Below are 57,671 nucleotides of genomic sequence, written 5' to 3' on the forward strand. Positions count from 1 at the left end.
TCATTCAAATTAAAGAAGAATCGTCGTTTACTAAATAAGGTTCGATTGGCTATTGTCCAAAAACCTACGATAGCACTGTTCGGGGCTAGTCAGGCCGGAAAATCATATCTAGTAAAAAATATACTTTCAGATAAAAATAATCAATTATTTATTGCTGATCCTCGTTCTGAAGAAAATACTATAAACTTTATTAAAGAAGCTAACCCAGAAGGAGGTGGAAGTGAGGCAACGAGTTTAGTAACTCGATTTACTTTTAACGAGCATTCAGGCAAAAGCTTACCTCCTGTCAAAATAAGGCTTCTCCAAGCTAGAGACATCATTACAATAATTTTAGATAGCTATTTTTCTGATTTCAAAAAACGTAAAAATACTCCTGACATCAATAAAATACAAATTGAATTGTTTTTAAGTAATTTGTCAGAATTGTACGATGTACATATACAACATTATCTTACTGAAGATGATGTATATGATATAGAAGATTATATAACAAACGCTTTTGGCTCCGCGTATAAAAATAAGCTTGCTTCTTTAAAAGATGCTGACTATTGGCGAATCATAGGTGAAAATATACATAAGATTTCTCCTAACAATTGGACTAAATTATTCTCAATCATTTGGGGGCAAACAAAGGAATTAGATCGACTTTTTAATTTACTGATTGGCGAATTACAAAAGCTAAAATTTTCAACAGAATTATACGCAGAGTTTGATTCTGTTCTTCGAGATAAAGGAGCAATTTTAAATGTAGTTAGATTACAGCAATTATTTTGGGGTTCTGGACAATCCCTAAGGCTTGTTGATGAGTCTGGGAATAATTTTAGTGCCGATGCCAGTGTATTATGTGCTTTGGGAGCAGAGGTCATTTTCAATATTTCTGAAAATTCTATTGAAAAAAATCCATTTATCAAAAATGTTGATATTTTAGACTTTCCTGGTGCTCGGTCCAGGTTAGAACAAGATGAAAATGATCCGCTTACAGAAGATCACCTTACAAACATGTTGTTACGAGGTAAAGTAGCTTATTTGTTTAACTCTTACTCATTACGATATGAATTGAACAATCTGTTCATCTGCACAAATAACCGACAGTCTAATGTGAATGGGCTTTCTGAGCTGATTGACAGTTGGATTAATTATAATGTTGGTAATACTCCACAGGAAAGAACACAAACATTAAAAAATGTCAAGACTCCTCCATTATTTATTGTTTTCACATTCTGGAATACACAATTAGAGTATGATCAAGATAATGATGAAAAGGATTTGGAGCATAAGTGGGAGCTAAGATTTAATAAACTTTTTCGAGGTGAAATTAAAGGAACGTTTAATTGGCCAACCGAATGGACACAGAATGGACCTTTCAATAATTACTTTTTACTGCGTGACCTTAAATATTCAAAAGATCTTTATTCAGGTTTCGAGGCTTTAGGATACGAGAAAGAATTGCATTCCTTTAGAAAAGGCCATTACGATAATTTGAAAACTTCATTTGAACGATCAATCCTGGTACGTGAGTTTTTTCCTAAGCCAGAAACAGTTTGGGAACAAACCTCTACATTGAATAACGATGGGAGTAAGTATATTATACAACATATCGATGATATTGCAAATAACCAAATACGTACAAATCGGTTCATCCAATTAATTGAAGGCTCTCAAGCAGAAATCAGAAGCTTACTTAGTGAACGGTATCATGATGAAGCTGCTGATAATAAAATTGTAGAGGCTGCTGCCAAGGCATCAGAGATTCACGCTGTTATGAACAGCATATTTGGTGAAGATGCATATCGTTTTGGACAGTTCATTGAGAAATTCACCGTTCAGGAAAAGGAAATCTTTGAACTCTATCATGAAGAGTTACGCAAACTTGCTATTATAAAAGCTCCCGATCTAAAACGGTATCAATTTTACCGAGAATCTAGCCCTCGCTTAAATAGCAATAAGACTTACGAAGAGAACTTAGTTATTCTAATGCAAGATTATTTTCGGTCTTCGCCAGAGGCAACAGAGACATACTTCACAGAGGAACTCAAGATAGATCTTAAAGAGCTTTTTTATGGGAATTTGTTCAATATAAAAAATAAGTCAGAGGTGCTGGCTGAACAGGCACGTCAGTACTGGATTGAAAAGCGGTTGAACGTTGAGCATTTCGGCGATATTATTCAGCAGGGACTTAACAAAACATTGTTAGAGCGGCTTTTGGAAAATATGAAAGTATCTTTCGACAAATGCGGCATTACTTTACTGATTGCGAAAGAGATACGTATGTTTGTCGATACTGTGAATCGTGTCGACACTGCGGAAGACATGATTGCTGACGCTACAGTTGCTATTATCAATGAATTTGTAACCAGCTTCGGTTGGACTTTCTATTCTCCTCAGGAAAAACAGAAAATTAAGGAGGCTAATGATATCGCTAAACTTAATCTCTCACTACCTTCTGATGAAGAACTGTTTCTATCATTAGATAGATTAGATGAAGAAATCGAAGGGCGTATGTCTCTAGAACGCTTGCTAGAATATATGGTGCATCTGAACGAACATCTGAATAAAGTTCCCTTAGATATGGAGGTGGTAAAAACCGTTCCAATGATTAAGAACTATCGATTATGGCGGGAGAAAATGAAAGCCTGTTTCATTGCTAATTGCGATATTCCTACTTATAATATTGAAGAGAACAGACAATTAGGCATTTTACTTGACCGAATTAAGCTATTTAATTTTTCTCTGTCCTGACTACAGCGATAGATCGTATGTCCACACCTTACACGTATGTTATTGATGCAAGAAAGCTTAAGCCAGTTATCTGGCTAAGTTCTCCCGTATACCGTAGCTACGATAAGCTAAAAAGCCATTTACGTCTACAGTTAGGTGATGAATCCGCTCTACTTTTTGCCAAACCGTTTATTCAAGAAAAATCCACAGGTGAGTTAGAGAGAACCAATTGGTATTGTGAAGGCTTTTCACACAGCCCAACTCCTCTGAATCTACTTCCACAAGGACTTCAGGAAACATACAAGAATTTACTTCAACAAAAACTCACGGTCTTACTGGAATATTCGCAGCGAATGCTGGAGTCGGACGACGCAGAATCAGTACGCTGGGGTCAGCTCATTAATAAGTCACTTGATATTCCTGGGGAGGACCAGATTTTATGTGGTGATGGTAATGTTGTGTTAGTTGCATGGGGATTTACGGCTAATACAGACAACACGATTACCTACAGCTTACGTAAAAATTTTCAACCTATTTTCCCTGCTCCCTCAATAAGTACTGATTTATTAGTAAAACCAACTTCTCAAATTAAGTATGAAGAACAGAATACTGAAACACCTTTAGGAACTATTCAGGAAAACCCTTCAAGTGCCCAGTTGTCCAATAGGGATAGCGATCTTACTTCTACAAATCCGGTCTCTACGGCCAATGCCAATAAGCCAACAAGAGATGCTGATATAGCTAATTCGGTTGATAAAGAGACGCTAGGCCATTACCAAGTTATTGCAGGTTCGTCTGGTTTAGAGTCTTCCTCAAAAAAGGCCTCAACAAACGATCCCCATAAACCGTCGTTCTGGGCGAAATGGAAGCGCTTATGGTGGGCATTACCTCTGTTACTAATTCTAATATTTCTGGCAGCGCGCCAATGCGGACCTATTTCATATTTACCGAAACAACCAGGGGTAATAATACCAATTGATACAACTAAAATCGTACTTGATCCTGCTAAAGTACGATATATCGTTACTGACCGACTTAATATTGTTTTAACGGGTTCTAATAAAGATGTAGAAGCGTTTGCTAAGGCTTTTAAGAATGCTTACCCTAACGACGATTATAGAGTCATTTATTATGATCCAAAGACTTATCGCCTACAACTCGAAATACCGCCAACAGACCGGGAGCAGGTTAAGAAAAACTTATCCTCACAACTATCCGGTTTTAAAATGTGGATTTTTTATGAAGGAGTTATTCGAGGTCAGCAAATAGCCAATGACCCAGGTTTTACTAATCAACTCCGCAGTTGGTATCATACAGCTGTACAGGTTCCGGCCGCCTGGCAATATACCCAAGGCGATAACCGACTTGTTGTGGCAGTGGTTGATCAGGGCTTTGATTTGACTCATCCCGAAATTTCAAACCATATCGTACATCCGTATAATGTTCTTAATCATTCGCCTAATCTATCTCGCAGTCCCATGCTGGGTATGCACGGAACACACGTTGCGGGGATTGCTATAGGCACAGTAAACAACGGTATAGGCTTAGCTGGTATTGCCCCGAACTGCCGATTGATGCCGGTTCAAGTAGGCGATCCGATCGGGCAGATGGGAACAACATCGGTGATCGATGGCTTTCTCTATGCCATCGATAATGGGGCTAGCGTTGTTAATATGTCGCTAGGGATGCGGGCGGCTGCTGGCATTAAACTATTCTCCCCCGAAGAACAGCAGGAATTAGCTAATATTTTATTTAAAGATGAAGAGCTGTTCTGGAATAGCTTATTTGACCGTGCTGAGGAGAAGAATGTTTCAGTGGTTTTAGCTGCTGGCAATGATGATGTCATTATCGGACTTGACCCCATGCAGCGTTCAGAAAAGACATTTATTATATCAGCGACTGATCAAGCAAATAATAAAGCAGATTTCAGTAACTACGGGAATGGCTCTACACTAAGTGCACCCGGAGTAAGGATTTTCAGTAGTGTACCCGACAGACGCTTTGCCTTTTTCGATGGTACAAGTATGGCAGCTCCGATTGTAGCAGGCGGAGTTGCTCTACTGAAAAGTGTAAACCCTACGCTGACTTTTCGCCAACTGAAATCAATTCTACAGCAAACAGGGCTACCCATTTATTCGTTGGGTGCCTATGTAGGCAACCTTATTCAATTAGGGAAAGCCCTGGAAATAGCTGCTCGTGGTCATCAGAGTGGCGGAGTGGCTAACTGCTCCGATGTTCAGCGACAGATTGACAGTTTGCTGTTAATGGTTGAGCAACTCAAACAATCATGTGATGAAAATAACGCAGGCGACACTTTAAAACTTCCGCCCATTAACACAGGGTTAGATTTTGCAGTTGGACGATGGAAAAGTACGTCAGATATTGTGAATAATAAGGGAGAATTTGTCGAACTTTACTTTGATTTTCAGAAGACTGGCACCGGGACAATTACCCTGCGTGAAGCAAACGGTACCCAATGCTCTGCACCTTTAGCGTTCGGCCTAACAACCAACGAGTTCCATATAACTCAACGTTCGGCGGCAATTTGCTCGCCCCCTCCACAACAGTATGCTTCCTATAGCTTCGGATGCCAATCCGATGCAAATGGTCATGCTTTGTGCACTGGACAGAATCAGCAAAATGTTGGCAATAATCTACGATTCAACCTTGTAAAAATTCAATAACCAGACCATAACTATGCCAAATCTTCTACCTTCAGAGTCTATACTGGGTAATATCTTGCATGGAGTAGGGCTCATATTCTGTCTTCTCCTTCTCCTTTTTGGCCTACTTTACACCTTTAACGGTGAGATAATTATTAGCGCTTTTCTAACCATTCTGGCTGGTGCCATTCTAATAGCAATCACTCGAGTGCTTGTACGCTTAAAAAGCCGAAAAGATGCATATAAGCCGTTAGCACCTGAATATGCCCTAATGGGAATATACTTACTGGTTTTCCTAATATTATTTCCATTGTCCTACCACGTATTAGCTATAGACCTGATTCGCAAGACCGAAATCAAAAAGGTTTGTCTAGATAAATTAAAGTTGCTCGATGTTCTTAAAGACGAGTATAGCAAACAAATTACTGACAAGCAGAATTCGCTCGGTACCAACGCACATATATTATTCAATAAATATAAACAGTCTGGAGGCAAGGATACTAAATCGATGATAGAGTTGAATAATCTGCTGGGAAGTACGCCAGGGAGCGAGCCGTTCGATGTGAAAACGGGAGATGGATTAGATAAGGCTATTGAAGTAGCTCAGGATGGAATTAAACAGAAATATAATCTAAAAGAAAAAGGGGGGAAGGATCCTGAAAAGGATTTAAATGACTTTAAAGCCAAAGCCCAGGATGTATTTACAGATTGGCAAATTCGGGAAGTTGGCTACTATTATCAGAATATTGACAGAGTATTTGAGAACTACAAGACAGCCGCCCAAGCACCAGCGAAAATGCCAGACTTTGTTCCGACAATTGCCCCTACCAACGAAATAGACCTACAGAATTCTACGAAAATGTTAAGAAATGGTTCAGAAACATCCTGGGTATTTTCTCTGCTGGGTCTATTATTGATTCATTGGTGTATCCTGGCTCCTTACTTTCTGACAACTCGACCAGACATGACACTTAAACGCAGTGATTCAGCAGATAATAGTATTTATATGTAAATAATGAGACTCCTAACTTCAACCTTAACTAAATAATACTATTTATTATGGCCATACCAAGCTTTTACCGTCCGGAACATTTTGACAAGATGTCAAAAGAAGACATAAAGGAAGCCGCCCGAAGGAATAGCTTCACTCTTGAAGATTTGCTCGTGGAGAGATATATTGATATGCAACGATATCAAGAGCTAAATCAGATATCCGAGGATGAGCATTATTATAATATGGCCAATAGGTCTTCACGGCCAGAGCTTGCAGATAAATATACAACACAGTACATTAAGGAATTGCTGAAAGGCGGGCAGATTAGCGAGCAGGGGTTACGTAACCACAGCATTTTTTCAGAGCTTGAACTGGCTGAACTTACTGACGATCATTACTATCTCATTCGTGCTGCCAATAGTAACGAGCGTCCAGAGTTGAAAAGGCGATACACTGATGAATTCATTAGACAATTGATTAATACCAACCAGATCAGTGAGGTGTTATTAAGGGATCGCAGCATATTTCCTCAAGTAAGGCTCGACGAAATTATGTTGAGACCCGTCAAGCCATTAGAATATTGGCTTGCAGATGCTCCAGCTCTTCTGGAAAATCGGGTGGACGTTTTTATTCTTGGGGTTGCAGGTTCAGGTAAATCAAGCTTTTTGGCAGGAGTACTCAAAGCGGCTCGCGACAGAGGTATTCTTGATATTCAGGTTATACAAGACGAATCAGGCAATGTTGTTACTAAACATGGCTATGGATACGGTAACCTTCTGATAAACTCTCTGGAACGAAATCTTCCTATTGCAGCAACTTCGTACGATTTCCTGACTTATGTACCCGTTAATTTTCAGGACGAAAAAGGTGAAGACCGGCCGCTTTCATTCATGGAAATGAGTGGAGAGTTGTTTCAGGAGTGCTATATGAAGGATAAGAACCAACTCAGTCCTAAACTACAAGACTATTTATTCGGCGAAAACCAAAAAATGATAACGTGCGTCATCGATTATAGTGTACATAATTCCCAACGAATTCTGGATACACAACAATGGCAGCATTTCGACTGGTTCCTAAAGCTTCTGGAAATAAACAAAACCCTTTCAAGGTGCGTCTCTATCTCAATTCTCATCACAAAATGGGATTTTGCAGGAAATCTTACTGATAGTGAGTCTATAGATGCAGCTCAAAAGTTTGTGGAGAAAGAATACCTAAATCTTTATAAAATTTGTGAGCGATTAAAACAGAAATACAACCTTCGATTTAAAGTAATAACGTTCAGTCTAGGCACGTTTGACGGTCGTAACGCCGTCACCTATAAACCAAAAGATTCCGAGAAAATCCTTGATTGGTTTATCGCCAATTCCCCTCGTATTGTACAGAGAAAGCGCTGGTATAAATTCTGAAACGAACTTGATATATGAGCGGAGTTAAAATAGGATTAGTTATTTGGGGAACAAAGGGGGGGTTGCAGCGTTTTCTTACGACTGTTCCTGACTCTCTCAGTAAGGTGAAAGAAGAACCTTACCGGGATGCGCGGAGCATTTTTCAGGGGCTTCCTCATTTTTCAGAGGGCAGTCAGCCTCCAATACTTGTGACAAGATTACCGAATTTCGGTAATGTATGCATAAGTTGTTACTGGCAAGCAACAGATGATTTAGGTCGTCTTGGATTTCTAGCTATATCTCTTTTGATTCCTGATAACTTTACACTAAATGGTGAGGTAGTTCTCAATTTGTTAAAACAACTAACCAAGATCTATTGGCAAAACTATGTAACTGGCGGCTCATCAATAAAAAGCTATATCACTGAGGATATTAATCTTTTTCTACCTGTTATCAATAAAGTTGAACTTGAGTCCATTCGCTATCCTAAATCGCCTGATAGTCCTTCAGAAAAGGCAACAATGGTTTATGAAAGCGCCGATAAACTGTCGTCGGCATTAACAAATCTGTTCGAAGACGAATTCGCCAGCTATCAGCAGTTATATCTACTTCCTAAAGGTGGTACTGTATCGCTTCTTTCAAATGTAGTAGCACCCGTACAGAGTATTCCAGAGGTAAGAAAACGGCAAAATATACAGCTTGAAATTGTTGATGAGCGAAGCGGAAGTTCGCTAAACGGGGCAAAAATATCCGTCGAAATAAACGATAGAACACCAGATTATGATCGGTACAAAGCGAATGACCGAGTTATAAAACGCATTAAGGACACGGATCGAATCAGTCTGAAAATTGATCAGGATGGCTACGTTTCAAAAACAATTGAACCTGGTGATTTTCGAAAAGGATTAACTGGTGATTTATTTATAGCTAGGCTTACTCCAGAAAAGATATACACCGTTATTTTTATATTTCGTGAGAACTCAGATTGGAAACCTGTTCAGGGAGTGCAATGTGTAATTAATAATAATGGGGCAAGTCAGGACATAAAAGTTACTGACAATAGCACCAATCTAAGTGGGGTTAAGAAAAATGATATAATAACTATCAATTCCTGGAATACTGACTACGTACAGGTTCGTCATCCTTATACAGTTCCTCATGATTATTTTGAGGACGCTGACCGTCGTGGCACTGATATAGTATCGGTCGAGATAGAATTGGCGAGACGGTCTCCTTCGCCGGTTGTTTTTACAGGCCAGCCCCAAGAAGGAACAGGCACATTCCAGCCAGAGAATGTTAATGCTGGACAGCAAGATAATCCGACTGGATCGAAGTCTACAGTCTTAATTGGTGACCCTAACGACGCGAAGGAAGCAGGAAGGGAAGGCGATAAGACTTCTTCAGGCAATAACAACAAAGATGGAAAAGGAGGTTGGCAGGTACGTGTTTCCAAAGACACTATTATGGCAATTTTCTTGGGGCTAGTAGGCATCTTTGTAATTAGTGTAATCTCTTATATTGCCTATAATGAGTACACTAAATCTAAGCGTAGCTATATATCAGGCAGTGGCTCTACAAGAACAACTACCAGTCAAGACAATCAGGATACCCAGCGCAATCTAGCAATCAAAAAGCTTGATTCTTGTTATACGAAATTTTATGCTGCTTATTCTAAAATAACCCAAGAGGGGATAATTGCACAAATTCGATGTTATCAATTCTCTGATTCATTGATACGATACTCTACCGAAATCTCATTAGACAATAAATATGTGGCTAACAAGGATACTATGCATAATAGGCTTGTATCAGCTTTTCGGAAAGTATTAAATAACGCTAAAATAGGTAAAAGGACTAGTAAATACGGAATACAGGCAGGTGGTAAGTTTTCAACACTTTCTTGGTATTCAAGTCACGCCAACTTTGATGAGAAGCTCAAAGGAGAATTTAAAGCTGATTCCGAAGCATTAGCATCAGCAACTCCTATGATACCTAAAAAAACAGAACCTAGAAAAAATACTCTTGTAAAGGGGGAGAATAAAAAAGGTAATCAGCCCAAGACTGAAGAAGGAGCTACGGTAGTAACTGAGGTAACTGACGATAAATCGAATAGTAATTCAAATACTTTAGATGATATTGTAAATACTGAAGTTTCCTTGGAAAATGCAAGCAAACAAATTGGTATTGCTCAGAAAGCTCTACCCAAAACATTAGATAAAACTAACAATAAAAAGTTGCAAGAGTATATTACTTATTGTGCTTTGACGATGAAGATTTATAATCAGAAAACTAGAGTCGAGCAAAAGACATACAGCGAATGGAAAAATCAAATCGACGAATTGAAGTTAGTTTCAGAACCTTTTAGAGTAAACTTAAAAAGGAAGCTAGGAGAAATACAACAAAAATCGAATTGAAATTATGAAACACTTTTTATATAAAAATCATTCCAAATTTTATAAAATGCGTGAGTATATATTTGGTATTATGTTAGGGTTGATTTTTTTTAATCAACAGACATTGGGCAAATTTAAACAAGATCCGGTATATGACAAGATAAGAAATAGTATCAATATTTATCGCAAAGCTTCTACTTGGAACGAACAGAACTATAATCTGATTCGTGTACAAATTAACACTGCTACTACCAATCAACAACTTAATGCTACCCAGCAAAAAGAGTTACTGGCTTTAGCTCAACAGGAGTATGTTCTTTCGCTTTCCAGTACGGCGTCCAGTTTTTTACGCACTGCCGGGTCGGACGCATTACCTCGATTGGCTGCTTTCGAAAATGCCATTAGCCGTATAAGTGCTAGTAGCAGTAGCGCGGCATCGGCTTTGAAGGGGGTTAGTGCAGGCATAGGTGACTTCCGCCAAATGGTCAGCTTACGTAATGCTGTATTAGGTTATACTCATAATGCAAAATACAACCCTGCTCAAACTAACAATCTCAGATCACAAATGAACCAATTGCTATCAGGCAATCTGCTCACCGGCAATACTTTTCTGACTAAGTTGAGGAGTGAATATAGCAATGAGTTAAATACACATATAGAAAAGCATCGTTATTTTTACGAGGTTGTAAAGCCCGATGCCGATAAAGGTGTAGCCTCCAACTGTGAGGTATTTAGTCAATATAAATTTTACTACAAGAGCTGCCATGAAGGACAGCCCAAACCTGCGGTAAGTCCTGTAATGGCTAAAGACAGTGCAACGACTAAGGACACGACTATCATCAAAAAATAGAGCCTCCAACCAGCCCACTGATTATTGTCGATGAAGAATCTATATTGTTTTCTGATTTGCTTTTTAGTTACATTAACTGGATCATTTGGCCAGAAGCCCTCCCCAATATCAAAGTCTGGACAAACCCAAGCTCCAATTGACACTACAAAAGATAAAACAATTAATAAAGGTCCTATCCTCGAAAAGCAAGTAACCTCATTACGAGACTCGCTTAGAGTATTAAAGGCAACTATAAGTCAAAAAGAGGCTGAGAACAAGCGGCTTTCAATAGCAAATGATAATGCGAATCAACTATTAGAATCTGAAAGAAAAGCAAAAGAAATTACGAATATTCAAAATAATTCATTAAAACAAAAAGCAGACCGGCATGCCAGAGATTCTGTGGAGATTGCAAAGTTAACCAAAGAAAAAGAAAAGCTAGAATCGGCCTTGTTAAGCAAAAGTAAGGATGATGTTGAACAGGCCAATTTAATGAATAAGCAGAGTGAATTACTAAAGAACAGAACAGAACAACATATTCGAGACTCTATACAAATTTCGGACTTAAAGAGTTATAAAGAAAAACAGGAAACTGATTTAAATAGCTACAAACAGTCGAAAGTTGAGCAGACTAATTTGATAAATCGTCAAAATGAACTATTAAAGGTTAAGGCAGACCAACGTAGTAAAGATTCTATTCAAATTGCAATGCTAACCAATGAAAAACAGCAGATTCAGAATGATCTAAAAATCAAAGAAGATACTTTTCAAAAAGAACGTACAGCCTTACAAATAGAACGAGATAAGCAACGAGTTGATATTACAAATTTAATTAAGAAAGGCAACGAATTAAATACGAAACTACTTGGTCGTTTAGAAGCCGGTATCTTTAAAGCTATCAACAGTATTGAACTTAGTCAGCCAGAAGATTATAAGCTAAATCTGGACAAATTTCGAGATTTACAACAAGAATGTAAATCCTTAAGCGATCAAATACCAAAAGACGGACAACTTGCCCGTCAATGTGTACAGGTTGACAAGTATATATCTCTTTTAGAAACACTTGACAAAGCTCGATTAGCGTTAGATAAAGCTTACAATGAAAAGCAAGTAAGTACGATCATTGCTGATCTAAATAGTCGAAAAGGAAACGATTGGAATAGTGAGCTTAAAACCAAAACGAATGACTATATAAACTTCCTAAATTCCTATAATCAGCTAACTAAAGATATTGCTTGTCACATCCGTGCTGCCACAGTGGCTTTCGATGTTGACAAGAAAAAAGCATCAGACAAATTACAATTAGCTCTTGATATTGTTGGCAAGTCGAGTTATACATATTTAGAGAGAGAGGTAATAAACAGGCAAAAAGGTAACAAAAAACCGGATGAATTAATACCATATGAACTCATAAAAAAAGATTGTAAATGAGTACTATCCACTTGATAAGTAAACATTAGATACCTACTCACTCATTTCTCAGAAGTACATGGTATGTTAATATTACTATAGGCCATCTTGGGGAGGAATTAAACAATTGATTATTTTCTATGAAAAACTTATGCTTTTTCTGGATTTACTTTGCTGTTTTTATAACAACTTCGTTAGGCCAGAAACTTCCCCAGAAAATAGGTTCATTTCAAACTCAAGTTGATACCACCAATAAGATATACTACTTTAAGGTAGATAGTGCATACTCTACCCTTGAAAAACAGATTTCCTCATTACGAGATTCGATCAAATTTATTAAATTTAATTTACAGCAAAGTGAACAAAGGCGACAAATTCTTGAAAAAGAGCATGTGACCCTCATATCAACTCTTAAAAATACAAATCAAATAATAGCAAATGATAAATATGAATTAAATCACCAATATGATTTATTGAAGAAGCAACTAGAACAGAAAAATCGTGATTCTATTCAAATAACGACACTAATATCGGACAAGGCTAAGCTATTACATGAATTGAAAAGCTATAGAGATAGTCTCTATTTTATTAATCAGTATAATAGTAAATTAGTTAAAGAGCAATTAAACACCTCTGACTATCAGAAGAGTTTAGCCGTTGAAGTGGCATCATTACAAAAACAAAATGAAAATTTAAAGCATACTATAGAAGTTTTACAGAGTGAAAAAAATGATCAAAATAGCCAACAAACACAGTTAGCCACTAATAATCATAACTTGAATCAAACTCCTTCTGAACGATTAGAAGTAAATATTCAAAACGTTATTCGAAGGTTGTCCCTTGAGCATCCAGCAGATTACAATCAGAACTTAAATAAATTCAAGCAATTACAGCAGGAGTGTAAAGTCCTATTAAGTAAAACGTCTAATGAAGAACAGGTAACAAAGCTATGTACTGAAGTAGATCAATATTCTTCAGTCCTTGAAAAGCTTGACAGGGCTCGACGGTCCTTGGATATACTTTATGATAGTCAGCAAGTAAATAATAGTATTTATGAGCTTAACGAATGTAAAAAAAGTAAGTCGAGCCCTAATATTAAAGTAAAAATTGTCGATTACATAGACTTCCTAACAAACTATTGTCAACTAACTAAAGATATTGCTGGCTTTATACACGATGCAACGGTGGCTTTTAGTGCCAATGACAAGGATAAAGCAACAGCTAGACTACAAACAGCATTTAATATCGTCCATAAATCGTGCTTTACCCATCTGGAGAGAGAAGTAATAAGCAGGCAAGTAGCCTTAATGCGCAATCAAAAACCTGTAGAGCTACTGAGAGGAAACTGTAATTAAAACCCACTGCCATGTTCCGAATCACTGAGTCCTCAAATAGCAGCGTTACATTTCTGCTCTCCCCGCGGAATTATACGCAGATCTACAACCGGCTAAAGACGTTACTTTCGGCAGAACAACTTGCATTGTTTGCTCGTCCTGAGAAGTTAGGGGACACGATGCAGTGGAGTTCGGAATTACCCGGCAATTCGACAGATATAATTGCTTTATCAGCTTTGAGCGAGGCAGATAAAGATCAGGTTGCAGACATGTTAGAGGAGCAAAAGGCGGCTATTAGTGGAATCTTGTCAGCTAATTCGGAGTTTGAGTCAATCCTAAATCAACTTTTTTCAGTCCCTGAAACCTCAGCAATTAAAGTACTCAGAACGGACCAAGCACTCGTACCCATACTAACCCAGTGGGGATGTCGATTAAATGAATCTGACACGCAAACAGATCCCGTAACAACACTCATAAATAAACCCAGAATCAATTCAGCGCCGGTTGTCGTATCGTTCTTTTATACAGATGGAAGCCCGGCAACGGCAAAAGAATTTTACATTGAGTACCTGAACCGGGAAAGTAAAGAACGGACCAGCAAGGAGGGCCAATATAACCGGGGGCGGTGTAAACTCAATAGCCAATTTACAATATATGATCTGGTCGATGGGCAACAGGCCTATAAGCATGAGTTCACAGTATCGCCTGATGGAACTTACGTCGTTCGTTTTCCTTATTTAACCTCGGCAACTATACAGGTCGTCGATCAGAAAAATCGTCCGCTTGCCGATGTAGCAGTCGATATCACTGTAGATGGCCAGTCGTCCACCCATGCAAGTGATAAAGTTGGCCTGATTCAGCTAGCTAAAGTAGAAGCAGGTAAGCCAATCTCCATTACTGAACAAGCCAATCCTAATAATAATCAGCAACATCAACTCGCTCGTGAGCAGAATCGGTATACCCTTCAGGTATATCGGCCTATCTGGGCCAATGCCTCGCTAAAAGTAGTTGATCAGAATGGGATTCCTCAAGTAGACTATTCGGTTGTTTATACTGATGGGAATGAATCCAGAGAGGGGATTACAGGAAGTGACGGGGCCCTGCAACTTGGTCAGTTTGAAGAAGGGAAAGCAATAAAAGTTTGGCCTAAGAATAAACCCGATGCGGCCCAAACTCATGCGATTCAGGAAGGAACGAATGAATTCATTCTGACTATTCATAAAGACCCGCCCAAATTTGTCAAAGTAACGTTGCTGGGCTATGATGGCAAGCCAATTCCCGGCATAAATATGGGCCTGAAGCACGCTAGTCAATCAGAACAAGTAATAACTGACGAAGTAGGTACCTCTACACTTCCCTTCGAATGGTTTACAGACAAGAAGAAAGTAAAGGCTACAGGGAATGTAAAAAGTAAGAATAAAAAAGGGAAAGAGAAAATTCAACGATTTAGCGAATCGTTTCCCTTTAAGGTCGATCAGTTAGCTTACACCATTCGGTTGAAACGAAAGCGGCCTTGGTGGTTATTGTTACTGCTACTATTGCCCCTATTACTACTTCTTCAGTGTGAGAAAACTATTTACGTCAAAACCGTAGATGCTAATACAAAGCAGCCTGTAGTGGGAGCTGAGGTAAACTTCACTCATACGAAGTCAGCGCTTTATGAGAATAGTCGGTTTTTCACGAATGACAATAAACACGACCGACAGCCAAGCGCGCTGAACGGAATTGCTAAATTTGAGAAAGTTAAATACACAGTTTATTCTTGGCTGTTTAAACACGGCTCTATAGCCCAATTCTGGGCGGTTAATAATTGTTATAGTTCCGATACTTTACGACCAGCTTTTCATAGCATCAAAGATAGCGATACCCTAACGCTTTCTATGCGGCCCGTAATGATTGCAATGGATTTTAAAGCGGTGGACAAGGCCGACAAAGCCGCACTCCCACAGACAAAAATTACAATTATCAGCGAACTCGGTGGTGGCCGATATATAGATACGGCAACGACCGGTGCCAACGGTAGGGTTGCATTCTATCGGGTACCTAAGTGTGGCCGGGTAATATCTGTTCGGGGTGAACACGATGGCTATTTCCCCGACAGTATAGTTAACCACAACCCAGGCAATTTGCTTGGTGCTATCGACCAGAAACGTCTGTTGCAATTACAGCCGATTCGAAAACCCATTGAGTTTTTTGTCGTTGACTGTCAAACCAGGCAGCCTATAGCCGGTGCAACCGTTGAAGTTGAATTTGATTTTAATGGTCAGAAATCGAAATCGCTGGTTAAAACAAACACCGATGGGCAAGGCAAAGGCGTATATGGAAGTGCTTATGTCATTGCACTAATCCATCTAAAAGGGTATGCAGACTATTATAAAGATGGAGAGCTGGCCGATCAACATCTGGTTGGAGACTTCATTGATTCGAACAAATATCCAAAAGACAAACGAACATTTTGTTTGGAGCCAGAGCCTAATCCACTCGTCTTCCAGAACATTGACGAGCGTACCAACGCTCCTTTGGCGGGGGTTAAAAATTCGGTTACAATCATTAACGGATCGGGTATGGCCCGAACAATTATTAAAGAAAGTAATCGAGATGGAAGTTTTACAGTAAGTATTAATCCTGGGGATAAAGTGTCTAATATCTCCGAGTTACGCCCTGATTACGAAGATAACACAACCAAAATACAGGACAAAGATGGAATGGAGCTGTTGAAAGGCCCAGCGGATGGTCGAATCATTCCGCTGAAGCCTAAAGAAGTTGATCTCGTTTTTCGGACTATCGAGGAGTTGACTGGCCAAGTGTTGCCTGATGCAGTATTGAACATTACTGTTGATGGTAAATCAGTATCTCCCACTAATAGTGGAACTGGTGAATTCACTGTAAAAGCTCCCGCATCAAGTGCCATTTCTATTGTAGCATCTAAACCCGGTTATGGTAGTAATTCAAGTAAGGTGAATAATGAATCAGTAAAACTGCTTCAATCAGCACCACAGCCAGAACGGGACATACCGCTCAAAATCGCTTCACAGCCAAAGCCTTGTGTAGAGCCGGAGGCTTCTCAAACAAATAGTGACTTTGAGGAGGAGTATAACATGGGGGACCCCAATCGGAAGTTTACTGTAAATTATGATATGCGCAGTATCCCTGATCGATTGATTATTACTTGTGGTAGAAAGAATGAATCTGGTAAAATTCTTTTCGATCAGGATTTGCAAGGCCCCGGTACTATACCAATTGATATGTCTACTTGTGGGAATTCCTCTTGGATAACAGTAAAAGTAGTCGCAAATAAATGGGCGATGGTATTGGGGCAGGATACTGAGTGGAGTTTTCAGTTTGTTTGTGAAAATCAATAATTGTCAGCAGGTTCAAGACGTATATCGTATATGAGTCGATGGTTGGTATTACTGAATTGTTTTTTATATAGTTTAAGCTCGCCGTCCTGGGCTCAGCAATATATTTGTGGTTATGGTGATATACAGGATAGCTACCCAAATAAGCCAGGCGTATTGTGGGGTTCTCATTTCTATGATGTTGGCAAAGTGGTTATCTGTAATGCTCGTCAAGAGGGATGCACTGAAGAATTTGTATATAAGACTATGCTCACTGACGTATCATTTGATTCTCTTGTATGCAATATCTCCCCATGAATGACTGCGAAATCTATACCTTTGGCAAATTAGGGTGAGCTTATATTAATAATATTTTGCTAAATCTGACTAATTGTACAACTACAGACTCTAACTTATTCGAAAAACTTTATAATTTATGACTTATCAAACACTACAGTACCTTTCTCAAATATTAGTATTAATAGGATTGATACTAGCTGCATTAGGGGGTTATGGCTCCTTCCATTACGGTCAAGAGATAGAAAAAGAAAAATCAAAGAAAGAAAATGTCAAGCCAAATTCTTCCTTAAAAACTAATTCAGGTCACAGTAATCCAGAGCCACTGATTCCATCAGGCTACCCAGATGAAAGAAAAAAAAATAAAAATTTTCAAGTGAGAGGATATATATATGAAAGTGAAAGTAAACATGCAATTGAGGGAGTTGAAGTGAGTATTGGAGGAATAACAACAAGAACAGATCATCATGGCTTTTTCGATCTCTCCGTAAACGGAAAAAAAGATGAAACAAAAATGATTCATCTACAAAAAGAAGGCTATAGGCCTATATTCATAAGAATACCAATACCACAAGATAATTACGTCGAATATTTAAATAAAGAAATAGAACCATGAAAAATATTATATTTTTATTTTTGGTCTTTTGCGAATTAATAAGTTATGAATCATTTAGCCAAACTTTCAGAAGAATTAGAGGCACAATTACTGAGGAAGGAACGAATTTGCCTGTAATGGCAATAAAAGTGTTTACAGATTTTAATGTAACCACAACAGATGCCTTAGGTCGATTTGAACTTGATTTATCAAGTTGTAAGGCTTGTACCGTTGGCCAAAGAATAGCTTTAGGTACTTATAATGATGACTTTGGCTTTTTTCAGAAAGACGTTGTTATTGATAGAAATTTATCAATAGGCACTCTTTCTATACCCCGCAATCCTAATATCACTGGTATAATGGGTATTGTTAAAGATGTAAAGACCAAAAAAGCAATAAGGAATATAAAAGTTAGAATTGGTATAGATGGCAATCCAAATGTAAGAGATGAGGTTAAGACGGATGATTTCGGTATGTATAACTTCCGATTAAGAAAGGATAAAGTAGGCAATATTAAGTATGTGACTATCTTTTTTGAAGATGAGACAGGGCTTCATATGCCAAAGCATGAAACTAAAAATATTGCAACACACATTGAAACCTCATTAGACCCAAATGAAAGTCCTGCAATAGAAATTGAAATTAAAGGTTATGAAAAAACTCAAATAAAAGTTTATCCAGGTAACCTTATCAGAATTAAAGCAAGTGGTAATATTCGCTTAGGCTCTTTTGTTGGAAGTACAGACCCAGATGGTATAGCATCAGGCATTGCAGGATTCTCTTTAGAAGGCTATAATATTAATAGGAATATAAAACATGGAGCTTTATTATATAGGATAACTGGAGATAATGACTGGAAATTTTCAGGTAAAGATATTGAGTTTACAGCCCAAAAAGAAGGGTATATAGAATTTCAAGTTAATGACCGAGAACAGGGGAATAATAGTGGCTTATACAAGGCGAAAGTGATTGTAATAAAGTAACCGAAAAAATGATATCACTTAGTAATAAGAATTTACTGTACGTTATTTTAGTTTTATTGTTTGGTTTGTTTCCTTATCATCAGGATATTACGAAACAGCAGAATACGATATGGTATAATTACTTACCTAATTGTCCATGTAAAAATCCAGATAGTACTGGTGTTTATGTAAATGATGGGTGGGCAAAAGATAAAGGAAATATAACAAAATACCACCGAGGTGCAGCAGAGTGTTTTCGGTCTTATCCCCCTATTGAAACTTCAGAGGGCAAATCAGGACAGCAATGTTGTTATGATAAAAGTAATAATCTAATCACAGAAGGTAGTGGCGCTGGTACACCAGATAAAGAGAGTACTTGTAGTGGTGAAAATAGTAAAGGAGTAATGATTACAAGACTTATTGGGATTATAGGACACTATCGAAAAGATGTCAAGCCTTGGGATGATATGGGTGGGGAGAATAATGGCTGGGTTAAATATAACCAATTATGGAAGCCAAATCAAGGCAAGAATTGTAAATATTGACCAACAAAACGAGATTGGGGCGTGCTCGGTAAACTGTGTCAGCAGGATTTACTCGAAACGATGTGATTTAATTCGTTCTTCAAAGATAATGCTGAACTGATTGATTATCTCTTTCCAATTGTAGGTCGTCGTTTCCCACTTGATCTACAAATTCTGGATAACCAAATAGACCAACTTTTGTAAAGCTACGTCTGAGGAAAAAGCCCCTTTGGTCTTAGTCACTTTGCGTAACTGACGGTGATAGCCCTCGACCGTGTTTGTGCCGGGCGGCCGATGCCGTATACATCACCTTGCGAATAGGGGCTGGGTAGTCGAAAAACGGCGAAAGTAGTTCCCATTTCTCCAACCACGGTTGGATCGCTTTGGGATAAGCTGGCCCCCATTTTTCCTGAATTACTAACAAGTTTTCTAAGCCTTGTTTCCGGTTGGGAGCCTGATAAACAGTCTTCAGATCGTTGGCCAATTCTTTCAACAATTTGTCGGGCACAAAGCGGAAACTATTGCGCAGTTGGTGAACGATACAGAGCTGCACGGTTGTGGCCGGAAAAACACTGGCGATAGCCGTATCGAAGCCTTTCAAGCCATCAACACATGTAATGAGCAGATCTTCAACGCCCCTCTGTTTCAGATCCGTTAGTACTGTCAACCAAAACTTAGCCGACTCACTTTCAGCCGTGTAGATACCCAGTACTTGCTTTTTTCCTGACAGACTCAGGCCGATCACGCTATAAAGCACGCGGGTAACCACTTTACCATCATGACGCACTTTGTAATAGATGCCATCCAGCCAAACCAGCGTATATAGACTTTCTAACGGCCGATTCTGCCATTCTCGCATGGCTGGAATGACCTTGTCTGTAATAGCCGTTAATTCACTGTCGGACAGTGAATAGCCGTACATCTCCAGTAAATGTTGACTAATATCAGCATAGCTATTGCCTACACTGTACAGAGAAAGCACCTTCTGTTCCAATTGGGGCGTCAGTATAACCTGTCGCTTTGGGACGATCTGGGGTTGGTAGCTGCCCGTACGATCACGGGGAGTTTGCAACTCCAAAGGACCAGCACTGCTCTTGACTTGCTTAGTAGTTTTTCCATTACGCCGGTTCTGTTCAATGAGCCGGGTTTGGGCCAGATGTCCATCCATTTCTCCTTCCAAAGCGGACTCTAAAAAATGCTTGAGCAAGGGGGCGAACAGGCCATTTTCGCCCGTTAGGGGTTTGCCTTCGTAAAGGCCTTTGATAGCAGCCTGTTTGAAGGCCTCGAAATCGAACTCGTTAGTCATGTTAGTGAAATTAAGAGTTTTTGTCCCTTTATTCACCTGTGACACAGTTTAGCGAGCAGTCTCGATTTTAGGAACGATTTGATATAGCGACTACTCATGAAGAATTACTAAGTAATCAAGTGAATTTAGGCAGTTTCTTATACCTTAGTAATGCTCTGTATTTCAACACTTTAACAGCCACTAAAATCCACTTTAAATTCGCTCAATTACTTAATTAAAAAATCATTATTATTTCCTCTAAATAGTAATCAAGAACGCACTTGCCCTGTATTATAAATTTTGTGTATGCCTCCTCAAATTTTAGATTACCCGGAAATTTTTACCTATAGTGGTTCAATATTATGCCCTGCTACAGGGCACTTTAATACAATGTGTATGCGATGAGGATGCGCTGCTTTAGTTGGTGTTTGGCCTATTATTAGTCTTTGGCTTTTTATCCTCTATATTCTTCCAGGAATCATATAAGGATTGTTGACAAGTCTGCATTAACAGAAGGCTACGTTGTTTTAAAACTGACTTATATCCTTGCTGCATCTGAAGCATCTGTAATTCTTCACTAACCAATTTCATTCTATATGCTATACTGTCATTCTCAAAGAGAGGCATCTTACCCCAATAGAGTTGCTCAAAATGATGTTGCAGACTATCAAATTGGCGACTGGGAGCAGGAGTTGCAATCAATTTACCGGTTAACTCTCCAATCGTCATATAGGCATCTAACCGTTTTTCCCAGATTCTACGCTTAAATTCCTGTTCATCGTTTGCGCCTTGCTGGTATTGAAATTGCCAAGCCCCCAATATCAAGCCAATAGCTGTAAGGACAGGGCCAGCCACTTTGATATAAGTGTCGATATGATTTATTTTCTTTTGATCGTCTTTCCTTTTCTTCTTGGTCCCAGTCGGCTTATTGGAAGTAGAGGTATTGACTGGGCTCTGCTTTGGTTGCCCCTCTGATGGTGAGGATGAGTTGTTGGTTTCCATTGCTAAGGGGTTTTCCAAGGTCTTTCGGAACGATACGGATGGGATATATTATTAAATTTTTACCTTGTTGCTTTAAGTAGCTAAGGACCAGTATATTCTCGCCCTCCTGCTGAATAATCTTCCAAGTATAATTATTAATCACCCATTTACTGTCCTGACACTCCTGAAGAGTGAGGAATCGTTGATTCCCAACTTTGGTGAAGGTATATATCATCCCGCCATCAAAGCAACTATTTTCATCCTGGATCATTTTCGTTTGGATACTTTTCCATTGTCTGCGGCTACCTTGGGTGAGGGCTTGTTCTAATTGGGTCGGATTAAGCGGAGATGGCTCCTGTAGGGATTGTGCAAAGCTAATAGAACACGCTAGTAACAGAATAATCAGAAGATTTTTCATATAAACTAACAGTATGGTTTAGATATCTCTTTAAAAACCTATTTATCTTGAAAAAGTATGTTCGTATACTGTAATGCAGTTTATTATTCAAGTAGGGTAAAAGCGGCCCAATAATAAGGTTCTTTGGGGTAGTTTTTTTCCATGGCCTTCTGTGTAAGTTGAAATGCCTGACGAATGGTTTGACCCTGTGCTAAGTTAGTGTAAAAGTAGCTCATAAACTCATTGGTCTTTTCTTCGTCAACAGGCCACAGACTACACAATAGATAACGAACACCTGCTTGCTTAAAACCTCTTTGCAACCCAAACACGCCTTCACTGCCTTGTAAGTCTCCAAGAGCCGTTTGGCAAGCCGAGAGCACTACTAATTGGGTCTGACTAAGGTCCAGGTCAGCCACTTCATAGGCTGTCAAGATCCCATTTTCCGTGGAGTCGTTGGGCAGTTTCCCACCTGACCAGGCATAATTGGCACCACTAAGCACTATCCCAGAGCGCTCCATTGGTTCTGGCAAGGTAGCTAAAAGTCGGGCGAGGAGATGACTTTGAGTGCTTTCTAAAGCAGTAGTAACTCGGTTCTTATAGAAGCCATGAGTGGCCAGGTGCAGTACCAGTGGTGCATGGCCAGAAAGCTGTTTGATACTCTCTTCACAGGCAGCCGCGCCACTCTGCACCGATGCCTGGGGAATAAGAGTTCGAATTGTATCTATCTGCTGCTGAGTATTATCCAGGTTGATCCAGAAAAGGGGATCGGTCAGTTGAGCCGATTGTTCAAGCCAATGATTATAGGCTTCTGGAGAGATGTGACGTGTATAAATCCAGCTACTATCGGGGTCATAGTGCATAGCTCCATATATGACGGCACTCATTTGTGGGCTGTATGATAGGTCAGTTTGTCGAGTGGACTGTGTAAGTAGGCGTGTTGAGCTGAGGGGAATAAGTTTAAGGTTATCTTGCAAGCCTAAAGGCTTGCCTGTGGGGGTGGGTATAGCGGCCAAAGCAATATAGTGAAGCAATCCATCAACTGAGTAATAGATAGTTTTGGCTCCGTTGAGAGCTTTTTCAATAGGTTGCCACAAAAGTCGATATAGGGAGTCTCCCTTGACACCTTGATAGAGAGTGTTGATATTCTTAGGTGATAAGGTTTGTGAGACCAACCGTTGAAGAGGCTGTGCGTCAGTAAGTTTAATGAATTGGGGAGCTGCAATCTGTGGTCGTATGAGAAGGGCTGCATATAATGTAGTTTCGGTCCATTTTTTGTCGTAGTACCGGAACTGGACATACTCTATGGCAGCTTCGTCGGGCTTGAGTTTTTTTTGAACTTGTTGCCAGGTAATGGTTAGCTCATCAAAGGCTTGTTTATACTGAGGCAACAGAGTCAGGAATTGTTGGTTGACGGAATCAGCCTGTGCTTGCAGTACTTCTATATTATTTAATTGTCCCTTGGCATAGGCGTTGTTGATTCGCTTACGAATGCCCATATAGAGTTGTTGTAGCCGGACAACGGTTGTATCCTGAGCATGTTGGGTGAGTTTCTGGAGGTTTTGGATGGCAAGCAGTTGTAAGCCTTTGCGAGTTAGAATGTCATTGTAACCTTGGATAGCCAAATTTTGAAGGGAATGTTTATATGCTAATGATAGCGTAGCGTGAATACGATCATCATTATTCGTTAGATAGGTTCCTATATCTTTAGGAGTCAGGATTGGTAGATTCTGTCGCAGTTGTGTTTTAAAGATCGCCTGACTTTGTGCCAGAAAGTCGGCTGCCCGCTCGTACTGGCTCATGGCTTGATAAAGTTCAGACAGTTTATAGAGGTCGTCAATATACTTGGGGTGATTTTTACCTACAGCCTGCTCTCTAATTCTAAGAGCTTGTTGGAGAAGTGGGAGAGCCCGTTGATACTGGCCCATGTCTTGATAGAGTCCAGCCAGGTTACTGAGGCTGTTAGCATAGTCAAGATGTTTTTTGCCAACGGCTTGCGCTCTAATATTAAGTGCCTGTTGACAAAGCAAAATAGCTTCTTTATACCGACCCATGACTTGGTAGAGTCCAGCCAGATTATTGAGGCTGTTAGCATAGTCAAGATGTTTTTTGCCTACAACCTGCTCGCTGATTTTAAGGGCTTGTTGGAGAAGTGGGAGAGCCCGCTGATACTGGCCTATGTCTTGATAGGCTACAGCTATATTACTAAGACTGGTGGCATAATTAGGGTGGTTTTTGCCTACAGCCTGCTCTGTAAGCAAGAGCGACTGTTGATAGAGTAGGAGGATCTGATTATTTAGGCCCATCTCTTGATAAACTACAGCAAGGTTATTAAGTGCCCTTGCATAGTGGGGGTATTTTTTCCCTTCTACTTGCTCTGTGATCGTAAGTACCTGTTGCAAGAGAGGAATGGCCTGCTCATAACTCCCCATTTGTCGATAGACTGTAGCAAGGTTATTAAGACTAGTAGTATAATTAGGATGGCTTTTGTATCCAGCTTGCTCTGTAAGCAAGAGTGTCTCTTTATAGAGTGAAAGGGCCTGCTTATACTGGCCTATTTCTCTATAAAGCCCAGCCAAATTATTGAGGCTGGTAGTATAGCTAGGTTGTTTTTTATCTATTGTCTGCTCTTTGATCTTAAGAGCCTGTTGGTAGAATATGAGTGCCTGCTCATATTGGCCCATGTCTTTACAGAGTTCAGCCAAGTTGTCAAGGCCTTTAGCATATTCAGGATGGTTTTTGCCTAATGTCTGCCCTCTGATTTTAAGAGCCTGTTGATAGAGTGGCAGAGCTTGCTGATACTGGCCCATACCATGATAGCACAAAGCAAAAGTATTAAGGCTCTCTGCATATTCAGGGTGGTTTTTACCTACAGTCTGCTCAGTGAGTCTGAGTAACTGTTGGCAGAGTAAAATAGCCTCTTTATACTGACCTATGTCTTGATAGAGTCCAGCCAGATTACTAAGGCTGTTAATATAGTCGGGATGGTTTTTACCTAATGTCTGCTCCCTAATTTTAAGGGCTTGTTGGGAAAGCGGGAGGGCCTTCTCATACTGACCTATATTTTGATAAAGTTCAGCCAAGTTGTCAAGGCTTTTAGCATATTCAGGATGGTTTTTGCCTACAGCCTGCTCTCTGATTTTAAGAGCCTGTTGACAGAGTGGCATGGCCTGCTCGTATTGACCCATGACCTGATAGCACAAAGCAAGAGTATTGAGACTGTTGGCATAATCGATATGGTTTTTACCTACGACCTGCTCTTTGATCTTAAGGACCTTTTGGAGGAGTGGAAGAGCTTGCTGATAGTTCTTTTGTTGTATAAACCCAAAAGCTAAAATATATAATTCATCTGTAGAACGACTCTCCTTGGTAGATAACGTATCTATGGTGGATGACTGCCCAAAACAAGTGTTTAAGCTGATAAAACCGAAACAAAGGCATAAAAACCATTTCATACACGAAAGATTTAGTAATCAGTGCTTTAGAAAGTAAAACTTCGTCTGATCTTACTCAATTACTAAACTGGCCACCTCAACAATCCAACCAAATAACAAGAAGCCGTATTAGAGTTTCCCGCTGCTTACGAATAATCTAATTTATGAAGATATACCTGGGCAAATAGGAGTTGTTACCCATCTAATTACCGACAAAAAGATTGCCCATTTTATGGTTAGTCAGACTGTAGTTGGGCATTTCAAATATGAGCAATGGATGTCACGTGTTCAACCAGGTAATTTTGTCGCTCTTCGCTTGGAAGAACGTACTGGTAAGGATGGGCTATTCTGGGTACCTTTATCAGTAAAACCAACGAAGAAAGTTCCTTCTGATAAAGTATTTAAAACCTTCAGTGGGCCATTAAGACGCGTCAACGGTAAAGATTTTGGTTTTGTCGGTGATGTTTTTATGTCTCCAATTTTATTGAAAAAGTTTACTTAAACGTCGGAAGAAACTGTTTCAGGGGAGGCACTGCTATCGTTTGATAAAGTTAAGCAGGCATATGCCTGGAAGGCTCTTCAACTAAAAAGCACCTAATCAAAACCCCCTCCTACATTGCTATCAATAATGCAATGGTACTTTCACGCACTTACAGTCGCTGTTGTACACATAATGTTTACCCGCTTCAATAGTACCTTTTGACGGAGCTGCCCTAAGAATTAAATTTAAAGCTCCGTCTTCTGAGCGCTCCAACTGGCCCAATTGCATTAAAAACTGAAACTCGGCGGCATTCGGGTACTTATCTAACGTAGCTTTAATCGCCTGATAGCTTTGCTGTTGAGAATAAAACCAACTCACTATAGCAATAGTAAGCATTATTGGTATAGTCCAAACTCCATTACGACCTACACCATACCAGAAAGCCGCCTTGGGATTATCGGTTTGCAATGGTTGCTGACTTTCTCTGATACCAGCTGTTGCCTGTTGAATAAGCGTTTGATAGCGGCTACCAACTTCATCAACTTCAAGTAGCAATAAAGCCCCTGTTTTACCTACGTCAAATCCATATTTGCGTTGTGCCGCTGCCCGTCGATCGTCAATGACCTGCATTACTCTGTTCGGTTACTAATTGCTCAATTTCCCGCTCCATTAACATACGCTCTAAGAAGTCATATTCAGATAAGCCTTTGCCTAATTGCGCATAATGAATAATCTGCTTGCCAACCTCACTATCGGCATCGATGTTGCCGAAATTTTGCAGAGGTATAGCATTTGATTGACAAAACTGTTGTAGTACAGTTTGTTGGTCTGAGCGGGCTGGCCCCACGAAACCATATTGGTTAGCATGTACAATGACTGGAAATAATTGACCAAGCAAGGTCACTACATCCACAAGGTATTCAATACAAGGTTTGAACGCCGTATTCCCACCAATGACAATATGGAAAATAAACTGGCCTTGTGTTTGCCGCTCAACCCGTTTGAAAAGCGCTGCGGGAATATCCCGTCGAAGTAAAGCGGGAAGTTGTTCGGACTCTGGTGCTCCAAAATCCAAAAAATAGTGATTATAGGGAAGGGCCGATAACTCCAATACCGATCGAAGTAGTAATTGCCTATCTTGTTTATCGCGTTCGTTGAAAAGAGAAAGCTTAGCTACCCGTTTCTGGCTTCTAAGGAAGGCCAATTGGCGATCACTAGTTTTCGTAGAGTTATCTACATCTAAAAACAAAATGGAGGGTTCGTGTTCATTCGCCAGCGCATAGAGGTATGTCAAAAATGATTTACCTACGCCACCTTTGGCTTGAAGGATAAAGTGAAATTGTTTCATCGGTTTGCTCGGTAAATAGTGATTAGCTTGGTAGGAATTGGATGAGTGAAGATTGCTTAGTAAGTGAATCTAAATCGGGTACTGTTACGGCAAGTGCTTGGGGATTAGGGCTAACTATTGCTGATTTACCTACTGAGTTCACAGCTAGTTTAGATCGTCTGGGTTTATGTTTAGATCGGATGTGATAAATAATACTGGGACCTACCTCGATACCTAAATCATCTGAAATTTTCTGAGCCAGTACATCAGCCGTTAGGGGAGATTCAAACCATTCTTGGTAGTGTAAAAAGAGCAGGTCTCTGCGTTTCGTGTTACGTTTTCGAAACACATAGAGTAAGTCCTTTTTCGTCGTAGCGTTCATCATATGTCTACAATTGATTTTTACTTAAAAATACATCATTTCGGCTAATTATTATAGATTTGTCAAATGAACGTTAGAAAAAATGTTATTATTAGAATATTTTCGGCTAATTATTAGAAGATTGATAATTTTTATTTGGAGCGAGTTGTCTTTTCGCCGGGGGGAAATGATTGTTTCACTTAGAATTCTCTAAATCTGGCTATGGAGCAAGGCCATACTTTCAACCAAGATTCGCAAGCTAAACGCTCGGGACGCCCAACCAAAAAAGCGGAGCAGATTCGGTGTCATAAAGTGACGATTGCCTTAACCGAAAGCGAATACCAATACTTCAAAAAACTAGCTGGTCATGAACCGTTATTTGTACCTACTAGCCGCAATGCAAGGCCAAAACGACAGCATGGATCAATGGCTGGGCTAATTCGACGTTTAATGAAAATGAACGGGCTGGGTAAAGGACTGTCGCCTTTAGCAACCGTTGAGCAAGAGCGGATTTTAGGGCAGTTAGCTAATCAGTCTAATTACTTACAGCAACTGGGAAGGCAGGCGGATACAGCAGGATTTCTGGCGGTGGTTGTTCAAGTAACAGGCCTCATACAAAGAATAAGCGCTATTCTGGATGAGTATGATCGAATTCGAAGAATTGATCGGAAGGACGTACCTATTATCAACATACCCATATGATTGCCAAAGTAAGTGTAGGACGTAGCTTTAGTGGGGTAGTGCGGTATCTATTCGAAGGCCATCACGACGATTTACAGGCTAATAAGCAGGCCGAAATTTTGGCGGCTAATGGCGTACGGTTAGGGTCAATGGAACAGATGATATCGGATTTCAATCGGCACAGAGTGCTAAATACAGATTTAGGGGTTGCGGTATGGCACACTGCCTTAGCATTTCATGCGGATGACCGCCCAAAACTGACTGACCCCCAATTAATTGGGTTAGCTGAGGATTATATGCGTGAACTTCGTCTTGATCCCGATAATATACAGTGGTTGTTAGTAAAACATAATGATACCACTCATCCCCATATCCATTTAGTGATGAGTCGGGTAGATTTTGATGGTCGTACGGTTGACAAAAGTTTTTGCAAAGATCGTAGCCGCGAAGCAGCCAAACGCATTGCCAAACGACAAGGCCTGATCGTTGCTGCAGAACGGCAACGTTCTAACGTAGTTAACGGGCGGGTGATGTCCGCGGAATGGATGGAAACTAAACACCAAATTCAGGCGGTTGTAGTTGCAGAACTTCCTAATGTTTCTTCTCTGGTTGAGCTGGCTCAAAAGCTTCAATTACAGCAAATTCGGATCCATTTCCAGCATAGAAAACAGAAAAAGGGGAAAGGAGCTATAACAGGAATTACGTTTGAAGCCAACGGTCGTTTCATTCGAGGACGTAACATCGGTAAAGAGTTTAGCGCAGGATCATTACAAAAACAGCTACAGCAGACACTTCGCAGCTCAAAGCCTTATAGTGAGGCCCAATTACTACACCCAATGGCTAATAAAACTACAGCGTCAGAAACTCACCTAGCTGTAAAAAGTGACCAAAAATCTATCTTATCAGACGTTACCAGCAAGAAAAGGAATGACAATAGTGTGAAGAAGAAAGCAAAAAATATAGAAAGCTCAAGATCACGATTGCCTAAACTGGGATAAAGCCCTATCTAGCCTTCAGCTTCAATCGTATCTTCTGGCATGAGTGGCTGCACATTATGTTTGGCGATGTATTCGTCGATCCGCTCAGTTTCGTTTTCTGGTACAAATTCAAATGTCCGCTGTTGGCGAACGTTCTGCCATATTTCTCGCTGAAACGGGAAGTTAAGACCTGGCTCTTTACCAATCAGGAAGTACTTACCATCTACTTCGCCGTTAGCCTCGAAGGCTCTTGCTAAGGCAACAATTCGATTTATATCTGCTTCCAGTGAATAAAGTTGCTTCTTTTCGAAGTCGATTACTTGTCCAATCATGCCGACTTCGTTGCGGCCGGCAATATTCACCTTTGTAGGTGCAATAAGGCCAGGAACAACCTGAGCAGTAATTGTGGCATCCAGATTAACCCGTCCTTTTACTTTAGGATACAATTCACGACGGACGCGTTCCACAACATTGCTATTTGATGCGTGTTTACGGGCAGTTTCCCAGTCCTGATGAATATATTTTTGAAACAAACGAATAAATACATCGTCCGTCACGGGTAAGTCAATCGCTTTAGGCTCCGAGAAAGTTATTAGATTGTTGCTATATGTTGCTAGATAAGACACATAGCTTTTCTCTAAAAATCGACGCTCAAACGGCTCTATTGATACTTTATAGTTGAAGTATTTATTAACAGGTTCCGGATTTCCTATATACTCATCTAGATTTTTGACAAGCGTACGAGCTAGGCTATATGCTTCCGCCGGTAATAATACTCGGAGAGCATCTAATTTTTCTGGAGCGTAATGAAAAATCAGGCGGTTATCGTCACGTAACAACAGGGCAATACTCACCCGTTCATCCAGGGATGGACGAATATTGGCGTATATTATGCTGTAAAATGTTGTCATATAAGAAGACCGTTTTTAGGGATTCATTACTCTATTGCTTTTGTATATTAACGTAATAATAGCTGTAAATAGTGCCTGAAATCTGACTCTGCCTGGCTTAACCAGGCGTCATCAAAAAGGTTTTCAATAAGCCATTGCTGCCGTTCAGCAGTATCAATATTCCATAACGGGGGCACAAAGTTCACTATTTTCGGTAATGCTTTTGCACAAAGTGCGACTTTTGTCGGAAAGATGACAACACAATTTCACCGTCCCGCTTTAAAACTGTACTGTTCGCATAGAGCAATCGGCAGAAGTCAGTTGATAGAACGCTATCCTCTTCAGTCAAAGACGATAACGTATACTGACCAACGTTACCAGAATTAAAACATGCTGCGTGGTCAATCGCATGGATGAAAAATTTGCCTGACTGAATAGGTACTAGAAGCAAATTATAGTTATTACCATTGCGATCTTCATTCGCTGTCCATAGATCGAAGAGTGCTATTCGAAGTAAATCTACCCGATTTTGTATTTTCAGAACATCGTTTCGATTTGCCCCCAAGGCCGTCAAAGAATTATCTACTTCACGGGCATACTGCAAATAAATTGAGCCAAATACAGGTCGTTCGAAGAATGTCAATCGCGCACCTTCCCGCAATGCCTCAGTAGTGATATGTTCAGGTTTGACAGTCACCAGGCTAGCATCTGGAACAGGGATGCCCCATTCTTTAAGAAATCCCCAAGCTAACAACTCGTTAAGTTGCCGCTCAACATACCGGTATTTACAAACGTAATCATTCAGATCCTCGCAGGTAGCTAAAACTGGTCTGTCATTTGTCTGAAATACCTTATGTATGGCTTCGATGGAGTGGTGTGTCTGCAAACTAAATGAGCAAAAGTTAATCGAATATTTATGGTCGTGGCAGTAAGTATTTGATAGTTAATGATGCTCCATCGCCCAGAGGGGGTGCTTCAAGAATAACATCATTTTCTGTTCTAGCACCTCGCATTACACGACAGCACATTGGCATTCGATGATTTGGGCCTGGGTAGCCACCAACCTGACGATGCAAATTACCAGAATTGACAACAAGGTGAGATTGACTAGCTTGTTGAGCCTGTTGGAGCAGGCTGTTTAGTGCATTAGAAAAATCGTCAGCGGTAGGAGGCATGGAATTAGTGTAGTCAAGTACGATTCAAAATTATGCATTTACTGTTGTATTTCGGTGCATCAACTCTATACCCTTCAGGTAAGACATCTGCGGTAAAAGCAAGATATTAACCATCATTACTGGTTGAGTATACGTAATAAATACTTCTGAAAATGAGTTGATTACTGCTCGATAATAAAAAGTTTGTACGTTAAGCTATTCTTTAGGTGATTTCGCGCTGAGATACGGGAAATTTCCCATTGCCCAGTAACTAGCAGCTAGTGTAGTTTGCAGAAGTTTAATGAATTGCTTCCGACTCATGAATCTACGCTGTCTTTATAAAAGCGCACTGTGTGGCGCTTGTGCTTTTTTTAATCTAAAAGTTGGTTTAGCACAACAGGAAGGGTATGCAGTTTTAGTCGGTGTACGTTCGACAACAGCTGTAAGTTCAAAAGGACATCCGTTTGATAATAATGCAACAGCTGGGGTCGCCAAAGACCTCGAAAAAATACAAAAGCTGTTGCAGGCAGCAAAGTTCAAAGATCCAAATATTAAAATCTTAAGTAGCACGTCAGACACTCAGGCCAGTTCTATTTTAGAAAACCTGAAATCGATGAGTACTAAAGCAAAGACCGGCGATTTAGTCGTTTTCTACTTCAGTGGACATGGTGATACTACTCCTGATTTAGACAATGATGAGCTATCAGGTATGGATGGTATACTAGTAGCCAGTGACCGACGTATTGTAGATGACTTATTAAGGCCGATTTGGAATAGCTATCAGCGTGGCGTACGACTCGTTATGATTGTGGATGCATGCCATTCGGGTGAGTCGTACGATTTTTCACTTCTAGAACACCAACCCACAGAAGTATCGGCATCCCGTAGGCGCACTGCTATCCGCCAGGCCGATAACCAACGATTTTTAGCCATTACTACTCTTCGGAACTTGCGTTTTAGCAATGAAATAAAGTTTAATAATTCTCGACAAACATTTTTCACCTCGTGCCTCCAGGCAGCTCAAGACCCGGCTAAAACCTATCAAATGATTTATCTGGGAGCTTCGCATACAGCCAATATAACGGGTGGTAGTACTACAGGTAGCGTGTTTACGGACGCCTTGTATCGAAAAGCCCGTCAGACCGACCCTAACCAACCGGTTCGACGCACTTACCGGGAATTAATGGAAAATCTCGATACGTGCCCGTCTAAACTAAGTTATGCTGAACTTGGGCTGCTTACCCAAATTTTCCGAACTGATTATTTTCTCAAAATCCGCTAATAACCACTGCTATGAATTTCTATCCCATTCGCATCTCTACATTGCTGCTTTTTTTACTCTTTAGCAGTTGCAATCCGTCTTTCTTGACCAAAAAGTCGTTATTGACCGTAAAACGGATAGAGAGTATCCCAACAGAAACCAAAAACAGTGAAGGAGGATTGTATTATACACTACCCATGACAGTTATCTCCGTCGAAATTCCAGTGATGCGTATTGTCCGTGATAAAGGCGACAATTGCTGGGAGGAAGCTTTAAAGGAACGCTTAGGAACAAAAGATGCAACAGAACTGCAAAGTAAATGGGCTGCCAATGGGGATTCTTACACCTTCTATAAAATTAAGGATGAGGAAATAAAAATTACTACCCGCCCTGTACCTGACCCCAGTAAGGTGTTTTACATTGAGCTAAAAAACAAGTGGAATAAAAATCGTGAACTCACGGCCACACTCAATGAACTGGGGCAAATGACACAAAGTGATATGGTCAATCAGGACAAAACATTCGATCTGGTGGTGCAGGGTGTGCAGAGTGTCGCTGGTATCATTTCTACACTAATCTTACCCAAATCGGCCAATGAGCAAACTGGCGCTAACCTGGCCGATCCTGATACTGATGATTTAACCAGTTTTCAAAAACGTAAGAGTGATCTTAAAGCCGTGCGGGCAGCCCGGACAGCTCTTATCCAGCAGGATGATAACGCAGGATCGGAAGGTATTTTTAAACGGAAACTCGAAGAGCTTGATAAGATGGAAGAAGCCTTGCTGTCGCATCTGACGTTTGATGAAACCAAAACGCAGCTGATTCTCCGTATGGATATTCTGCTTAATAAGCCAGCGGCCAATACAGATCCTACAGAAACGATAAACTTGTTTTCATTAGCTAAAGATGGCACGCCTGTGTTGCATGCTAGCCCCGATGCGGGTACGTATCAGAATGATTATCTTCGGGATTTTGTAACGTTTGCTGCCCAGCCTGATACCGCAGCTCAGAAGGTATATAAACTGGTGGTATCGCATACATTTAAGAAACAAATGGCTGATTACATAAGTGAGTCGACCAGTGCCTCGCTTGATAATCGGGGATTGTCGTATAATGTTCCGGTATGGGCAAGGACTAAGGTAACGCTCGATGGCAAGAAAGACGGTAAGACCATTCCACAAAAGACTGTAGCGGTGGCGACTGTCGTAATGCCCCAATGGGGTAAACTGGCTTTTCTGCCCGAAAAATCCTCAAGCACAGGCGTTGAATACGATTTAAATACAGGTGGTATTCGCAAGCTGAGCATCAAGCAACCGGGCTTATCGGCATCGCAGATTGCCAATGCGGGAAATGCCCTGAACAGTGCGGCTACCCTAGTTCAGCCAGCGTCATTGACGGCACCAGTTGCTAATGCCACACGAGACAACGACCTGATTGAACAGAAGATACGAGCCATTAAGCTGCAAATGCAATATGACAGTTTGTCTAAGGTTAAAGACAAACTAACGCCTGTTAGCAACAATTAGAAAGACGTGGCTACCCTTCCACTGGCGTAGCCACGTCAACTTCGTTTGCTTCCTCTACCTGAAACGCCCGGTGCAGCAACGCCTTGAGCAACTCTCCGGCCTGTGTGCGCTGATGAGTTAATTCATCTCGCAATTGGCCCAGCTTTTCCATCGCCTGCTCCACAGCTTCAACAATGGCTTGCTGTTCAGTGAGGGGTGGAAGGGGGAAATAAAGCTCCCCTAGAATACCAAGATTAATATTCTTTTGGGCGGTTGCTGGAGCATAACGCTCAATGTAAGATTTCGATACGTCAATAAAGTACCGGACGAATGAAGATGTGGCCTGATCATTTAGGGGTGTGAATCCTACTACACTATCAGGGAAACAAGCGTCAAAAGTAAGAAATCCTGTTTCAGCGATGTTTGCAGCAATAGTGATACAAAGTGTCCCTGATGGCCAAAGCCTACTTTGGGCCAATCCAAATTCATTATACGTTGTGGAATAGGATTTAATTAAAAAGCCTGTTTTTTTTGATTGAGCTACATCGCCTGTTTGAATGAAAGGTACACTTCCATTTTTAAATAACCTTTCGTCATTACGTGGTCTGTGCTTTGATTTCCCTCTATCTAATATCCCTGCTTCCCCCAACCTACACCAAACCCAACCATCCGGCAATTCAAACGGTTTTTCGGCGTTGGTGATGGGTGGCAGTGGCTTTTCTTTTTTTAGTTTCTTCTGCTTAACAAGTTCGGCTTTTGCAGCCTGTATACAGGCGAGGAGCTGGGTGCCGGTTTCGGTGGCTGGGCCGTGTTGCTCCCGCCAACGGGCTGTTAACTTGCCCTGTATGGCATCTTGCAAAATGGCTTGCTGGAGTTTTTTGAGTAGTTCGTCCTGCTGGTTAAGTTCGGTTTGGAGGGCGTTGAGTTTGCCATTTGCCTGTAGCAGTTGCTCAAGCACCACACGTTGCTCGTCAATTGGTGGTAATGAGACCTCGTAACTATAAAACTTATTCGCCTGCAAACGCACCCGATTGGTAGTCCCATCGCTGGCTAGTCGGCACAGATTATCAAAAAATGAGGTTGAGGTCAGATACAGAAAGTAGGCTTTATCAATAATCGACTCATCAATATCAAAGTACCAGAAGTCATTTGTAACAACGGCCCCACCTAGCTCTTCTGGTATTATTCCGAAGGCTCCGTTGCGAGCATCAATGCCAGAAAGAATAAACTGACCAGCCTTCACTCGGTACATTGTCTTAGTCCCAATATCAATACCTGGTTTGGTTGTTCTCAGGCAGACTCCCTGATGCCGCATTCGTATCGTAACTAACCGATACGACAGCTCATCGTCAATATGTACAGGAAATCGTACACGGGTTAAAAAATCACTGATTTTATAATTCTTAAACATTAATCGAGCCGTTAAACTAAAGATTGCTCCAGTTCTGCTAATAAATCTATACTCCGTTGCATCGACTGTCCCAGCAATGCCAACAATTCAGCTGTTTCAACGGGAGCCTCTTCGGCTTTTCGGTGCGGGTTTTTAATGTCCAGATCAAAGTTTCGGGCCACGATTTGGTTAATGGGTACGCGCCAGGCCTGGTCGTTTTCTTCGCGGGCTTCCCACCAGGCTTTCAGTCCATCGAACTCCTCTATCCGGATAGTCTTGGTCTTGCTGTAGGCTTTCTGTCCATCAGGTAGCCGGTGTTCGTAATACCAGATTTCTTTGGTCGCCATCTTGTGGTTTCGGGGAGCATCGAATAGCGGCCCGGCACCGGGAGTCAGATCAATACTTTGTTTTTTCTCAAAAAAGAGCAGATTAGTACTTACCGTAGCGTAGGGTGCAAACACCGATTGCGGCAACCGGACAATGGTATGTAGGTTGCAGTCGGTTAGTAGCTTTTCGCGGATGCGTTGTTTCACCCCGTCGCCCGTCAGGGAGCCATCGGGCAACACGATAGCCGCCCGGCCACCCGCTTTCAGCAGATGAATCATCTGGACCAGAAATAGGTCGGCACTTTCCTTGGTCCGGTACGTTAGCGGAAAATTACCTTCGTTGCCGTTGGCTACCGTTCCACCAAAGGGTGGGTTAGCCAGAATCACATCAACCCGGTCGCGGTCGCGGATGCTAGTGTATTCTCGGCTCAGAGAGTCATCGTACGCAATGAGGGGCAGTTCTACATCATGCAGAATAAGATTGGTTAACGCCAGTACAAAAGGCAGTGGTTTATATTCTGTCCCCCGTACATTTTTTTGGATCAGTTGCCGGTCAGCTACGTTATTAGCTTGTTGCTTTAGGTGCTCAATCGCGGCCGTCAAAAACCTCCGGTGCCACAAGCGGGATCATAAATAATTTCGCCTAGTTGAGGGTTAATCGTATCGGTCATGAACTGAGTCACAGCGCGGGGAGTATAAAACTCTCCACTATCGCCTGCCGATTGCAGTTCCCGTAGAATGTTTTCATACAGGTCGCCAAAGAGATGCCGCTCAGTGGCACTATTGAAGTCAATTTCGGCTAGCTTATTACAAACCTTACGCAGATTCGTCCCTGACTTCATGTAATTATTGTTCCCTTCGAATACCTCCTGTATGAGCAATGCACGTGGATTAGCTCCACCGACACTGACGGTACGGGACAGCTCACGTAGCGTAGGGAATAACCGTCGATCCACAAACTCAAGAAGTACGTCACCAGTCATTCCTTCTGAGTCAGCAGCCCAGTTACGCCATTGAAAATCAGTTGGAATAGGCGATACGTAATCATCAACGAGCAGTTCCATTTCCTGGTCCTTATCGTCGAAGATTTTCAAGAATAACATCCACCCGAGTTGTTCAATACGCTGAGCATCGCCGTTGACGCCCTTGTCTTCGCGCATGATGTCGCGGATGGATTTAATAATGCCTTGTAAGTTGGCCATTTAAACTACAATGAGAATATAAATTAATCGGTAATCACTACATCTTCAGTTTCATCAACTGACATCTCTTCCAAAGGTGTTTGATCAGATGTTGTTCTAGCATACGCGTTACCTGCTCGCTGTTTAATTGCCTCCAAGATTTGTTCGCCCCTTGCTTGGACAAACGCTGGATACTCGTCTCGTAGTAAGGCATTATAGGCTTTGCGGTCTATGAAATGACTACCCAGATAGTTCATAAACCCAGATTCGGCCCTTGAGTCAGCTATAAGGGTTTCTGCACCTGTTTCGTCAGCGTATCCTAGCATATACTGACTTGGCTTTTTATTCGATATTTCGCGGTTGAGCGCCCCCGAAATTAGAGCAAAATTCACCACTGAATGAATATCTTGATCGTTTATTCCTAATTCCTGTCGTCGTGAATAAGGAAATAAATGATGGTTCTGTTGTGAGTTTGAACGCGATACCTGTGTTTGTTCCAGATTAACGGGTTGCCCGTTATGAAAATCGCGTGGCTTTTGTAGAGCCATTAAGCACAAAACTCCATTCTTAACAACCGACGCATTCTTCATTTTTACCCGTATCAAATCGCTAACTGTCAGCGTAACCGGGAAGGTATTTGGCTGTGCACTGCCTGCTAACAAACTCCTCACCCATTCGGTATCATCTTTCATTCGGCTTAAGCTTGAGCTTGAAAAACGTTGTGAAAAGGTAGACGTCCAGAACCACTCGTTCAAAAGACCTACATGCTCAGCACGAGCAGACGAACGACCTGAACAGTAGAAATAATGCTGAATAACTGAGAGTTGAGAGTTGTAGGGTAGAAAAGAATAATTCGCTACGCCTAAGGTTCGTAAATAGTCAATTGCCCGACGAATGCATTCTGCAGTCTGGGTCCAATGTTGTCGCCCTAAATCAGCCGTTAATTTGAGCTGACTGCCTTGAAGACAATCATTAAAGATATTGAGAGCTAGCGACTGTGTAAAAACTTCTGAATCAATTGCACCATACACTTTGATAGGGAGCTCCTGATTAAACTCATCTACTTTATCACGTAAATCAAAATCCGTAGCCCAGGCACCAGCATGTACCAGATCGAACAATGAGAGCCGTTTCCCTCCTTGATTGATACGCTCGAAAATATCGACTACCTCATCCAACTGCATATTCGATGACTTGATAATGCTAATTGGATAGTCCGAGAATTGCTGACGACAATTTTCCCAGGCCGAAGCAAAATCTGTTTTATTCTCCGCATCGTAGAGAACATAGCGCCGTAAAACTTCGGAATAAGCCGCAGTATCCATTAGCTTCCACGCTGGCTCGTTATGCCGATCACTGAGTAAGCGCGGAATTTTGAATTCACAACTTTCCAGGTTAAAGCAAATAGCACCGTAGTTAATTGTACGGATGGTTTTGTTACGTAGGGCGACGAATAATGAGGTGGTACGTTGCTGCCCATCCAAGATAAATTGATAACGGCCTGACTCTGGTTCAGCAGGCAGACCTAGTTCAGGAATCTCCCGATTAAAGTGAGCAAATTGTGAGTCAGCTTCCCACAAAAACAGTGATCCGATAGGAAATTGCTTATAAATGCTATTGAGTAATTTGACCACTTTAGTCCGTTCCCAGACATAACCACGTTGAAAACGGGGGATTTTTATATTCCCCTGTTCCATCTGGTCAAACAGCTTTCTGAGATTCCAGTTATTGATGATTTCAATGCGTTGGGGCATAGCAACGATTTTACTGAACGTAGTTTTTGCTTTAGGCAGTGATTTTATAGATCTGATCTTCCAGGTCTCGAACGGCTTCAAGATATTTATCTTTACCACCGAAGGTTCTTATAATCTCCATCGGTGACCCGAAGAGGTCGAAGGGTTTCACTTGTAAGACTTTTACATCTTCAATGTTTTGAATGCCTTCATCAGCATATTTATCAAGAAGGCTTTCTAATACAGCTCGAGCTTGTTCGCCATATTTAGTGAAGTAATTACGCTTCTTTACTTCATTAGCTCGCTCCTGGCGGGTCAGCGGTTTTTGGTCGTATGCGACGTGGCAAATCAAGTCAAACAAGTCCGCGTCTTTATCTACGGCGTCAAGAAATGTGTCAAGCAAGACTCCTTGTTCGGTCAGTTCCTGGACGATGGCTTCTTTACGGTCATTTGCATTCCAGTAGGTCATGAACTCGGTCATAGTCTGGAATTTTGCTCTGAATTTGTCGCGGGTATAGTCTTTCAAACCTATCATAATGGCCTTTCCATCATTGTCAAAAATCAGATCACGACTAGCCAGAACGGTTACGTCTACGCCATTGACAAACACTTTACGGTCGTCGTTAACAAGAGTTTCGTTATCCTCAACGATATACCGAATTTTAGGGGGCTCAGGTATAAGTTCGTCACCCGTTTCTTCATCTATTATAGGTACATCAGCAGCTATTTCTTCATCTTCTACGTGTTCTATTGTATCGTCCTCACTGACAACTTTGATGCGTACTGGATCGCCATCGAAAGCTGGGTCAGCAAACAGATCGGTAACGTTTCGGAAGTCGAGGATAGTAAAATAGAGCTTCCCAAATTCCTCATTGATACGTGTTCCCCGGCCAATTATTTGCTTGAATTCAGTCATCGACTGGATATTACTATCGAGAACAATCAGTTGGCAAGTCTGCGCGTCAACGCCTGTTGTCATTAATTTTGATGTTGTCGCAATGACTGGGTAACGTTCCTCAGGATTGATAAAGTTGTCGAGCTCTCGCTTACCTTCTTCCTCATCGCCCGTAATCCGCATGACATATTTGCTGTTTTGGCTAACCAAATCAGCATTGCAGCGAGCCAGTGCCGAACGCATCCCTTCAGCATGTTCAATGTCAACACAAAACACGATGGTTTTCATGAATCGACCCTGACCGTGCAGATACTCAGTAATTTTCTGCGCTACTAATTTCCGACGCTCTTCGACAACAATATTTCGGTCGAAATCTAAACGATTGTAGATACGGTCTTCAACCGGATTGCCACGTTTATCTTTCTTCCCTTTTTCGGGTCGCCAGCCTTCCAAGTCAATATTTAAGCCAACGCGCACGACTCGATATGGAGCCAAAAATCCGTCGTCAATACCTTGCCGAAGTGAATATGTATAGACTGGATCGCCAAAATATTCACTGTTAGAAATGTGGGAGGTTTCTTTAGGTGTTGCCGTCAGACCAATCTGCGTAGCTTTATTGAAGTAAGCCAGGATTTCTCGCCAGGCTGAATCTTCAGATGCGCTGCCCCGGTGACACTCATCTACTACAATAAGGTCAAAGAAGTCGGGTGAAAAGTCCTTAAAAGCATCAATTCCTTCTGAACTAGTCAACCCCTGATATAAACCTAAATAGATTTAGTATGCCTTGTCGGTTGAGTCAATACCCCGTTTACGGCTTGATACCATTTGTTCCTTCCCATCGATCGACACCAGTTTTTTACGAATGACTGTCATTTTATCACGGAAGTGCTTAAAGTCTCCTCGTCGGGTTTGGTCAATCAGGGCAGTGCGATCGGCAAGAAAAAGAATACGCTTTTTAAAACCGCTTTTCCATAAACGGTAGATAATCTGAAACGCCGTATAGGTCTTACCAGTGCCTGTCGCCATAACGAGAAGAATCCTGTTTTGACCTTTAGCAATAGCTTCAACAGTTCGGTTTATGGCTATTTGCTGATAATAACGAGGTTTTCGACCGGTGCTATCCAGAAAGTAATCCTGTGAGGCAATGAGCTCAGCGGTTGTAGTTTCTATGCCTTTATATCGCTTATACGTTTGCCAAAGCTCATCTGGAGTCGGAAAGGCATTTAGATCCAGTTCCTGTTCAATCGTTTCGTCAGTAGCGGTTCGGTCATGATATACGAAACCGTCACCGTTAGACGAGAATACACAGGGAATATCAAGAATACGGGCATACTCTAAGGCCTGCTGCATACCATCACTGATAGAATGCTTATTGTGCTTGGCCTCAATTATAGCTACAGGAATGTTAGGTTTATAATAGAGAATATAATCAGCCCGTTTGGCTTTTCCTCGCGCCGTCATTTTCCCCCGGACGTAGATGCGACCGTCTGTAAATGTAACCTCCTCCAGAAATTTATCTTTCCAGCCAGCCTGCTCAATGGCCGGTGTAATATACTTAGTACAAATGTCGCGTTCAGAAAGGGTTCTTTTGGATAGCATTTTAATAGCTCGTAGCCTGGAGAACGTCCAGAAACTTATATAGTGCAGATAAAAAAAACGTTGTCTTCTCGCCAGGCGATAAACGCATGACACTACCCATTGAAGACAAATGTAACATTAAATCGATGTTACCCAATGAGGGTTTATGGGTCTTATAGCCAAGTTTTTTAGAAAATTTTTAGAAAATATAGCATGGATAGGACTAGCAGCTTTGGGAGCGATGAAGGCTCTGAAAATCAGGGGAAATTAGATTTGGTGGCAAACCTGAGCGATCTCCTAAAATTGCGCAATAGGGGACACTTCCATAAAAGTTATGAAGGCTTAATCCAATTTATGGTTATGTCCTACGAAATAGGTAAGAATAAGGTATTTGATATTTGGCTTGAGTATTACCGTAATAGTTTAACGCTTTGGGGATTTGATTTTTCTATACCTCGAGGTGGCAGAGAAAGTAAGCTATTATACACCTGCGAGAAAAAGATTATTAATGATGAGAGAGCTATTGAGTTAATCAGGGCATTTTTAAAAAGCAAAAACCGTTTTTACCTAGCCGAAATTCAAAAGGCTGCTCAGCTCTTAAGTGAACTTAACTTGGACATACCAAAAGGGGTAAGAATTTTATCAGAAAATAAGGTAGTCGATTGGGAGCTAATTAGTAAAGGGGAAAAGCATGCTGTATCCAATGATAATAATAAAGCAGCCCCTAAATTATCGTTACGTGAAGTCGCGCTTCTATATATCTATAGAGATCAAACTATCGAAAGAATCGACTCAAATACCATAGCGAAACACTATGGCTACACAAGCGGGGAAAAACTTATGCAGCATTATAATAAACTCAGCCAAACAAATGAACGGACAGGATTAGAGGGGAAAGAAATCATACCGATGATTAACAGTATGAAAAAGGTCAAACCGTTTCTAACGAATATTCAACAGAAACGCATTGATACTGATTTACTTGTGTTGGAAGGAAAAAGAAATTCACCGGTTTAAACCGGTCAAACCGCCTTTGTTTGCTATTGATTTGTGCCAGTCGAAAATTAAATCCCGATTGGTTATGCAAAATCCCTTTGAAATTATTGCTTCGCGTCTCAGTACTATTGAAGCGCTGTTAATTGACATCAAACATCAACCACCAGCCACCGCTTCTCCTTTAGTAGCTCCTCTGCCTATTTTCTCTAAAAAGCAGGTTATGGAAATGACTGGCTGGCCACCAGGAACGTTAAATCAAAAAATTGCGGAGATGCCTGAAGGTGTAGTCATTAAGGGCCGCTCACGACGAAAATGTTTTGATCGCGAAAAATTTTTGGAGTGGTTAAAAACGCCCGCTTGAATGGCTACAATCATCCGAGTAGAAAAGTATATCAATGGATGATTGTTTGCATAGGACCAGTCTGTCGCTGGTACCTCATCTCCTATATGAATAGCCAATAGGCTGTTCATACCTATTCTCCAAAGCGTTTATTAATAAAATAGCCTTGAAACCGCGCCAACAGTTTCAAGGCTGAAAATCGTATTCAAAGAGTGAAATTTGAACAGCACAAAGATAAGGCTAATGACCTTACTAAGATCAATTTGCCCCGTCAATTTACAACTTTTACTAACGAAGACAACTATTTGGATGAATTCCCAAATAGTTATAAGTCAGATGAAAGTAAATTGGATGTAGCACAACTACGTGCGAAAAACGGTTTTGTCATTGATGAGATGAATCGAGTCCCTGATCCGTCCCTGCATAATACCAGTAATCAATCGGATGCTCCTGCAAAACCTATATTGAGTTCTCTACTGGCACTCGAGCAAGAATTGACAGAACTGGCCACTAAGCCGATCGTGTTTTCCCCTCCATTAATAAGTCGCGATGGCACTCCTATTGTTGGACGAAGTACAGTTAATATTATTCAGGGGACTTTTGGATCGCACAAATCCCGGTTAGCCGAGTTGTTCGGTGGTTTGATGCTGTCTCCTAACCTTAAACCTCCCCAGGCGCTGGGTTATGAGCGAACTTCCCTAGAACGGTATTGTCTCTGTTACATAGACAGTGAGCGGAATCGGCGAGAGGAATTACCCTTTGCCATTCAAAGCATGAAACGAAATGCAGGCTTAGGCATTGAAGACAAACCTGACAACTTTCGGTTTACCAGTATCAAAGGTGTAGGCCGTGCTAGACGACAACAGGCACTTGAAGCATTTATTGCTCATGTGCGTGATAATAGTTTGTTACATTTATTCTGCATTATTGATGTCGTTACCGACTGCGTAGGTGATTTTAACAGAAGTGAAGAAGCACTATTACTATTTGATTTTCTCGGAAATCTATGTGACAATTACGACTCTACCTTCTTACTTGTCATTCACCAAAATCCAGGCACTGAAAAAGCTCGTGGGCATGTTGGCACAGAGGCAGCTAACAAATCAGCCACCGTCATGCAAATTGGCTTCGAAAAGGATGCAAAAGGTAATGATACAAACCTTATTCGGCTACGTTATATCAAAACCCGTCGGTGCCAGCGCCCAGAGCCACTTTATCTGGCCTACAACGAGACTACCTATAGTCTTATAGTAGCTGATGCCTCGACAATGGAAGCAGCTACCAGTCAACGAAAATTAAAAGCAGATGTGGATGATATCGCCGATCGGTTAACTACCCTGTTGGCCGAAGGACCTATTCCAAAGCATGAAGTTGTAGGAATACTCGAAAAAGAGTTTTCGGCTAAAAATTCGACAATTCGTGAACGCCTGAAAGTTATTCAGGATGAGCCCCAGGAAATGTATAACAGCGATGGGCGCTTAGTGCAGTTATCCGACCGTAAAGCAGGGCGTAATCACTACTACTTACTTAAAGAGGTCGAATGAATACTGTTACTGCCAAGGGCCATATATAGGGCTTTGGCAGTAACAGTATTCATTTGAAGCTGCCAAAGTTATTCTGGCACTATCATTTGACAATAACAGCATGAAGCTAACCACTCTCTGCGATCATCTGGAAATTGAATTCGGGACTCACATATTGGAATCTGTCACAGGGGTAGAATTACGTCAAGGTGGGCAGCCTATTCGTTTGTTCGATACCACGAAGCATAGTGCTGAAGTGTTTTATCGTAATGACCAGCGAGGCAAGCCATATATTCAAAACTTTCAAACTGGTACCCGAATTTACCCAGTAACCGCCTATGCCCAAGTACATAGACTCACTATGACTGATGCTATTTATGAACTGGCGCGTACTTATGGTCTTGAGGATGGCTATTATACTTCACGGCAGCCATTTCCACCAAGAAGTGCCCCATCAACTAAGCCGGATTACATTCCAAACGAACGTTACGAATCTTGCCGTAAGGGATTTCAGCGGAACGGTTTATTTCTTTGGCTGTCTACTAGGTTTGGCATATCAGAAACATATCAAGCCTTCGAACTATATCGACTCGGAACATCTAAACACTGGATGTTTCAAAATACGTTAGCTACAACCTTGCCTCAATATGACCAGGCTGGCAATCTATGCCAAGTCAAGGTAATTCCATTTAGCCCTATAACAGGACGACGAGCAAAACCAGAGCAGCTTCCTCCCAAGCTTAACCAGCAAACGAGTCATTATGAACCCGACCCTGGCGTTTGGTTTGCTGGGAAGTACCTATTACGAAAAAAGAAGGCCTACCTGGAGCAGTGCTATTTTGGTTTGCACCTTATATCCTTGTACCCTAAGAAGAAAGTTGCATTTGTCGAAGGTGAATCAACAGCCATTACTGCTAGCATTGTTTATCCAGAATTTAACTGGCTAGCCTCAGGTGGATCGACTGGAAACTCCTGGAATAACCCAGATAAATTCAAAGCATTAGCAGGTTGTGATGTAGTACTCTGGCCTGATTCAGGGAAATTCGAAGAATGGAGTAGAAAAGCCATTCCTTTAGAGGGTTTGGTTACTAAGTTAGCCGTTAGCGACTATGTTGAGAAGCACGCTTACAAATCCAACTTAGATTTACGTGATCTACTTTGTCTACCACAATGGAATATCGAGGGTCGTACTATTTATGGAGAGCCATTAGCTCTAGAAATTTTGCAAAACTATCCGCCGGATTGGGATTGTTAGCCAAATAATCCTGATTTACCCGAACGTTATTTTTCTACCACTCTCAGACCTAAGAATAGCCAAACAAAGAATGTTTCAACCAACGTGTAAACCACAAACAAAAAAGCACCTAACATTATCTGTTAAGTGCTTGATTTTCAGTGGTGGGAGTTGACGAACTTGAACATAAAAATGTAAGTGTCTGTGAATCAGTCTGCAATCAGATATAATTTCAAGCAAAATGTAAGTTTGTAAATATTATAGGAGTACAAAACCAACCCTGTTAGATGGCAGAATATGATATTTTAAGTTAAGTTGTTGATAGTCAGAATGTAAGTTATTATTTTTTGTGTTAGTCAATAAGATGAATGAATAGAAAATAGTAGATTCTTTAAAGCAAGTATTTTATATATTTACTTTTAGTAAACAAAATATACAAATGGTAGCAGCATGAAAGTATTTCTATCCCACAACTCAGCCGATAAGTTACTAGTTGAAATAATAGGCGACAAGCTACGCAAGGACAATTTAGATCCTTGGCTTGACAAATGGAATCTTGTACCAGGTGACCCATGGCAAGAAGCCCTTGAAGAAGCACTCGACGAATGTCAAGTATGCATCGTATTTTTTGGCAAAAGTGGTATAGGCCCATGGCAAAATGAAGAAATGCGTTCAGCCATTGAACAAAGAGTCTCAGATAAAAGCAAGGCATTTAAAGTTATACCAGTATTATTGCCGGGAGTTCATCAAGATAAAGATTTAAAAATTCCTAGATTTATTAAACGTCTTACATGGGTTAATTTTAGCAATAGTATTGATGAGGATGAAGCCTATAGCTCCTTACTGTGGGGAATAACTGGAGTTAAGCCTGTAAAAAAAAAATAGTACATAAAACATTATTTGAAGAGGTTATTAAATTATATAAACTGTTAAATGCTAGAATAGAGACAAATCTTCTTATAAGCAATGAAGAAGTTCAAATAATTGCTGAATTTAGAAAACCACCTATTTTTACTTATAGACAACTTATTGAATGTATTGATGATATAGTAGATGAGGTAATCATTAAAGAAGTATATTTTAAATATAAAAAAATTCAAGAATCAATTAAAAATAGTGAACTTATAATAATTTCCAGTAAATTTTTCTCCAAAAAAGCTCTACTATCTGCGAGCGATTTTGGAATACAGTGCTTTAAAATACAAGACCTATATAATCAACTAGCCGATTTTAATGGCTATATAGAAAAGGTCAATTCTGAATTTGATTCTTCCTCTTTGAGTCAGTTTTACGTAGCCCAAAGTGCTTCTGACATAGAAGATTATGATGATGATTACTCTAATAATATAGCTTCTATTCACAAGCCTTTAGTTGAATACATTATTAAACTATTTAATGAAGAAAATAAAAATAGAATTGCCTTACTAGGAAATTTTGGTGTAGGTAAAACTAGCCTTTGCCATAAATTACATATTGAATTAATAAGGTATTTTTTAAAAAACCCCTCTGCTAGAATTCCAATCTATTTCAACTTGAAAGATTTCTATTCGGGGTTTGATATTCATCAAACCCTTACTAATTTTTTACAGAAACAACCTAATCTTGATATTGATTTGAAGCTTTTTCTAGAGCTTCAAAGGATGGGTAGATTCGTATTCATACTTGATGGATTTGATGAAATGGCGACTAAAGTCGATAGGACAGTAGTAGCCGAAAACCTTAATGAGATTAATCGTTTATTCATCGAAGGAGATAATCAATTATTAATTACTTGTAGAACTCATTTTTTTCAAGAAAAAATTTCAGAACCATTTCTTGAAGATTATAATGTTTTGTACCTAACAGAATGGGGAGAGGAAGAATTAAAAGAATATTTAAAAAAGAAATACGCAGGAGAATGGAATAATTATTGGACAAAATTACATAAAATACCTAATATATATGATTTGTTTAAAACCCCAATATTGGTTGAAATGGTATTAAAAAGCCTATCCTCTGTTGAGAACTGGCAAAATATCAGCCCTGCAATTCTGTATGAAAAATATACAGATGATTGGATTTTACAGCAATCTAAAAGACGTGGGACTATGATGGGCAAAGAGGATCGTAGGAAATTTGTTGAAAACCTTGCAATAAAGCTATATGCGGAAAATGTTTCTAGTATTCATTTTGAGAGCCTGTATTCATTATCGCATACTTTGTCGGGATACAATGATAAAACAAGAATTGATTATTTTGATACTGATGCACGAACGTCAACTTTTCTCACAAAAAATAGCTCTGGTTATTATGGTTTCAAACATAGGTCATTCATGGAGTTCTTTTGTGCATGCATAATTGTTAAAAGCATTAAAGTAGAAAATTCAGATTTATTAACTACTAAAGAATTAAGTTCGGAAATATTAAGCTTTATAGATGGCATTGAAATTGACCAAAACTCAATTAATATATTGACAGAATGGAGTAATAACTTTTCAAACAGAACTTTATCATTGAATTCTGTTAAAATATTGCAATCTAAAAATGTTGATCTTAGTAAAGAAGTTATTGAGAGGTATGATATAAACAAGGAAGACTTCGATCTGTTGGACACAGCCTTTACAGGTGACCAGAAATCTCTTACCACTCTGTATTATAGTTACTATCCATTATTAATAAGTTATGGTTATAATATATTAGGACATAATAATATAGAAGCTGAAGAATCAATCACTGATGCTTTTATGCGAATTTTAGCTAAAGGTGATAGTATTAGATTTTCCACGAAAATTTCATTTAAAAATTACCTTTTCAGTATTTATAAAAATATATTATTGAATAAATCGCGAAGGTCAATACAAAGTAGAAATATAATTTCTATAGAAGATTTGTCAGAAAGTGAAATATTTGAATATGCAGCAAGCTCGCCTTCAAATGAATTTGAACAGATTGATGCTATCCGACACATATTTCGGAAATTATCTGAAAATGATCGAAAGATTATAGAACTATACTATATTGAAGGCTATTCACAGAAAGAATTAGCAGATAAATTAAATGTCTCGATGTCTACTATTTATAGTAGAATTTCGCGTATTAGAAATTATTTAAATTTATAGATCTTTATCAAAACTAGTTATTTTCTCTTTTGCCCATTGTTCTAACTTACCGTCTGGGTCTAACTGTTTTTGAAATACTTCTTTAGTTATTCCAAAACCTTCAAAGCCTTTACCTAATTCCATAACCAGCGTCATAAAAGCTTCAATTTTACGCTGATTGTTGAGCATATAGTCGTTTTGTTCTTCTAATTTGGTTATTCGGCTAACTGATCTTCTATAATTTTTTGCTTCTATAGGAAATAAAATATCGAAAGGAGTGGTTTCTAAGGCTTTGGCTATCTCAATCACCTGATTTATAGACAAATCATTTCCCCGCTTCTCTAATCGGCTGTAATTGCTTCGTTCCATGTTCAGCCGTTCAGCCATTTCCACCTGTTTTATTCCCTTCTTTTCTCGGATTGCTCTTATAGTCTTGGCAATGTCCATTTCGCCGTGTGATTTTTTTGCAAAGTAATGGACTCATAATGAGATATTTGATAAAAATATTGATATTTATGTTATCAATATTTGCACATTAAGAGTCAAATAATAATCTTTGTGCCAATAATAATCATCATTAACCTTAGGATTATGTACATACAAACACCAATCAGTCGAGCCGTTGAAGGCTTTGAAAAGCGTATAGGGCTGTCCGTTAAGTTCGACGGACGCTTCTACAGCCGCACGGGTATCAATCAAAAACGTTGGGGTATGCTAATGGCTGGAAAGCTAAAGCCTAACTCCGATGAACTGAGAAATATCTCAGAAGTATTTCAAGTGCCAGTTGTTGACTTACTCTAAACCCTTGACCCGTATCGTTCGGTACGGGTTTAGTATAAATCCCCTTTTCTATGACCTATCAGACCACTACTAAACAGCAACGAATTAAACCCTTTCGGGTGATCTGTTGGAGACGTAAGCAAGCGGAAAACGCTCAAGGGCTTGCTCCAATCATGTTTGAAATCAAATTCAATGGACAGACCAAAACCGTTCATTCAGGTATCTACTGCAAAGCTGATGAGCTGAGTACTAAGGAATTTGCCGTATTGGGCAATAATCCGGCAACTCAGCTACTCCAAAGTATGAAATCTGACTTTGAGAAATCATTCTCGAAAGTCAGCTTGTCAGGTGAAATCATTGATTTAGGCCGTATTTCTGATATGGTCATGAAGCAAGGGGGCTATGTTGACAAAACCCCGCTCTTTCGTGAAGTCCTAGAGCAACTTGTAACACGCTACCGGGAGCAAACGGGAAAGATTACGACGAAAGGAACACTCAAAGCCATTATTACGGCTCAGTATCGTTTGCATGACTATCTACGAGATTCAGGTAAATGGAATATTCGATTAGCGGAAATAAAGCCTGTTTTCGTCAGCGATGTAATAACATACATGCAGAGCAAGAAAGGTTATTCTAAGAACTACGCTAATAAAGTTATTCGGGTAGCCATGCAGGTTCTAAACCATGCCGAAGACGCGGAATGGATACCCCGTAACCCGCTCCGAAACGTTCGCCTGAAACATGAGCGGGTAAATATTGTCTATCTGGATGAGAAGGAAATAGAGCAGCTTAAAACGTATCATTTGCATAATGATACGTTTGATTTAGTCCGTGATGGATTTTTATTTCAAGTTTATACGGGTCTCGCCTATACGGACATGACAAATGCTCTTATTGAGAATTTGACCACTATAGACGATATGCCCTGTTTACGAGTCAAACGGGAAAAGACCAATACCCCTTGTTTGATACCACTCTTACCGCCCGCCCTGGCACTGATTGAGAAGTACAAAGATTGGCCGTTTTGCAAGCATTACGGTAGGCTGATACCCACAATAACAAACCAGAAAATGAATAATTATCTCAAGGAGATAGCTGGGATTTGTGGGATCAGTAAGCATTTGACCACGCATGTTGGCCGCAAATCGGCGGCTACATTTCTGGTCAATAACGGTGTTTCGCCCGTCGTGATTCAATCCATTTTAGGTCATTCCTCATTCACTACTACCGCAAATCATTACGCCGTGACGATGGAACAAACGATAGTACGTGAAATGAATGACTTAGCTAAACGCAAGTTCCCTACAATGAAAACATAAGGCAAAAACAAAAGCCCGCTTACTATTACCAGTAGTAAGCGGGCTTGAATCGCAGTCACGGCATGACAACAATTCTAATCATTTTTTCTATGGCAAAGATAGACCAAAAAAAGTATGCTCCAAGTGAGCAGATACCAATTATTACCCGCATACAAGACTATCTATCAGAGCGGTATGCTTTTCGCCTTGATATTGTGGCCAACGTGCTACAGTATAAATCAGTTAGTTCGACTTGTTTCCGGGAAATGAATGAAAGCAACCTTCTGAAAGAGTTGTACGAGATAGGTTTCAATCGGTTTAAAGATCAATTAAAAGCCTTATTAAAGTCTGATTTCATCCCAGAATACGACCCCTTCAAAGCCTATTTTGAGGGTTTGCCTAGTTGGGATGAAACCCAGCCTGATTATATCGCTGAACTGCTTTCTTACGTCAAGGTAAAGGATGCCGACTGGTTTGCGATCATGTTCAAAAAAATGCTTATTCGTAGCGTAGCCTGTGCAATCGGGGTAGCTAAGTTTAATAAGCAGTGCTTTGTTTTATACGGGCCGCAAGACGACGGTAAAACGTCATTTCTTCGTTTCCTCTGTCCGCCTGCTCTAAAGGATTATTACAAAGAGAACATTGATTTTGAGAATAAGGACGGGCGTATTGCTCTGGGTGAAAACTTTCTTATTAATCTTGATGAATTGTCTTCCCTGTCAAAATCAGATACCAACAAATTTAAAGCGTATTTGACAGAAGAGCGGGTAAAGGTTCGGCGACCCTATGCCGAACGGGAAACGATCATAATTAGGCGGGCAAGCTTTTTGGGCAGTACTAACCAAAACGAGTTCCTAACAGATGTAACAGGAAACGTCCGTTGGCTCGTTTTTGAAACGAATAGTATCAACCATGACAAAGGAGGGCCTAAAGGATATTCGGCTAATGTTGATATAAATAACGTTTGGGCACAAGCTTATGCGTTGTTAAAAAGCGGTTTCCAATATCAGTTAACTCGTGAAGAACTTGCCCGATCCGAGGGCAATAACCGCCAGCATCAGCGCACTACGGCTGAGATTGATTTGATTAACCATTATTTCCAACCAGCGGATAAAACAACGCCCAAAGCCGAATTTTTGACCGCTACGGAAATAGCACGCCGATTAACTATTCTAATTGAAGGAAAAGTGAGGGTAAATGATAATAACGTCGGTAAAGCACTAACGCTATTAGGTTATCAGCAACTATCCGTCCGTCGTGCAGCGGGTGCGTTTCCTGTCAAAGGCTATTGGGTAGTACAGGTACTTGCCGAAACTAAATTCCAATAACTTTTGAACTAACCCTACTACATTACTACAAGTCATTATTTATAGGTATAAGTATCTGATAATAAATGGTTTGTTCTGTAGTAGGGTTAGTTTTTGAATTCCCTACTACAAGCCCCTTCCTTACTACAAATTTCTACTCCTGCCTACTACAAGCTCGTAGGCTACTACAGACAAAATTCCTGATTAACAGCAAAATAAGCCAATTGTAGTAGCGTAGTAACGTAGTAGGGGATTTTTCCAAAAGATTGACCGCTAAAAGAAAAGGACATGAAAAGCCCTGAAATCATCAAACAGGTTTTACAGATACCTATTACCAATTATTTGGCTAGTATTGGCATTACACCCGTAAACCAAGCAGGCCAACAGTTATTTTATTGCTCCCCGAAAACGAACGAGAAAACCCCGTCTTTGGCCGTTAACCCGGTTAAGAACGTTTTTTATGATTGGAGTGGAGAAGGTAAAGGAGATATTCTTTCGTTGGTTCAATATCTCAATGGTTGCACGTTTTTAGAGGCCGTTCAGGTACTCGAAAACTACCAGCTAAACCCGCCCGAAATATCCTTTTCTTTTAGCGGTCAATCTTCTGTTTGCGACAGCACAGGCGTTGAAATTACCAACGTCAAACCCCTACAGCATCAGGCATTGATTCAGTATGTAGAAAAACGGGGTATATCCATGAAAATAGCTTCTCGCTATCTCAGAGAAGTTCACTATGAAACGAAAGGAAAGAAATACTTTGCCGCAGGCTTTCCAAACGATTCAGGTGGTTATGAGTTACGCAATCCCTATTTCAAAGGCTCCATATCTCCCAAGGGCATTACGACGTATACAGTCAATAGTTCAAAATCTGTTTTACTGTTTGAAGGCTTCTTCGATTTCCTTTCAGCTTTGGAATATTACAAACAGCCTACTATGCCCGCTTCTGTTATCGTCCTAAACTCCTTGACTAATCTATCTAAGGTTATACCAGACCTGCAACGGTTTGGCAAGGTAAGCGCCTTTTTGGATACCGACGAAGCGGGCCGCAAAGCATTTGCTAAAATCAAGTCGTCAGCAATCAATGTCATTGACTTCTCAAACACCTATAACGGCTTTAAAGACTTCAATGAGTACATGACTATGAGCAGGACTTTTTGAGGACTTTGGATAGGACTAGGCGTAGGACTTTTGTGGACTAGTCAGATATATAGCGTTTAGGCTTTTGGGTGGCTTTAAGGAGGCTTTAGGCAGGCTTTCGGGAATTTGGGGTAGGCTTTTGGGAGGCTTTTTAATGGCTTACTCTATCACTGACATTTCACAACACTTACTACAATAACACGTAAATTATGATAAATTCGCGTACTAATCATTTTGAACGAATGACTCAACATAAGCAAGACTGGAACATCATAAACGGTGATGCCCTAAGTACCTTAACCGACAATTTTACACAGCCAACCTTTCAAACATGCGTCACGAGCCCACCCTATTGGGGGCTTCGAGATTATGGTATTGAAACACAAATTGGCTCTGAAACCGACATAAATGAATATATTAATAAGTTAGTTAATGTATTTAGAGCCGTTAGAAACTGCCTTAAAGATGACGGTACACTATGGTTAAATATTGGTGACTCATATACAAGTGGGGGGCGAACTTGGCGAGATGCAGACAAAAAGAACCCGGCTCGTGGAATGAGTTATAGAGCACCAACGCCCGAGGGTTTGAAACCTAAAGACCTTATTGGCGTACCTTGGCGTTTGGCGTTTGCACTACAAGCAGATGGATGGTATTTGCGTTCCGACATTATATGGTATAAACCAAACTGCCAGCCAGAATCAGTAAGGGATAGACCTACACAATCTCATGAATACCTTTTTTTATTAACAAAGTCAGAGAAGTACTTATACAATTCTGAGGCAATCAAAGAAGATACTAAAGATAAGAAAGGCAAACGGAATGCCCGAACTGTTTGGGAGGTCAATACTGAGCCTTACAAAGAAGCTCATTTTGCAGTGTTTCCTTCAAAACTTGTAAAACCATGTATCTTAGCCGGTAGCAATCCCGGCGATTATATACTTGATCCTTTTGCCGGTTCAGGTACAGTAGGTGAAGTAAGTATGGCATTAAATCGAAAGTTTGTCGGTATCGAATTGAACAGTGATTATGTCGATTTAGCTAAACGTAGAATAATAAAGTCAATTCCTTCTATTATTTACTTTGAACGTCCTCAGATTCAGGCAGAACCGGTGTAATATCAAACTCCCAAGTGGCGTGAACAGTGCATAGATTCTTTTGGAGGTTTTTAATCTGTAATTTCCGCTCGGTACCACCATCGAAGTATAACTGAAATAATAAATAACCATTTTCATATACATCGCAATAACCGGGCTTGGGCATCTGTCGGCTTTCTAGGTTCATCCTTAGATTTCCTTCAGATGCTTTATTTAGAAGACTGACTGGTATTTCAACTAGCTCATATGTCCAAGGTGATTTCCTTAATACTCTCAATGTTAGTATTTTATCACATTGACTTAATCTTGTAAGAAAGCTTTGCCTTAGACCTATCAAATGCTCTAGCTTATCTTCCCACAGCCCTTTGCCAAGTTCCATAAACTTAGAAATATGGATTTTTTGGGCATTGACATTCTTCGCGGCTTCTGTTTTTAAAGAGTATTTTAAACCATCAACGGTTAAATCAAAAGTCGGATTGCCAGCAGGAGCAAGCAAAGAACTCCTGCCAGACATTTTAAAAGCTTCTTCTAACGCGTATTCAAACTTATCTTTTGAGAAGGGCCCTTTTGAAAAGCAATGATGTAAACGGAGCATATCTCCAAAGTCCTCCAAAAAGCCACTAGTTATAATCTCTGACTGAGGGTTTGCTTCTTTTCTTATGTATGGACGCATAAATTGGTCCACAAGTGAGTCAATAGATTTTAATTGAGCAGACGATAGTTTTGGGAGAGCTTGTGATATTTTTTGTACTCTGTCAAGCATGATAAAGGAGCGGAAAGGAGGGCTATTTGTAGACTGATAAATAAAGCAACTTACACAATAACTTACTTAGATTAATAAAAAAACCCCTCAGAAATCATTTCTGAGGGGTTTTCGTTTTTTTGTGGGAGTTGACGAAGATGAACTTTTAAGTTAATCTACTGATTCACAAATTATTACAGGTCATAGATTGATTATGAGTGTTAGTTTGTATAGTAATTTACCATTCATACATAGTAAAAATGACCTAACAGACGAATAACTTGTTGATTACCAGTATGTAAGTTGAAATCCATTATGTTAGCCATTTAAAAGATCGTTGTAGTCGCTTATTGGGCCAATTTCACGAAACAAATAAGCATGAGCCTTGCCATCAGATTTAGAATTCATTAATACTGCCAAAAATATACCCGTATCTAACAGCCTTATTATATGATGATTTAATAGTTTTATTATTAGAGTATTCCAAGACTTGAATCTTCCTAAATATAATTCAGATTCTGTAGAAGGGTTAAAAGGATTGTCAGCATGCATTTGGCCTGAACAAAAGTCATAAATATTAATAAACTCATCTTTAGTAAGATAACCTTCTTTAATATTAACTATTTCACGAACTAGACCCGTTGATTCATCAATTAATTGTTTAACTGGATTAGGATAAAAGTCTGGGTTGATTTTTTCCAAATCTCTTAATATATGTTTAGCGTGATAATGATTTGCAAAATTCGAATACTTCTTTGCATACTCATCTTTATTGGACACAAGGTTAGCTAGCGCAATTAATTCAAGTATTTTTCGAAATTGCAAACATATGAATTCCTCATCTGTCTTTACAAAACCAGTTGTTTTGTTTTTATAAAGAATATCTATTATAGTATTTTGCCTAAGTTTAATCTCTTCCATACATGATACATACAAATTCATGGCTGGTAAATAATCTTTTTCTTTCACCTGTATCAAATATTTAAATATCAAAAATATCTACCTTTTACGATTGTAATTTATTTTTTCAATAATGTCAGGTAATTCGTCATAATCTTCATACCATAACACATTTAAGCCCAACTCATCAAATGATCTCTCTTGTAAATTGTGATGAATTGAATTGATAGTCTCAATAAGAGTAGTATTTACTTGTTGGTCATTTTTTTCGAAATCTTCAATAAATACTTTTTTCGAAGTTCTTTTCAATAGAATATAATGTTTAGCTATTTTGTTTTTCCTCTTAGCTATTTCAAGTAACCTGCGTAAATTTGGATCTGTTCCTGATAGACCTATTAATAAGCACGTGTTTTCTCTAAAAAAGTTTAATTGTATAAGATTGGACCAGAAATATGGTTCTTTCATTAATGTGTGATAGTTCTTTTCAGAAAATACTAATAAACTTTCAGATATACCTTCATAATCAATTGAATTTTCTGGTAAAAAGCCATGTACATGAAAAATTCCTAACTCATCTTTTAAGGGAATGTCCATATCTTTATAAATAGGCCTATATCGTAAATTTAAGCTTTCTAGCTTTCGCTCTATAAGATCGTCAAAATTGTATGTAACTATTGCTCTAACACCTAACGCCCCCCTTGGAGGAATGCATAAATTACCAATACTATCTATTAATGGGGAAGTATTATTATGTTTAATATTCTTGTAAAGAATATTAGAGACCTCGCTCTCAAAATTATCTCTAAGTCCAGAATTAACATATCTTGCTTCTAGTAACGGCGAGGAATTATTTAAGCCTTGTAGCGACTTCGCCAAAATAATTTTCTCCTGATCTGTAACATCAATATTTTTTGGCAAGCTACTGCTAATAAGGCTGACTAACAGTTGAGATAATAAAGAACTCCAATCTGGTAATCCTGCACTCGAAGATATGCCTGCCCCTAAAAAAATAATTAAATCGTCATTCTTGTGTACTTCTGATAGCTTTTGAATTAAATTCTCTCTTTCTTTTTGCCAGTCTTTATATTCTAATGACTTATCGACAATATTTTGTAGAGCTTTCTTTTCAATATTTGGAATAAAACTTGATACAAACTCTGCATACTTATTGAACAATGTATCAAGTTCATGCAAATCCCATATGAAAAAATTTATTAGAGGTTTTTTACTTTGCAAAAATTCTTTAATAATAATTTTATCGCTAGGTTTAATTTCTATAGAAACAATAAATAATAGATTAAAACCATCAACAGCTAAGTCAAGCTTTTCAGCTGTTTTAATAAGTTTCTCTTTAATATTATTTATAGCTACCTTTTTTGTGTATTTTATATCAACGATTGTAGTTTTTGGCTCGTTTCCAAAACCGTTAGGTAGGAAAGCGTCAATTTCTCCTTCAGGTAATTTATAGTAGGGAATTATTGTTTTATTACTTTCGGATAAATATTTTTCTAAAAGTGTCAATACAATTCTTTCGAAAGTATAAAAAGGCTGTTTGTCAGTTTCGCCTAGCAGCTCGATTATCTCTTTAAAGGACATATTTTTCATAGCTATAATAATATTTATATTTCCAAAAATTAAATCATATGTCTAAAGATTCTTTCAACTCCTTCAACTTCTCTTTAGTATAAGTCTCCAACCTTCCGTCAGGATCTAACTGTGTCCTAACCTTCTCCTCAGTAAAGCCCATCTGTTCAAGTGCTGGAACGAAGCCGGTTAGAAAGTTAAACAATGTTTCGACTTTACTCTTAAAATCTAGTAAGTCTTCATTTGATTGTATAAGCTTTGGTATTGTCGAATTAGCCTTTGATAATGCTTTTGCCTCCTGTGGAAATATCAAATCAAATAAAGGCACCTCTAAAGCGTCCGCTATTTCCTGTAACTGCCTGATTGATATTTCATTCCCC

43 protein-coding genes and 2 pseudogenes (2 of these 45 only partly in view) are annotated in these 57,671 nt (G+C 39.9%); 28 read left to right on the plus strand and 17 right to left on the minus strand.

The genetic code is table 11. The features are described from left to right. From EXU85_RS03625 to EXU85_RS03680, 12 genes are all read left to right on the plus strand, one after another. A protein-coding gene (locus EXU85_RS03625; RefSeq protein WP_142770765.1) for a virulence factor SrfC family protein crosses the window boundary here: on the plus strand, positions 1 to 2,739 show its 3' portion. It extends 114 nt beyond the left edge of the window; the window shows 2,739 of its 2,853 coding nt (coding positions 115-2,853); its start codon lies beyond the left edge, outside the window; its stop codon occupies positions 2,737 to 2,739. Positions 2,740 to 2,756: 17 nt separating this feature from the next. After that, positions 2,757 to 5,402 (plus strand): S8 family serine peptidase, encoded by a 2,646-nt coding sequence (locus EXU85_RS03630; RefSeq protein ID WP_142770766.1) that lies wholly within the window; start codon positions 2,757 to 2,759, stop codon positions 5,400 to 5,402. 13 nt (positions 5,403 to 5,415) lie between these two features. Continuing rightward, a complete protein-coding gene (locus tag EXU85_RS03635) occupies positions 5,416 to 6,393 on the plus strand; it encodes a hypothetical protein (RefSeq protein ID WP_142770767.1) in 978 nt (325 codons plus the stop codon). A gap of 47 nt (positions 6,394 to 6,440) precedes the next feature. Next, positions 6,441 to 7,781, plus strand: coding sequence for a hypothetical protein (locus EXU85_RS03640; protein WP_142770768.1), 1,341 nt, complete (start codon positions 6,441 to 6,443; stop codon positions 7,779 to 7,781). A gap of 14 nt (positions 7,782 to 7,795) precedes the next feature. Next, positions 7,796 to 10,174, plus strand: a complete 2,379-nt coding sequence (locus EXU85_RS03645) for a hypothetical protein (RefSeq protein ID WP_142770769.1) — start codon at positions 7,796 to 7,798, stop codon at positions 10,172 to 10,174. Between the two features lie 4 nt (positions 10,175 to 10,178). Next, the gene (locus tag EXU85_RS03650; RefSeq protein WP_142770770.1) at positions 10,179 to 11,003 is read left to right on the plus strand and encodes a hypothetical protein; all 825 of its coding nucleotides are present in this window, start codon (positions 10,179 to 10,181) and stop codon (positions 11,001 to 11,003) included. Positions 11,004 to 11,033: 30 nt separating this feature from the next. After that, the gene (locus EXU85_RS03655; RefSeq protein ID WP_142770771.1) at positions 11,034 to 12,413 is read left to right on the plus strand and encodes a hypothetical protein; all 1,380 of its coding nucleotides are present in this window, start codon (positions 11,034 to 11,036) and stop codon (positions 12,411 to 12,413) included. Positions 12,414 to 12,532: 119 nt separating this feature from the next. After that, positions 12,533 to 13,747, plus strand: coding sequence for a hypothetical protein (locus EXU85_RS03660; protein ID WP_142770772.1), 1,215 nt, complete (start codon positions 12,533 to 12,535; stop codon positions 13,745 to 13,747). A gap of 11 nt (positions 13,748 to 13,758) precedes the next feature. Next, on the plus strand, positions 13,759 to 17,088 hold the full coding sequence (locus tag EXU85_RS03665) for a hypothetical protein (protein ID WP_142770773.1): 3,330 nt from the start codon (positions 13,759 to 13,761) through the stop codon (positions 17,086 to 17,088). A gap of 412 nt (positions 17,089 to 17,500) precedes the next feature. After that, entirely contained in the window at positions 17,501 to 17,977 is a 477-nt protein-coding gene (locus EXU85_RS03670) for a hypothetical protein (RefSeq protein WP_142770774.1), read from the plus strand. Next, entirely contained in the window at positions 17,974 to 18,939 is a 966-nt protein-coding gene (locus tag EXU85_RS03675) for a hypothetical protein (RefSeq protein ID WP_142770775.1), read from the plus strand. The genes EXU85_RS03670 and EXU85_RS03675 overlap by 4 nt, the downstream gene beginning before the upstream one ends. 8 nt (positions 18,940 to 18,947) lie before the next feature. Continuing rightward, on the plus strand, positions 18,948 to 19,463 hold the full coding sequence (locus tag EXU85_RS03680; RefSeq protein ID WP_142770776.1) for a hypothetical protein: 516 nt from the start codon (positions 18,948 to 18,950) through the stop codon (positions 19,461 to 19,463). Between the two features lie 214 nt (positions 19,464 to 19,677). Here EXU85_RS03680 and EXU85_RS03685 read toward each other — a convergent pair whose 3' ends face one another. The 4 genes from EXU85_RS03685 to EXU85_RS03695 all read right to left on the minus strand — a co-directional run bounded on the left by EXU85_RS03685 (position 19,678) and on the right by EXU85_RS03695 (position 25,557). Further along, a complete protein-coding gene (locus EXU85_RS03685; RefSeq protein ID WP_210422433.1) occupies positions 19,678 to 20,748 on the minus strand; it encodes an IS256 family transposase in 1,071 nt (356 codons plus the stop codon). A 396-nt stretch (positions 20,749 to 21,144) separates the two neighbouring features. After that, positions 21,145 to 21,729: a hypothetical protein gene (locus tag EXU85_RS03690; protein ID WP_142770777.1), complete on the minus strand. Its 585-nt coding sequence runs from the start codon at positions 21,727 to 21,729 to the stop codon at positions 21,145 to 21,147. Beyond that, a complete protein-coding gene (locus tag EXU85_RS35250; protein ID WP_168207733.1) occupies positions 21,653 to 22,126 on the minus strand; it encodes a hypothetical protein in 474 nt (157 codons plus the stop codon). Before EXU85_RS35250 ends, EXU85_RS03690 begins: the two co-directional genes overlap by 77 nt. An 83-nt stretch (positions 22,127 to 22,209) precedes the next feature. Further along, positions 22,210 to 25,557, minus strand: a complete 3,348-nt coding sequence (locus tag EXU85_RS03695) for a CHAT domain-containing protein (protein ID WP_142770778.1) — start codon at positions 25,555 to 25,557, stop codon at positions 22,210 to 22,212. A gap of 199 nt (positions 25,558 to 25,756) precedes the next feature. On the opposite strand from EXU85_RS03695, the gene EXU85_RS03700 reads away from it, so the two are divergent. Continuing rightward, entirely contained in the window at positions 25,757 to 26,038 is a 282-nt protein-coding gene (locus EXU85_RS03700; RefSeq protein WP_371732037.1) for a hypothetical protein, read from the plus strand. 120 nt (positions 26,039 to 26,158) lie between these two features. Here EXU85_RS03700 and EXU85_RS03705 read toward each other — a convergent pair whose 3' ends face one another. Both EXU85_RS03705 and EXU85_RS03710 read right to left on the minus strand, forming a co-directional pair. Beyond that, positions 26,159 to 26,647: a hypothetical protein gene (locus tag EXU85_RS03705; RefSeq protein WP_142770780.1), complete on the minus strand. Its 489-nt coding sequence runs from the start codon at positions 26,645 to 26,647 to the stop codon at positions 26,159 to 26,161. Further along, a complete protein-coding gene (locus tag EXU85_RS03710) occupies positions 26,634 to 27,365 on the minus strand; it encodes a hypothetical protein (protein ID WP_142770781.1) in 732 nt (243 codons plus the stop codon). Before EXU85_RS03710 ends, EXU85_RS03705 begins: the two co-directional genes overlap by 14 nt. A gap of 562 nt (positions 27,366 to 27,927) precedes the next feature. On the opposite strand from EXU85_RS03710, the gene EXU85_RS03715 reads away from it, so the two are divergent. Beyond that, complete coding sequence (locus EXU85_RS03715) at positions 27,928 to 28,407, plus strand: hypothetical protein (protein WP_142770782.1); 480 nt, start codon at positions 27,928 to 27,930, stop codon at positions 28,405 to 28,407. Further along, positions 28,404 to 29,384 (plus strand): relaxase/mobilization nuclease domain-containing protein, encoded by a 981-nt coding sequence (locus tag EXU85_RS03720; RefSeq protein WP_142770783.1) that lies wholly within the window; start codon positions 28,404 to 28,406, stop codon positions 29,382 to 29,384. The genes EXU85_RS03715 and EXU85_RS03720 overlap by 4 nt, the downstream gene beginning before the upstream one ends. Before the next feature lie 8 nt (positions 29,385 to 29,392). Here the strand turns inward: EXU85_RS03720 and EXU85_RS03725 are convergent, their stop codons facing one another. Next, positions 29,393 to 30,274, minus strand: coding sequence for a hypothetical protein (locus EXU85_RS03725; RefSeq protein WP_142770784.1), 882 nt, complete (start codon positions 30,272 to 30,274; stop codon positions 29,393 to 29,395). Between the two features lie 184 nt (positions 30,275 to 30,458). Then, entirely contained in the window at positions 30,459 to 31,139 is a 681-nt protein-coding gene (locus EXU85_RS03730) for a HipA family kinase (RefSeq protein WP_142770785.1), read from the minus strand. Positions 31,140 to 31,726: 587 nt separating this feature from the next. Between EXU85_RS03730 and EXU85_RS03735 the strand changes: the two genes are divergently transcribed. Both EXU85_RS03735 and EXU85_RS03740 read left to right on the plus strand, forming a co-directional pair. Beyond that, the gene (locus EXU85_RS03735) at positions 31,727 to 32,689 is read left to right on the plus strand and encodes a caspase family protein (protein WP_168207734.1); all 963 of its coding nucleotides are present in this window, start codon (positions 31,727 to 31,729) and stop codon (positions 32,687 to 32,689) included. 11 nt (positions 32,690 to 32,700) lie between these two features. Further along, positions 32,701 to 34,194, plus strand: a complete 1,494-nt coding sequence (locus EXU85_RS03740; protein WP_142770787.1) for a hypothetical protein — start codon at positions 32,701 to 32,703, stop codon at positions 34,192 to 34,194. Positions 34,195 to 34,204: 10 nt separating this feature from the next. On the opposite strand, the gene EXU85_RS03745 is transcribed toward EXU85_RS03740, so the two are convergent. The 4 genes and pseudogenes from EXU85_RS03745 to hsdR all read right to left on the minus strand — a co-directional run bounded on the left by EXU85_RS03745 (position 34,205) and on the right by hsdR (position 41,297). Continuing rightward, positions 34,205 to 35,584, minus strand: coding sequence for a restriction endonuclease subunit S (locus tag EXU85_RS03745; protein WP_210422434.1), 1,380 nt, complete (start codon positions 35,582 to 35,584; stop codon positions 34,205 to 34,207). A gap of 11 nt (positions 35,585 to 35,595) precedes the next feature. After that, a pseudogene (locus tag EXU85_RS36100) lies at positions 35,596 to 37,091 on the minus strand (N-6 DNA methylase). Between the two features lie 23 nt (positions 37,092 to 37,114). Further along, complete coding sequence (locus EXU85_RS03755; protein ID WP_142770788.1) at positions 37,115 to 38,824, minus strand: DUF262 domain-containing protein; 1,710 nt, start codon at positions 38,822 to 38,824, stop codon at positions 37,115 to 37,117. Positions 38,825 to 38,855: 31 nt separating this feature from the next. Continuing rightward, positions 38,856 to 41,297 (minus strand): annotated as a pseudogene (gene hsdR, locus EXU85_RS03760) (EcoAI/FtnUII family type I restriction enzme subunit R). A gap of 192 nt (positions 41,298 to 41,489) precedes the next feature. On the opposite strand from hsdR, the gene EXU85_RS03765 reads away from it, so the two are divergent. From EXU85_RS03765 to EXU85_RS03790, 6 genes are all read left to right on the plus strand, one after another. Then, positions 41,490 to 42,293, plus strand: coding sequence for a hypothetical protein (locus EXU85_RS03765; RefSeq protein ID WP_142770789.1), 804 nt, complete (start codon positions 41,490 to 41,492; stop codon positions 42,291 to 42,293). 64 nt (positions 42,294 to 42,357) lie between these two features. Further along, positions 42,358 to 42,633 (plus strand): hypothetical protein, encoded by a 276-nt coding sequence (locus tag EXU85_RS03770; protein WP_142770790.1) that lies wholly within the window; start codon positions 42,358 to 42,360, stop codon positions 42,631 to 42,633. A 191-nt stretch (positions 42,634 to 42,824) separates the two neighbouring features. Further along, positions 42,825 to 44,156 (plus strand): hypothetical protein, encoded by a 1,332-nt coding sequence (locus tag EXU85_RS03775; RefSeq protein ID WP_142770791.1) that lies wholly within the window; start codon positions 42,825 to 42,827, stop codon positions 44,154 to 44,156. A 100-nt stretch (positions 44,157 to 44,256) separates the two neighbouring features. Then, positions 44,257 to 45,390, plus strand: a complete 1,134-nt coding sequence (locus EXU85_RS03780) for a DUF6371 domain-containing protein (RefSeq protein ID WP_142770792.1) — start codon at positions 44,257 to 44,259, stop codon at positions 45,388 to 45,390. 429 nt (positions 45,391 to 45,819) lie between these two features. Beyond that, a complete protein-coding gene (locus tag EXU85_RS03785; RefSeq protein WP_142770793.1) occupies positions 45,820 to 46,254 on the plus strand; it encodes a toll/interleukin-1 receptor domain-containing protein in 435 nt (144 codons plus the stop codon). A 392-nt stretch (positions 46,255 to 46,646) separates the two neighbouring features. Further along, positions 46,647 to 48,467: a sigma-70 family RNA polymerase sigma factor gene (locus EXU85_RS03790; protein WP_142770794.1), complete on the plus strand. Its 1,821-nt coding sequence runs from the start codon at positions 46,647 to 46,649 to the stop codon at positions 48,465 to 48,467. Here the strand turns inward: EXU85_RS03790 and EXU85_RS03795 are convergent. Next, positions 48,462 to 48,893 (minus strand): helix-turn-helix domain-containing protein, encoded by a 432-nt coding sequence (locus tag EXU85_RS03795; protein WP_142770795.1) that lies wholly within the window; start codon positions 48,891 to 48,893, stop codon positions 48,462 to 48,464. The genes EXU85_RS03790 and EXU85_RS03795 overlap by 6 nt on opposite strands. Before the next feature lie 144 nt (positions 48,894 to 49,037). Between EXU85_RS03795 and EXU85_RS03800 the strand changes: the two genes are divergently transcribed. The 5 genes from EXU85_RS03800 (at position 49,038) to EXU85_RS03820 (ending at position 54,086) form a co-directional block, all read left to right on the plus strand. Further along, positions 49,038 to 49,247 carry a hypothetical protein gene (locus tag EXU85_RS03800; protein ID WP_142770796.1) on the plus strand — a complete coding sequence of 70 codons (210 nt, stop codon included), beginning with the start codon at positions 49,038 to 49,040 and terminating at the stop codon, positions 49,245 to 49,247. Between the two features lie 50 nt (positions 49,248 to 49,297). Continuing rightward, positions 49,298 to 50,545: a site-specific integrase gene (locus tag EXU85_RS03805; protein WP_142770797.1), complete on the plus strand. Its 1,248-nt coding sequence runs from the start codon at positions 49,298 to 49,300 to the stop codon at positions 50,543 to 50,545. 62 nt (positions 50,546 to 50,607) lie between these two features. Further along, positions 50,608 to 51,852: a VapE domain-containing protein gene (locus EXU85_RS03810; RefSeq protein WP_142770798.1), complete on the plus strand. Its 1,245-nt coding sequence runs from the start codon at positions 50,608 to 50,610 to the stop codon at positions 51,850 to 51,852. Positions 51,853 to 52,119: 267 nt separating this feature from the next. Next, complete coding sequence (locus EXU85_RS03815) at positions 52,120 to 52,989, plus strand: toprim domain-containing protein (protein ID WP_142770799.1); 870 nt, start codon at positions 52,120 to 52,122, stop codon at positions 52,987 to 52,989. A gap of 221 nt (positions 52,990 to 53,210) precedes the next feature. Continuing rightward, a complete protein-coding gene (locus EXU85_RS03820) occupies positions 53,211 to 54,086 on the plus strand; it encodes a site-specific DNA-methyltransferase (protein WP_210422435.1) in 876 nt (291 codons plus the stop codon). Here EXU85_RS03820 and EXU85_RS03825 read toward each other — a convergent pair. The 4 genes from EXU85_RS03825 to EXU85_RS03840 form a co-directional block, all read right to left on the minus strand. After that, positions 54,043 to 54,828 carry a restriction endonuclease gene (locus tag EXU85_RS03825; protein WP_142770801.1) on the minus strand — a complete coding sequence of 262 codons (786 nt, stop codon included), beginning with the start codon at positions 54,826 to 54,828 and terminating at the stop codon, positions 54,043 to 54,045. The two genes, EXU85_RS03820 and EXU85_RS03825, sit on opposite strands and share 44 nt — an antisense overlap. 297 nt (positions 54,829 to 55,125) lie before the next feature. Then, positions 55,126 to 55,776 carry a hypothetical protein gene (locus EXU85_RS03830; protein WP_142770802.1) on the minus strand — a complete coding sequence of 217 codons (651 nt, stop codon included), beginning with the start codon at positions 55,774 to 55,776 and terminating at the stop codon, positions 55,126 to 55,128. Positions 55,777 to 55,806: 30 nt separating this feature from the next. Continuing rightward, positions 55,807 to 57,312 carry an SIR2 family protein gene (locus EXU85_RS03835; RefSeq protein WP_142770803.1) on the minus strand — a complete coding sequence of 502 codons (1,506 nt, stop codon included), beginning with the start codon at positions 57,310 to 57,312 and terminating at the stop codon, positions 55,807 to 55,809. A 34-nt stretch (positions 57,313 to 57,346) separates the two neighbouring features. Further along, positions 57,347 to 57,671, minus strand: partial view of a helix-turn-helix domain-containing protein gene (locus EXU85_RS03840; RefSeq protein WP_168207735.1) — the 3' portion only. It continues 113 nt past the right edge of the window; the window shows 325 of its 438 coding nt (coding positions 114-438); its start codon lies beyond the right edge, outside the window; it ends in the stop codon at positions 57,347 to 57,349.

Origin of the sequence: Spirosoma sp. KCTC 42546 (assembly GCF_006965485.1) — a bacterium.
Classification (GTDB): Bacteria; Bacteroidota; Bacteroidia; order Cytophagales; family Spirosomataceae; genus Spirosoma.

Bases quoted from the DNA above. Each gene is read 5' to 3' on its own strand.
- EXU85_RS03770 (WP_142770790.1), top strand. From the start codon at position 42,358: ATGCAAAATCCCTTTGAAATTATTGCTTCGCGTCTCAGTACTATTGAA.
- EXU85_RS03715 (WP_142770782.1), top strand. From the start codon at position 27,928: ATGGAGCAAGGCCATACTTTCAACCAAGATTCGCAAGCTAAACGCTCG.
- EXU85_RS03670 (WP_142770774.1), top strand. From the start codon at position 17,501: ATGACTTATCAAACACTACAGTACCTTTCTCAAATATTAGTATTAATA.
- EXU85_RS03655 (WP_142770771.1), top strand. From the start codon at position 11,034: ATGAAGAATCTATATTGTTTTCTGATTTGCTTTTTAGTTACATTAACT.
- EXU85_RS03660 (WP_142770772.1), top strand. From the start codon at position 12,533: ATGAAAAACTTATGCTTTTTCTGGATTTACTTTGCTGTTTTTATAACA.
- EXU85_RS03675 (WP_142770775.1), top strand. From the start codon at position 17,974: ATGAAAAATATTATATTTTTATTTTTGGTCTTTTGCGAATTAATAAGT.
- EXU85_RS03780 (WP_142770792.1), top strand. From the start codon at position 44,257: ATGAAGCTAACCACTCTCTGCGATCATCTGGAAATTGAATTCGGGACT.
- EXU85_RS03740 (WP_142770787.1), top strand. From the start codon at position 32,701: ATGAATTTCTATCCCATTCGCATCTCTACATTGCTGCTTTTTTTACTC.
- EXU85_RS03630 (WP_142770766.1), top strand. From the start codon at position 2,757: ATGTCCACACCTTACACGTATGTTATTGATGCAAGAAAGCTTAAGCCA.
- EXU85_RS03710 (WP_142770781.1), bottom strand. From the start codon at position 27,365: ATGAAACAATTTCACTTTATCCTTCAAGCCAAAGGTGGCGTAGGTAAA.
- EXU85_RS03745 (WP_210422434.1), bottom strand. From the start codon at position 35,584: ATGTTTAAGAATTATAAAATCAGTGATTTTTTAACCCGTGTACGATTT.
- EXU85_RS03755 (WP_142770788.1), bottom strand. From the start codon at position 38,824: ATGCCCCAACGCATTGAAATCATCAATAACTGGAATCTCAGAAAGCTG.
- EXU85_RS03815 (WP_142770799.1), top strand. From the start codon at position 52,120: ATGAAAAGCCCTGAAATCATCAAACAGGTTTTACAGATACCTATTACC.
- EXU85_RS03805 (WP_142770797.1), top strand. From the start codon at position 49,298: ATGACCTATCAGACCACTACTAAACAGCAACGAATTAAACCCTTTCGG.
- EXU85_RS03705 (WP_142770780.1), bottom strand. From the start codon at position 26,647: ATGCAGGTCATTGACGATCGACGGGCAGCGGCACAACGCAAATATGGA.
- EXU85_RS03665 (WP_142770773.1), top strand. From the start codon at position 13,759: ATGTTCCGAATCACTGAGTCCTCAAATAGCAGCGTTACATTTCTGCTC.
- EXU85_RS03725 (WP_142770784.1), bottom strand. From the start codon at position 30,274: ATGACAACATTTTACAGCATAATATACGCCAATATTCGTCCATCCCTG.
- EXU85_RS03825 (WP_142770801.1), bottom strand. From the start codon at position 54,828: ATGCTTGACAGAGTACAAAAAATATCACAAGCTCTCCCAAAACTATCG.
- EXU85_RS03650 (WP_142770770.1), top strand. From the start codon at position 10,179: ATGAAACACTTTTTATATAAAAATCATTCCAAATTTTATAAAATGCGT.
- EXU85_RS03785 (WP_142770793.1), top strand. From the start codon at position 45,820: ATGAAAGTATTTCTATCCCACAACTCAGCCGATAAGTTACTAGTTGAA.
- EXU85_RS03720 (WP_142770783.1), top strand. From the start codon at position 28,404: ATGATTGCCAAAGTAAGTGTAGGACGTAGCTTTAGTGGGGTAGTGCGG.
- EXU85_RS03680 (WP_142770776.1), top strand. From the start codon at position 18,948: ATGATATCACTTAGTAATAAGAATTTACTGTACGTTATTTTAGTTTTA.
- EXU85_RS03810 (WP_142770798.1), top strand. From the start codon at position 50,608: ATGACAACAATTCTAATCATTTTTTCTATGGCAAAGATAGACCAAAAA.
- EXU85_RS03635 (WP_142770767.1), top strand. From the start codon at position 5,416: ATGCCAAATCTTCTACCTTCAGAGTCTATACTGGGTAATATCTTGCAT.
- EXU85_RS03835 (WP_142770803.1), bottom strand. From the start codon at position 57,312: ATGAAAAATATGTCCTTTAAAGAGATAATCGAGCTGCTAGGCGAAACT.
- EXU85_RS03695 (WP_142770778.1), bottom strand. From the start codon at position 25,557: ATGAAATGGTTTTTATGCCTTTGTTTCGGTTTTATCAGCTTAAACACT.
- EXU85_RS03800 (WP_142770796.1), top strand. From the start codon at position 49,038: ATGTACATACAAACACCAATCAGTCGAGCCGTTGAAGGCTTTGAAAAG.
- EXU85_RS03795 (WP_142770795.1), bottom strand. From the start codon at position 48,893: ATGGACATTGCCAAGACTATAAGAGCAATCCGAGAAAAGAAGGGAATA.
- EXU85_RS03645 (WP_142770769.1), top strand. From the start codon at position 7,796: ATGAGCGGAGTTAAAATAGGATTAGTTATTTGGGGAACAAAGGGGGGG.
- EXU85_RS03640 (WP_142770768.1), top strand. From the start codon at position 6,441: ATGGCCATACCAAGCTTTTACCGTCCGGAACATTTTGACAAGATGTCA.
- EXU85_RS35250 (WP_168207733.1), bottom strand. From the start codon at position 22,126: ATGAAAAATCTTCTGATTATTCTGTTACTAGCGTGTTCTATTAGCTTT.
- EXU85_RS03765 (WP_142770789.1), top strand. From the start codon at position 41,490: ATGGATAGGACTAGCAGCTTTGGGAGCGATGAAGGCTCTGAAAATCAG.
- EXU85_RS03735 (WP_168207734.1), top strand. From the start codon at position 31,727: ATGAATCTACGCTGTCTTTATAAAAGCGCACTGTGTGGCGCTTGTGCT.
- EXU85_RS03820 (WP_210422435.1), top strand. From the start codon at position 53,211: ATGACTCAACATAAGCAAGACTGGAACATCATAAACGGTGATGCCCTA.
- EXU85_RS03690 (WP_142770777.1), bottom strand. From the start codon at position 21,729: ATGGAAACCAACAACTCATCCTCACCATCAGAGGGGCAACCAAAGCAG.
- EXU85_RS03685 (WP_210422433.1), bottom strand. From the start codon at position 20,748: ATGACTAACGAGTTCGATTTCGAGGCCTTCAAACAGGCTGCTATCAAA.